Below are 44095 nucleotides of genomic sequence, written 5' to 3'. Positions count from 1 at the left end.
CGGATGAAATCGGCGTCTGCCCCCTTTTCGGCGAGCTCGGATAATGCGATAGTGGCGTTGGTCATTGTGCTTTCCTTTGGTTGAGTTGAGTCTTCGCAAACCCAAATTTACCTCAAGAATCACAATGGCCGCCCTTCAGGCTGCCTTCCTAAACGCCGATTCCGGCGAACTCTTCATACACCACGCTCTGGGGCACCATCCGGGGTTCAAACGCCAGGCATAAAAACCGCTGGGATGCACACCGAGCACCTTGCACAATCGCCGTACCGGGAATTGGTCCTGTAATTCGACAATGAAGGTGTACCTTACCCGGACGTCTTGGCAAAGTACACCGCGGCCTTTTTCAAGATGTCGCGCTCCTCCGTGACGCGCTTCAACTCGGCCTTCAGGCGCCGCATTTCCTCGGCCTGGGAATCTACGGTCTTGCGCTCTTCTTCAGGCACGCCGTAGCGCTTTGTCCAGGTGTACAGGCTATGGATACTCACCCCAAGGCGCGCAGCTACTTCGCTCGCCGGGTGGCCACGCTCCGCCACTTGCTTGACCGCCGCGATCTTGAATTCCTCTGTGTACCGCTTTCCGCTCATACCTTCTCCTTGTGCCCAACATTATGGCTCAGAAGTGTCTACGATAGTCGTGGCGATTCACATGGCGTCGAAGCGGCCGTTCTAGACAGGGCCGTTCGCGTCGATCTCGGGATGCCGAGAGGACTGTCTACGCGGCATCCAAGAGCGCCATGACGCGTTTTGCCTGGACCTGGGCGCTCGAACCGGCGCATACGGGAATGACCGCGAACGGCGCGGCGCCTGGCCCGCCCGAAACGGAATCGTTCCGCGAAAATACCCCGGCCGGCAACATCGATGTCTCGCCATTCACCGGCTCCGGCGGCCCGGATCGTCCGCCGGGTTGTCATGCACGGTGTCGGTCGGGCCGGTTGCGGTAGTCAAAACGATCACCGGTTCATTGCCGGTCATCGCAAAGTGGCCTTGCCTGGACGCGACGGCGGCGCGGCGGGCGAGCGTCATCCCCAGCCCCACGCCGGCGCCGAGGCAGAGGGCGATGCACAGGGCGGCGAGGACGAAGGCGTGGGCGATCGCCGCCGGGTCGTCCCGTCCGCCGAGGACCGTGTAGAAGATCCCGCCGACCAGGGCCACGCTGAGCGCGGTGCTCACCTGCAGGGTCGAGCTGGCGATGCCGGCGATCATGCCGGCATGGGCGGGCGCTACGCGGCCCGTGATCATCGTCATCAGCGTCGGCAAGCCGAGCCCCTGTCCGAAGCCGATCAAGAACAGCAGGACGGCAAGCTGCCTGGATGCCGGCGCCATGCCGTCCGGTGTCGCCGAGATCAGCCATGCCAGGCCGAGGAAGCCGGCGGTTTCCAGTCCCATGCCGAGCGGATTGACCCATTCGCCCAGGTGCCGGCGGAAACAGGGCGTGGCCAGGGGCCCCAGCAGGAATCCGAGACGGGTGGCCACTGGTACCCCGGCTTTTCGGCGCAGGAGTCCAAGGCCTTCTTCGATCGATTCAAGTAATCCCGGAAAAAACGAAAGGTCGTTGATGAGGCGGATGCGCTCATCAACGACCTTTTGGTCGGGGGCTACCGCGTGCGATCAGCCTTCCATCTGCTCCAGTTCCTTGCCGCGCGTTTCATGCACGTAGCGCAGCACGAAGTAGACCGAGATCACGGCGGCCACGGTGTACAGGCCGTAGGCGCCCGCCAGGCCGATGCTCGCGAGCAGCATCGGGAAGGTCACCGTGATCAGGAAGTTGGACGTCCATTGGGCCGCGCCGGCGACCGCCAGGCCCGAGCCGCGGATCTGGTTCGGGAACATCTCGCCCAGCATGACCCACATCACCGGACCCCAGGAAATGTTGAAGAAGATCACGTAGATGTTCGCAGCGGCCAGGGCGACCACGCCCATCGTGCCGGACAGGGCCAGTTTGCCGGTCGCGTCGAGCGAGGCGCTGGCAAAGGCGAACGTCACGATGCCGAGCGTCACCGCCATGCCGGCCGAGCCGATCCACAGCAGGGGCTTGCGGCCGATGCGGTCGATCAGGAACACCGTGACGATGCAGGCGCCGATGCTCAGGCCACCCGACAGGACGTTGATCAGCAGGGCATCGCTTTCGGAGAAGCCCACGGCCTGCCACAGCACCGCGCCGTAATAGAACACCACGTTGATGCCGACCAGCTGCTGGAACGTCGCCAGGCCGATGCCGACCCACACGATGGGGCGCAGCTTGCCGGTCGTCTTGTTGACCAGGTCCGACAGGCGCGGACGGTGGTGGTCTTCGGCCAGCGACACGTCGATCGCGGCGAACTTCGCGCGGGCCGAGGCTGCGCCGTACAGGCGTTGCAGCACGGCCAGCGCTTCGTCCTTGCGCTTCTTGGCGACGAGGAAGCGCGGGCTTTCCGGGATGGTCAGCAGCAGCAGCAGGAACAGCACGGACGGAATCGCCATCATCCAGAACATCCAGCGCCATGCTTCCTGTCCCAGCCACAGCACGCCGGTCGACGCGCCGGCCGCGTGCGCCAAGAAATAGTTGCTCAGGAAGGCGCAGAACAGGCCGCTGATGATGGCGATCTGCTGGACCGTCGCCAGCCGGCCGCGGTAGCGGGCCGATGCCACTTCGGCGATGTAGGCCGGCGACATCACGCTGGCCGCGCCGACCGCGAAGCCGCCCAGCACGCGCGCGGCGACGAAGACGACGGAGCTCGTTGCAAAGCCTGCGCCCAGTGCCGACACCAGGAACATCACGGACGAGATGAGCAGCACGGTACGGCGGCCCCAGAGGTCGCCGAGCCGGCCGGCGGTGAACGCGCCGAGCGCGCAGCCCAGCAGCATCGACGCGACTTCGAAGCCGAGTTCGGCGTCGGTCGAATGGAAGGCCTGCTTCAGGCCGTCGACGGTGCCGTTGATGACGCCGCTGTCAAAACCGAACAGGAAGCCGCCGATGGTGGCGACGCAGCTGATCAGGACGATGAGGCGGGTGTTTTCCGCCTCCTGGATGGTACTCGTGCTCTCGACGGCACTGGTGTTCATACAAGTCTCCTTGGATAGTCTTGGTGTGTCGTCGCCGTCAGTGTAGGTCTATAACATCCTGTACCATCAAACCAATAGCGCTAACATCTTGTCGAGTCTGTACGATTTCCGCCCTCGTGTCAATGCATTCCGAGCCGTTGCATTCGCCCGCGGGCAATGGATCGGGTAAGATGCTTGCCTTACCCTGCAAAGCCCTGTATTCACGGGGCTTTGTGTTTTGAAATACTAGGAATCTCCGATGGAAATCAAGGTCAACTTTCTCGACAAGCTGCGTCTGGAAGCCAAGTTCGATGACTTCACGGTCATCGCGGATCAACCGATCCGTTACAAGGGCGATGGCTCGGCGCCGGGCCCGTTCGATTATTTTCTGGCCTCGTCGGCCCTGTGCGCGGCGTACTTCGTGAAGTTGTACTGCAACACCCGCGATATCCCCACCGACAATATTCGCCTGTCGCAGAATAATATCGTCGACCCGGAGAACCGTTACAAGCAGATCTTCAAGATCCAGGTCGAGCTGCCGCCTGACATTTCGGAGAAGGACCGCCAGGGGATCCTGCGTTCGATCGATCGCTGTACCGTGAAAAAAGTGGTGCAGACCGGGCCCGAGTTCGTGATCGAAGAAGTCGAGAACCTGGATGCCGACGCGCAGGCGTTGCTGACGTTGCAGCCTGCCGCCGACGCCGCTACCTATATTCCCGGCAAGGACCTGCCGCTGGAACAGACCATCGCCAATATGTCCGCGCTGCTGGCCGGCCTCGGCATCAAGATCGAAATCGCGTCATGGCGCAACATCGTGCCAAACGTGTGGTCGCTGCATATCCGCGATGCGCATTCGCCGATGTGTTTTACCAACGGGAAGGGCGCGACCAAGGAAAGCGCACTGGCGTCCGCGCTGGGCGAGTATATCGAGCGCATCAGCAATAACCATTTCTATGCCGGCAGCTACTGGGGCGAGGAGATCGCCAACGCGGCCTTCGTCCATTATCCGGACGAGCGCTGGTTCCAGCCCGGCCCCGACGATGCATTGCCGGACGAGATCCTCGATCCGTACTGCCGCGCCATCTACGACCCGGAGGGCGAATTGCGCGGCTCGCATCTGGTCGACACCAATTCCGGCAACGTCGCGCGCGGGATCGTGTCGCTGCCTTACGTGCGGCAGTCGGACGGCGAGACGGTCTATTTCCCGTCCAACCTGATCGAGAACCTCTATGCCAGCAATGGCATGAGCGCCGGTAACACGCTGGCCGAAGCGCAGGTGCAATGCCTGTCCGAGATTTTCGAGCGTGCGGTAAAACGCGAGATCCTGGAAGGCGAGATCGCGCTGCCGGACGTGCCGCAAGAGGTGCTGGCGAAATACCCGGGCATCGTGGCCGGGATCCAGGAACTGGAAGCGCAGGGCTTTCCGGTGCTGGTCAAGGATGCGTCGCTGGGCGGCGCCTATCCCGTCATGTGCGTGACCCTGATGAATCCGCGGACGGGCGGCGTATTCGCCTCGTTCGGCGCGCATCCGAGCTTCGAGGTGGCGCTGGAGCGGAGCCTGACGGAACTGCTGCAGGGCCGCAGTTTCGAGGGCCTGAACGATCTGCCGCAGCCGACCTTCGCCAGCGAAGCCGTGACCGAGCCCTACAATTTTGTCGAGCACTTCATCGATTCCAGCGGCGTGGTGTCATGGCGCTTTTTCAGTGCCAAAGCGGACCACGATTTCGTCGAATGGGATTTCACCGCGCAGGGCGACAATGCCAATGCCGAGGAAGCCGCGACGCTGCTCGGGATTCTCGAGGACATGGGGAAGGAAGTGTACATGGCGGTGTACGACGGGCTGGGCGCCACGGCGTGCCGGATCCTCGTGCCCGGTTTTTCGGAAGTGTATCCGGTCGAGGACCTGGTCTGGGACAACACCAACAAGGCGCTGCTGTTCCGCGCAGACATCCTGAACCTGCATCGCCTGGACGACGACGCGCTGGCTGCGCTGCTGGATCGCCTGGAGAACAATGAGCTGGACGAGTATTCCGACATCGCCACCCTGATCGGCATCGAGTTCGACGAGAACACGGAATGGGGCCAGTTGACGGTCCTCGAGCTGAAATTGCTGATCCATCTCGCGCTGCGGCAGTTCGAGGAGGCACACGAACTGGTGGGCGCGTTCCTGCAATACAACGACAACACCGTCGAGCGGCGCCTGTTCTACCAGGCGCTGAACGTGGTGCTGGAGGTGGTGCTGGACGACGAGCTGGAGCTGGACGACTACGTGGCCAATTTCCGCCGGATGTATGGCAATCCGCGCATGGACGCGGTGCTGGGTTCGGTCGACGGCAGCGTGCGTTTCCACGGCTTGAGCCCGACGAGCATGAAGCTGGAAGGGCTCGACCGGCATCATCGCCTGATGGACAGCTACCGCAAGCTGCATGCGGCGCGGGCCAGGTCGAGGTAAATGCGTCGAGAAGCGCCCCTGATTGCAGGGGCTTTTTCTTTGGACGCATGCTGTTGTTATCCGATCACACGCAAGTATTGACATTCCGAGCTGATCAACGGCCCATCAACAACTATTACTTCCTGAAGAATAACCACGCGCCGGTGTCGGTGTCGCCGGACCTGGTCAAGCCGTCCACGTCGCTCTCCTTTGCCGGCATCCCGGCCGTGCTCATGTACGACACGCTGGGCGTGCTGGCCAGGTGCTACGACCAGCAGGCCGCGCGCAGCGCCGACCTCGCGATCCAGAACTGGAGCGGGGAAGAGAAGGTCACCACCGGCTACGCCAAGCTGAGCATCGACACCGACCTCGGTCCCGTCCCCGTGCGCGGCAACCTGGGCGTGCAGGTGATCGGCGTGAAGCAGAGCTCGGACGGCCTCGCGGTAGACGGCGACAAGATCACGCCGCTGCACGGCGGCAGCGACTACCGGGACGCTGGCGGCGGCGCGGCCGTGCCATCGGCTACATCGACGCCGGCGGCTGGATGAGCTATTCCGTCAATCCTTCCTCGTCCGGCTGGTACACGGTGTCGTACCGCATCGCCACGACGGGTGCGACCGGCCAGGTCGTGCTCAGCCAGAACGGCCAGGACATGGGTCCGACCATCGCGCTGCCGAACACGGGCGGCTGGCAGAACTGGACGACAGTCAGCGCGACCGAGACCCTGACGATCTTTTCCAATGTCGGCGGGTAGAACATGAACTGGTGGCAGCTCACCAGGCTGTCATGCCCGGGTGGGCGGCGGGCTGCCCACCTCAGGCGTCGGTCACCGCATCCGGCGTGGCTGCGGAGGCGCCCGTTCTCCTGGTCGCGGTCTCGAGCAGGTTCAGTACGGCGTCGACCATATTGTCGACCGTGAAGCGTTTGGCGATGGCCCTGGTATTGCCCGCAAGGCGGCGGTGCAACGGGCGGTCCAGCAGCAGGCGTTCGAGCTGGGTGGCGAGATCGCCGCTGTCCCACGCCTTGAACAGGAGGCCACCCATTTTCTCGCCGTCGCGGATGACTTCGCCGATGCCCCCATAGTCGGGTACCAGTACGGGGGCACCATGGCTCATTGCTTCGGCAACGACGAGACCGAACGGCTCGCGATTGACCGACGGACAGACCACGCAATGGCTGTGCGCGTACAACGCGTCGCGTGTTTCGATTGAAATCGAACCCGCGTGAAAGACCTTCAGGTCGAGATGGGTGGCCAGATCGTCCAGCACCTTGCGGTAGGTGCCGCCTTTCGCCGTCGAGCCGCAGATGACGAGTTGCATCGCCGTGTTCCGCCTGGCCAGCAGCCGGGCTGCGTAGAGCAGCAGATCGATGCCTTTCTCGGCGTCCTGGCGTCCGACATAGGCGACGATCGGATAATGCGGCGACAAGCCCGGAAAGGCCGACTTCAGGCTCGCGAACGAATGTTTGACCTTGCGCTCGGATTGCACGATGCCGTTGTACACGACCGCGAGCGAGTCTCGCGGCACGTCCATCTCCGCAACGATCCGGTCCGCGTAGTCGGCACTGACGACGACGGATGGCCAGGCGGAAGCACGGATGGCCTCGTTGAGCAGGCGGTGGAACTCGTCGAGCAGCCCCAACTGTTTAGCGTGTGCAGCGAACTGCTCGTCCCCCTGGAACGTCAGCAGGTAGTCGAACTCGTGCGTGCTCATCCGTTGCGCCTCCAGGGCCAGGGGGCCGAGCGCCGCGAAACTCATCAACACATGGCTGGCCCCATCGCGTGCGAGAAGGCGTTGCAGGCGCCGCGCAAGGCCCCGGTCTCCTTCGGGGCGGCCGTAGAGCGCATGGATCAGGTTGCGCAGCAGGCGGTCGACATAACCGCTGCGCGCCTGAATCGTGCGTACGCGCAGGCGTCGCGGCAACAGGAACAACAGACGGCCCACGCACTGGTCGAGGAATCCGGACGGCGTCGCGAAATGGTAGCGCGTGCCATGACACAGCATGCGGTGCGCGATGCCGGGGTCGGCGAGTTCGGCGTTCACTTCCATCATCCAGTAGATCACGACTTTATGGCCGCGCCGCCATAGCGCGTTGGCCAGTGCCAGGTCCCGTACGGTCGAGCCGAGGTAATCTCCGCTGCCCATCGTGACGATGGCAAACGTGCGTGTCGATTCCATCATGGTCTCCATATGCTTCTGCAAGACGCTAATAGGTGTAGGACGCGCCCACGAATACCGATCTGTGCAGCAGGCTGCCGAATTCGCTGTTCGCCGTCCCGCGGTAATGCGCCGGCACGATCAATAGCTGCAAATGGTCGCCCAGTTCGTATTCCGCGTTGACGATGAAGTGGGATGAAACGTCATCGAGATTGCGGATGTAGCGCGCCGTCAGATTGAGTTTGCCGGCGATTTTCGTGTCGAGGAATTGCAGCATCGCGTAGCGTCGCCGCGCCAGCGGAAGGACGGGATCGAGCAATGCCCCCCTGCGTTGCAGGCAGGTCTGGATCGGCGCGTCGGGGCAGCCATCCTTGTTGAAGAAATACTCGGCTGTCAGCGTCGGGCCGCTTTCCAGGGTGTACGACGCGCCGGTAAGCAACTGCCGGTTGCGCGGCGCGACCCCTGGGCTGCCCGACTTGCGCCCGACACTGCCTTCCGCATGCAGCAACAGCGCGTCCGACACGTTCCATCCGGCGAAGCCGCCAATGCGACTCCCTTCGCCGGTCGCTTTCGATCCGATCAGCGAAAAGTAGGTCGTGTCGCCAGTGAAGTCCAGTTTGACGGCGCGTGCCTTGCGATAGCGATTGAGCGGATCGAGACGGCCCCTGCCGGTGTTGTCGATGAGCGAAACGGTAACGGCGGAACTCGCGACGTAGACGGCGCGGGCATAGTCCAGCCCCGGCTGTTCGAGGTTCGGGTTGTTCTTGCCGTTGTTGGCATTGAAGGGATTCGATGGCGACACGAGCGAGGAGGGCCCCCACTGCAGGTTTTCCCGGCCATAGCTCAGCGTCAACCGGTCGTGCGGACGGAAGCGGATCGATCCCTCGTTCAGGAACACCTTGTGCTCGATCTTCCGGTCAGGGGGCATGCCGGGAGAGTCGATACGCGAGCGCGTCCAGTAAAAGCGGGGCCGCAGGTCGAATTCGAATGCGCGCAGCTTCAGGTTGAAATCGGGGCGGAACTGGAACGCGGCCTGGTTGCTTGCGATGCCCAGGCTGTTGTTCGGGTTCAGCGGCGAGGAGAGCGTATCCTGATAGAGCCCGTAAGCTAGGCCATTGATGCGCGAATAAAATCCATCACTGATTTCCTGGGCCAGAGTCGAAGACTCCGGCGCGGCATATGCCGACCAGGACAAACCCAGACCCACTACACATAGGGAAAGCCGTTTTCGCATCGTTAGCCTCATCGCATGAAGAGATTCAGGTTGAAGACGTAGTCAGGTATTGCTTCGATGTGTGGATTGGCGAGTTTCAGGTAAGTCACCTCCGTGTTCATCAATTCTCCCCGCAAGGCGATCCGGGACAGGAACGGACGGGTGTTGCCGTTGACCTTGACGGTATTGGCGTAATCCATCCAGGCGGATTTGAATTTCTTGCCCGATACGGTGAAGTATTCGGCCTTGATCCCGAGCAGGCGTTTTTTCGAAACCCAATAGGTGATGCGGTCGTACGTCACCTTGTCGATATTGGCTTTCAGGTCGAATACGTAGCACTCCTCGCCGTTGACGAGCTCGTCGGGGAGCCGCGTGGCCGCGTAGTTGTCGGCATAGTTGGTGGCCGCGATATCGCCATACGCCGCGTCGCCCATCAGTTTCTGGCGCTGCGAGATCGGTACGGGCCTGCTGAGGCCCGGTTTGTAGAACCACATGTTGGTGTTGAGCATGAGGATCTTGTTGCCCCTGTACTTGGGCGGCTCCAGGCTTACACCGGCGAAATCGAAGGCACGCACCTTGATGTCGTAGACCAGCCGGTCAGTGACCCTGTCGTTCTCGGACGACTCGATGGCGACCCGCCAGGCGAGGCCATCGACATTGCCGCGCGCTTCGTCCGCCGCCCTCAGGATGTCGGTGGAAGAGGGCTCGGCGCGACCCGGATGCGGCAGCGACAGGAAGATCGCCAGTGCCATGGCCGGTCGAGTCCATCGGGTCAGGTACGGTGCAGTCATCGCAATCTCCTCGTTCTTCAGGCATAGCCCAGCGCATTCGGGATGGGCATGCGCGCGGCCTTGCGGGCCGGCAGGATCGCAGCAACGGTGGACAGCAGCATCAGCATGAGCGTGCTGAATACCCAGTACGGGGGGACCAGGTAGATTTGCAGCGGCACGCGGCGCGCCATCTGGGGCGGTATCCACGTAGGCTCCAGCCAGCTCACCGACGTGACGACGAGCAGCGTCAGCGCGATGCCCAGCAGCGATCCGAAGCCGCCCAGCACGACGCTTTCCATCGAGAACAGCCCGACGATGCGGTGGCGCTTGACGCCCAGTGCGCGTAGCGTGCCGATCTCGCGGGTGCGCTCCATGACCGCCATGGTGAACGTGTTCACCACGCTCATCACGACGATCATGAAGACGATGACGAAGCTGACGACGAAGATCACGTCGAACATCTTTTTCGTCTTGGTGTAGAAGGGCGACAGCTCGGCCCACGTCCGGATGTCGACGTCGAGGCCGGATTGGCGCAATTCCTGCGCCAGGATCGTCCGGAACGCTTCGACATCGGTGTCCCGGTCGAGCAGCAGCGTGACCCGATCGACGCTGTGCGTGTCGTACAGGCTCTGGGCGAACCCGAGCGGCACGATGGTGAGCTTGTCATCGAGCACCTCGACAGGCGAATCGATGAGTTGCACCAGCCTGGCGTCGAGGGCATTGATCTGGCCGCTCACAGTCGGCGACATCGCCACCGCGGTGGCGCCGAGCGGCAGATTCAAGGCCTTGGCAAGGCCATGGCTGACACCGATGCCATTGACGTCATCGTCCGCCAGCGGCTGGCCGTCGTACTGCCGGATGCGCTTCTGGGTCGTGTTGGCGTACCGCCTGATTTTCTCGACATCGGACGGTACGCGGCCCGTGCCGATGAAGATCGTCGAGACTTCGCCGTTGCTCAACAGGCCGGACACGCCCAGTTGCGCCGTGTTGACGAGTACTTCAGGGTGGCGGGCGGTCACGCCCTTGACGATCCTGAGCTGGTCCGCGGTGAGCAGGTAGCGCGTCGGGTCCAGCTTCCCCTTGTCGAGAAATCCGGTCTTGAAGATCGTGAGGTGCCCGTTTGCCTCGCCGTAGATGTAATTTTCCTGCAGGTTGTTGAAGATGTAGACCATGAATCCGCCCAGCACGTTCACGGCCACGAAGCCGAGTGCGATCGCCAGGATCGTGAAGAGGGAGCGGCGCGCGTTGCGGAAGAGGTTACGGACAGCCAGTTTGATCCAGGTGAGCATGATTAACCTCGGTTGGCAAAGGAGGCGATGTGGTTCCTGCGGTCGTCCTGCACCATGCCGTCATGCAGGACGATCTGCCGGTCGACCCGCTCCAGCAGGCGCTGGTCGTGGGTCGAGAACACGAACGCCGTTCCCTCGGTATGGCTGATCGAGCGCATCAATGCGATGACCTTGAGCGCGTTCTCGGAGTCGAGGTTGGCGGTCGGCTCGTCGGCAACCACGAGCATCGGCGCGCCGACCAGTGCGCGGGCGATGGCGACGCGTTGCTGCTGGCCGCCGGAGAGCTTGGCCGGACGGTGGGCCAGATGGTGCTCCAGGCCCATGTCGGTGAGCCGTTTCAGCGCGGTATTCCGGGCTTCGCGTGCCGTCGCCTGTCCGACCTGAAGCGGCAGCATGACGTTCTCCAGGGCGGAGAGCACCGGGATCAGATTGAAGCTCTGGAACACGAAGCCGATGGCGCGGTTGCGCAACGCGCTGCGATGATCGTCCGACAATGCTGCCGCGTCCTCGCCCTGGAACAGCACGCTCCCCGAGCTGGGTGTATCCAGCAGGCCGCACAGATTGCAGAACGTGGATTTTCCCGACCCGGAGGGGCCCCAGACGGCCACGAATTCCCCGGGAACGATCGAGACGTTGATCGCCTTGAGTGCGTCGATGCGGTTCTCTCCAAGCTCGTACTGCTTGTGTACATTGCGCATCTCGATGAGTGCCGGAACAGCGCTGACGGTCATGATTGCTCCTTGTTGTCGTGCGTGTGCATGGGACTGTCGATCGCCACGATGAAGTCGCCGTCACGCAGCGTCCTGACATCGGCGCACGCGCCGTCCGGTATGTGGCGCATGCGCAGGCCGTGGTCGTCCGCCCATGCGCACGCTTCGACATCCCGGGCCGGACGATGGAGGCCGAGGCCCAGGCGCTTGCCGAACGCTTCCTTGGCACACCACAGGCGGGTGATCCAGGCGGCTCGCTCCGGGGCACCGTATGCCGCTAGTTGTCGCCGCTCGCCTTCGGTCGTGAAACTCGCCAGCCAGTGCGCATCGTGCTCGGCGACGGACTCGATATCGATGCCGACCGGGGCGCCGGCCGCGATGGCAACCGCGACCCCATGGCTGTGCGCGATACTGATGCGCGGGACGGGCACCGGGGCCGGCCAGGAGGCGACGACGGGCTGGCCATGCGGATCGTTGCGGATGGCGAACGCCGCGGGATGGAGGTCCAGATCCGTGTTGGCAGTGCGTGCGCTCCAGGCGCGCGCCGCATCCTTGGCCGCGACGCGCCCGAGGAGCCATTCGAGCTGTCGCTGCGGGTAGTGGGCCTTCGCGTCGAACTCGATCATTTCCTCGGCCCGCAGGTAGTGACGTGCCAGCAGGGCGAGGTCGAAACCGGCGATGGTCTGCGCCGCCAGCCATTGGTAACCGATGTCGCGATCGGGTCCGGCCAACGTCCGGGTCTCGCTGAGCAGGCGCCGGCTCGGGTGGCGTTGCAGGGCCACGAGTTCCGGCGCCCATTTGAATTGCCAGGACCGCCAGCCGGCGACGCGGAGCCAGACGCCACCCGCGCCGTCGCCGATGTCGACGTCCGCGCTGATCATCTTCAGCTGGCGTCCCGTGATCCTGATCGTGACGGGCAGGATGCTGCCTGCGGCCGGTGTCGGGCCATGGAAGTCGAGCCGCCCAAGACCGACAGGGAAGGCGGAGCTGCCGTCCTGCATGCTCCAGACGGCAATGAGCTGGCCGATGGTGTCCAGCAGTCCCGGGTCGCACAGCAGTTGCGGATGGTCCGAGAAGGCGAACCAGTCCTGCGTGGGCCTGACCCGCAATTGCCCATGCAACCCGTCGGGGCCGACGTGCAGCGGTCCGTGCAGGCACTGGAACCGCGGTCCATGGAACAGGTGGCGGTCCGCATACAGTTGACCGGCATCGACCGTGGTGCCGGCCGGCGGGAGGACTGGTTGCGCCGGCGGCGGGGCCGCATAACGCGTGCCGAGCAGTACGGTGGAAGCGATCATGCTCTCGTGCGCGGGCCCGGCCAGCACTTCGACCGCAATGCGCCTGTGATCGACCTGCTCGTGCCCCTGCTCGACCTGGCCCTTGACCGTCAACGCGAGCTCGCCGTTGTCCGACACCGCGATCCAGCGCCGGGCCGTGACGTTTTCGAAGCCGAGCAGGCCATAGCCGGGCGTGAGACATGCCGCCGCCTCGGCCATCAGTTCCAGGCTGCCCGTCATGGGTACCACGGGATAGCATTCGCGAAGTGGCTTGATCCCCGGGGCATGGACGAAGTTGTGGTCCGCCAGGAACAGGTCCGTGTCGAGCGCCAGACGGCGCGCTACCGTGATGCTGGCGCCGGCCTGGTAGTCGAGGATCCGGTCGACGAACGGCAGGACAGGTGCCGGCTGCCGGGGCGCCGCTGTCCCGGTATCGTCGGCGGGCGCCTGGTGTGCCGCTGCCTCGAACGCCCGGCCCACGATCGGCGCGCTGCCCGAGACCAGATAATGATTGGTGGGTGCCATCAGATCTTCTCCAGTACCAGTCCGGCGAGGGTAAGTCCCGGGCCGTAACCGAGGCAGACGACGCGCGTGCCGGGCGCGATGCCGGGTTCGTCGAGGATGCCTTTCAGGACGTGGGGAATCGTGGCCGACGACATGTTTCCGTTCTCGCGCAGGACCGCCTGCCCGACGGCGACCTGGTCGTCCAGTAGCCCGAGTTCATCCTCGATGCGTTCGATGATCGTCGGCCCGCCCGGGTGGATCGCGAATATCAGGCCAGGCCTGGCCTGCTCGAAATCGATGCCGATCCGGCCCAGCAGGTCGTCGACGAACGCGTACACATGGCGCCTGATGACGACCTCTACCATGTCCGACGTCGTGGTCCGGAACCGGTACGGGCCCGGCACCAGGGTCATGGCGTCCGCCGAATCGGGCAGCAGGCGTTCGTTGAACGCAAGGACGCGCAGCCCCGGCGATGCGTAATCGCGAGCATGTGCTGGGGTGCACAGCGAATAGTTGATGAAACCGTCGGCGTACAGCGACATCGCGGCAATGTTCGCGGCGCTGACATCCTCGATGTCGTGGTGGCCGGACAGCAGTTCGGTATGCACGATATCCACGCGCTGCCTGGGCGACGCCGTGCCGTTCTGCCCTGATGCGAGGAATCCATGCGCCATCTTTATCGCGGAGAAAGCGCCATGGCTGTCCGCGTGATAGCAATGCGATACGCACGTGGAAAACCATTTCTTTTCCACGACCAGGCGCTCCAGCGGGCTCGGCGCCAGATAGCCCGTGGAGGTCACGTGGATCAGGTCATCCGGCGCTACCGCGGCGTCGCCATACATCTCGCCGAGGCAGTCGCCGACGATCTTCCCGTAATACTGGTGCCGGGTTTTCAGGTCCGCGCCTTTGGTATCCTCCGGGCCGGCGAAGATACGCAGGTGGGCGTGCTCGGGATCGGCCAGGAACATGTCGCCATCCATGACGCGGATGTCGGCCGGCTTCGGGAAAAAGACGAGTTGCCGCTGCCTGATCACGGCAGGTGGCACCGCATACTCTTCGAATTTGCCCTGTATGTCGGCCACGGCCTGTTGCTTGCCCTGCCGGGTGGTGATGCCATGCAGCTTGCAATAGCTGCGTGCCATGGCATATGCGGACACCTCCAGGGCAAGCCGTTGAGGCACCGGCGTGGCGACGTTGACCGGGGTGAAATTGACCAGAACTGGATAGTCGTAGTTGTCCATTGCATGCTCCGCTAGTTCGTCAGCCGCAGGGTCGCGATCTGGCCGATGCTGGACGTAATCACGATTTCGGGCTGGCGACGGGGGCCGTGCTCGAGCTCATCCAGGAAATGGCGCTGCCCGGTTGCGGGCGCGATCGGCTGGATCGAACGCGATGCATACAACCGGCGCAGATCGTCGTTGACCATGCCTGCATCCCACGGCCCCCAGTTGATGGAAAGCGCGTGCAGGTGGGGCCAGGCATGGCTGAGCTGGTCCGCCAGCTTGTTCAACACCTCGTTCGCGGCACTGTAGTCGGCCTGGCCGATGTTGCCGAACCGACCGGCGACCGAGGACAGGAAGACGATGAAACGCAGGGCGGCAAGGTCTAGCCGTGCCGCAAGCGTCAGCGCGGGCAGGACTTTCGTGTCGAACACCGAGTCGAAGGTGTCCACGGACTTGTTGAGTATCAGTTTGTCGCTGATCACACCCGCACCGTGGATGACGCCGTCGATCCTGCCCAGGCGCCGGTAGATCTCGTCGAGCAACGCGTTGAACGCCTCGGTGTCCCGCACATCCAGGCAGTGGTATTCCACCGTGCAGCCGCTGTTGCGAAAGGCCGCGAGGTTGGCCGCCATCTCGCGCTCCTTCAGGAGCTGCTTGAGTTCGGCTTCGACCGCCGCCGGCCGGACCTTCTGATGCCGTGACTGGAACCGTGCCGTCAGCAGGCGCCGCAACGCCTGCGGATCCGTCACGTCGCGTGTCAGCGCGTCCTCGTCGCCCGGCAAGGGACTGCGGCCCACGAGGACGAGGTGCGGGTGATATTTGTCCGCCAGCATGCGCGCAAGGTTCGCGGTAATCCCGTAGGCGCCGCCGGTCACGAGGACCACGGAACCGGGTTCGAGGGCGAATTCCCCGAGTTTGTCAGGCTCGCGTGCGCGGGGAACGAGATCGATGCGGTAGCGCCCGTCCTCGTCGAAACCCACCTCGATGTCGGGATTCGAACTGAACATCTCGCGCGTGATCTGGGCGGCGAGCTCCGCCGGATCGAGCGCCGGCGCGGCATCGATGCATTTCACCCGGACGTTGGCCCATTCCCGGGCGGCCGACTTCACGACGCCCAGCGTGCCGGCACTGCCGACCGCGATATGCGCGCCGCCGGCGAGGCCGAAGCGGCCATCGAATGACGTCACGTTGATCAATCGGCCGGCGCCGGCGTCGGCACTGCGCCGCAGGGCGGGGCCCAGCACTTTGAGGAGCATGAACAGTGCCCGCGCATCGTTCCGGTGGTCCCACGTCGAGCCACCCTCGTCGGCGCCCATCAGGTTGATCAGGGCCCCGGGCGGCGTCTCGTCCACCCGCAACAGCTCGGCAAGGGGCATCACGGCGTCGAGCGAGGAAAGGTCGACCTCGAGACGCGACGCGTCGACGGCCCGCGTGAATGCGCCGGGCACGACGTGACGGACCTGGCAGCCTTGTTCCTCCAGGCGCTCGCGCAACGCGATCGCGAGGGGCGAGACCTTGCTGACTAGCACAATGGGGACGCCGGCTGGCCAGGCGATCGTCGTGTCCGCGTCCAGCGGTGCGTCGCATGCCTGGACGACATAGCTGAGCACGGGGTCGGACTCTGCCGGTACATCATTCGACTCCACTTCCTCATCCGGCGACGAAAGTGGAGCCGGCGCTTTTTTTGCCGGGCTCTCCGCTACGGTGGGTTCCGCTTCGGGCGCAAGCAGGCGCTCGTACCACGCCACGACTTCACGCAAGGTCTTGAAGCCCGACAGCTCCTCGATCAGCATTTCTTCGTCGCGATCGCCGACGAGGCTGTGGCGTTGCGAGAGATTGCTGAAGATCTCGATGCGTTTGATCGAATCGATGCCGAGGTCCGCCTCCATGTGCGCGTCCATGTCGAGCATGTCGACGGGGTAGCCGGTCCGTTCCGACACCGCTTTCAACAGCTCCGCCGAGAATTCGGCGGTCGATGCCGGGCTGGCCTCGCCGAGGCTGCCGTCGGCCGCCGCCGACAGCGCTGCCATGGGAGCGGAGGAAACGGCCAGCGGGGCCGCGGCTGGCAGTTCGGGCAGGACGGGCGCCTGCGCGGGCTTGCCGATATGAATGGGGGACGGTGCGGCGCTCGCCGGCGCTGTCGCAAGGCCAGGGCCGGTGGTCCGGGGGCGCGGTTCAGGCACGGGATTGACTGGCCGCGTCGACCCGACCGGCAGCACCAGCGGCGGCGCCAGGTGGCGCGGACCGATGCCGGCCAGCTGTGCCTGCAGGTCGAGGAACTGGCGGAGGACGTGTTGCTGCTCGGTCTGGAATGCGAGCAGATATTTCAACGTGTCGTGAAAGTCACCCATGTCCGTTGAGGACCCGGGAAATGCTGGCACTGGCATGGCTGCGTCGCCCGATAAATCGGCGGGCAGGGGTTCTCTGCTGGTCATTGTCGTTCTCCGATGAGTAGTTGTAGCGGTGTCTTGCGATACCTGCACCGGGCGCATGCCCGCCTGCATGTGGGCGGCGGGTACGGACGCAGGCGGTGCCGCGGGCGATGGCCGCGCAGGGGGCGTGCCGGGACGCGGCGGCGAGGACCAGGGGACGGCCCTGCCGCCGTTCACGCGCCAGACCAACGGGCCGTGCTCGGTGCGCCGGCGCGCTTGCGCCAATGTCTCGTCGAGCCCCTGCTCGGCCAGTCCCCGTCCTGAGAACCATTGCCCGAGGTTGATGGGCAGCCCCTTGGCTTCCGCCTGCGCCAGCAGCTGTGCGAGTTGTTCCCAACCGTTCCGTCCCGGGGCATCGAGCGCGAGTACGCAATGCGGACGCCGGCCGAGGATGCGTCCGACCAAGCCAGTGAGCGTCAGGCCGGGCCCGCACTCGACGAACACGCGCGCGCCTGCCGCGTACACTGCCTCGATCTGATCCGTGAAGCGGACCGGTTCGGAGATATGTCGCGCCAGAAGCGCGCGCATCTGGTCAGGCTCGGGCGGATAGGGGGCCGCGGTCAGGTTGGCATACACGGGCACGCGGGGCGGCGCGAAAGCGACCGAGGTCAACTCATCGGCCAGAGCTGCGCCGGCCACCGACATCTGCGGGCAATGGAATGCCGTGCTCACGGCGATCCGCCTGGCGCGCATGCCCTGCTGGACCAGGACCGGCAGCGCGGCCTCGATCGACTCCGGCGTACCGGCAATGATGGTCTGGTCGGGCGCATTCAGGTTGGCCACCGTGACTTGCAGGCTGTGGCGTGCGATGGCCTCGTTCGCCCGGTCGCCATCGACGTCGAGGGCCGCCATGGCGCCGGCCGGGGCACTCGTCGCGAGGCGACCGCGGGCGAGCGACAGGTGCAGCAAGGCCTCACGCGTGATCACGCCGGCCGCGCAGAGCGCGACATATTCGCCATAGCTGTGTCCGGCAAGGAAATCGGGGCGCAAGCCATAACTGGTAAGGACGTCGAACGCGGCCATGTTGACCATGCCGAGCGCCGGCTGCGCGACGTCGGTGGCGTTCAGGGCTTGTTGCTGGGCATTGCGGTCGGCGTCGTTGAACGCCGGTCGCGGATAGACATAGTCGGCGATGACGGGCTGGCCGGGATCGTTCGTTGCCGGCTGGGCGAAGCAGGCGTGCAGCTCGGGCAAGTCCGTGACGAGGTCGCGCAACATGTTGATGCGCTGCGCCCCCTGGCCTGGAAACAGGAAGCAAACGCCGCCGGGTGCCTCGGTGCTCTCGCGGTAATGCAGGCCGCTCGCCGGATGGATCGGTGTCCGTGAATCGAACTGCGCCAGCGCGTGCGCCAGCCTGCGGCGCAGGTCATCGACGGAGCTGGCGACGACGACCAGGCGGCACGGCTGGCCGCCGTTCGCGCGGCGCAGCACGTGCTGCTCGCGGTACAGAGAGTAGGCCAGTTGCGCCAGGTCGACTTGAGGTGCGAGCTGCAGTTGCTCGAGCAGGTCCTTGATCGCCCGTTCGACGTCGTCGCGGCCGGCACCGGTAAAGGCGAACAGCTCGACGTTGCGGGGCTGCAGGCTGGTCCTGTCGGCCGGCCGGTACGCATTGGCGTACTCGGACAACACCGCGTGGAAATTCGTGCCGCCAAACCCGAAGGCGCTGACGCCGCAGTAGCGCGGATGGGCACGGCCGGCATGGAGCCAGGGGCGCGGTTCGCTGTTGACATAAAGGAAGGAGCCGGGTGCAGCGAGTGCAGCCACTGGCCGCTCCACGCCGAGCGTGGGCGGCAGGACGCGGTGGTGGAGCGCGAGGGACGCCTTGATCAGGCCCGCGATGCCGGCCGTGACCTTGGTGTGTCCGATCATGGACTTGACGGAGCCGATCGCACACGCGGGCGCCGGCGCCGAACCCATCACGGTCGTGAGCGCGGCGACTTCCGACTTGTCGCCGAGCGCGGTACCCGTGCCGTGCGCTTCGATCAGCGTAACGAGGTGCGGGTCGACGCCGGCGTCCCGGTAGGCGCGCTCGAGTGCGGCAACCTGGCCGGGCGGATGCGGGGCAGTCAGGCTGCGGTGGCGGCCGTCGCTCGCGCTGCCGACGCCGTTGATGAGCGCATAGATGCGGTCGCCGTCACGCTCGGCATCGCTGAGGCGCTTGAGTACGATCGCCCCCACGCCTTCGCTGATCGCGATCCCGTCGGCGCTTTCGTCGAACGGGCGCGAACGTCCGCGCGGCGACAATGCGTGCGTCTGGGCGAAACACATGAACCCCAGTGCGCTGTTCGTGCAATCGACGCCGGCCACGAGCGCCACGTCGGCCTGGCCGTCGCGCAGCTGCCTGAAACCGACTTCGAGCGCGGCGAGCGAGGATGCGCAGGCCGCGTCGACCGTGAAGTTGCTGCCGCCGAGATCGAGCCGGTTGGCCACCCGTCCTGCGATGACGTTGCCGAGAATGCCGGGAAAACTGTCTTCGGTCCACTTTGGTAACTCCTTGTCGAACAGCGTATCGACGATGTGATCGCGGGTTTCCTGGGACAGCGACTCCACCCGCGCGAGATACAGCGGCAGTACGGTACGCAGGTTGTAGAGCGTGCCCAAGTCGTTCATGCCGCCGACGGCCACGATGCATGCCGTGCGGTCGCGTGCGAAGGGCCGCTGGTCCAGGTGCGCGTCCTCGAGCGCCTGGCGGGCGATTTCGAGCGTAAGCAGCTGGGCCGGCTCGATCGAACCGAGCGTGGCCGGTGCGATGCCGTAGCGCTGGGGGTCGAATGGTATGTCGTCCAGGAATCCCCCCCATTTCGAATACACTTTGTCGGCGACGCCGCGGCGCGCCTCGAACAACTGGGCGGCCGGCCAGCGGTCGTCGCTCACTTCCCGGATGGCGTCGAACGCGCGCATGATGTTGTGCCAGTAGGCCTGCAGCCCCTGTGCCTTGGGAAAATGCGCCGCCATGCCGATGATGGCGATCGGTTCACTGGCTGCCGCGGGCCCGGCGTCTTCACTGCGCGGCAGGCGTTCCTGCAGGAGCCGCATGCTCGCACCGGATACGGCGTCGTGCAGCTCCGCCAGGCTGCAGGTCGCGTCACGCAGCCGCGCGACATCGCCCAGCATGTACAGTCCGTCGCGTCGTTGGGCGTCTTCGTCGAGGGTAATGTAGCGCTGGCTTGCAGGCACATCCGGATCGCCGTTGCGCGCGACGCCTTTCGAGGCGATGCGCAGCCGGCCGATATTCATGAGCTCGAGCGCCATCAGTGTTTCTTCGTCTGACTTGCTTTCCAGGACGAGCTGGCGCCGCAGCGCCTCGAACTCCTCGCAGAATGCGGTCCTGGCGCAGCGGGTGTAGATACCGACGCCCGACTGCAGCAACGCGGTCTCCTTGCACTGCATGGCCTGGCGCTGGAATTCCCCGACGATCGCACCGCTGGTAACGATCTCGTGGGTGAAAAGGTACGCGGTACCCATCAGCACACCGACCTTCATGCCTCGCGCGCTCAGCGGTGCGGCAATGAGCGCGACCATTGCCGCCGATAACGCATCATGGACACCGCCGGCAAACAGGACGTGCACGGCCTCCGGATCCTTGATGTCCGCGCTGGCCAGGATGCCGACCGCTTGTTCCCACAGCACGAAGCTGCTGCGGGGGCCCGTGTGCCCGCCGCATTCGCTGCCTTCGAACACGAAACGGCGCATGCCGCTCCCGAGAAAACTGCGCAACAGGCCGGGTGACGGGACGTGCAGATAGGTGACCGTGCCGAGTGCCTCGAGCTCGCGGGCCTGGCCCGGACGGCCGCCGGCGATGATCGCGAACGGCGGCCTGATCTCGCGCAGCACCGCCAGCTGTTCCTCGCGCAGCTCGCGCGGCACGAATCCCAGGATGCCCACGCCCCAGGGCTTCGTGCCCATCAGTTCGCGGGTCGTGCGCAGCAGCGCCGCGACTTCGGGACCGCGCAGCACCGCGAGCGCGACGAACGGCAACGCGCCCGCCGCGGCGACCTCCCTGGCGAACGGCGCCACGTCGCTCACGCGCGTCATCGGGCCCTGCGCGATCGGGAAGCGCGTGCCGTGGGATCGTGCGAGCGGGCCGTCGGCCTGCAGTGCCTGCAGGGTGTTCGCCTGCCGCAGCCGGTTCCCGATGGCGTCCCGGATCGCCGTGACGACGCGGCCGACCGTACCGAAGCGCGTGCCGAGGGGTTCCGCGAGACCGATGTCGGCCCCCGCCGGGATGATCGGGTCGCCGGCGTCGAGCAACCCGTTCAACAGGGCGTCCTGCCACTCCTCGCCCCGTGCGACCATGCGTTCGATCTCGCGCTGGCGGACGCGTCCACTCCGGCTGAAGCAGCGATAAGGCGTGTCTTCGCTGCCGACCAGCGCAGTCTCGCTGCCGTCGATCCCTGACCACGCGATGTTCGCGGGCGGGCAGGGTGCTTCGGCCGTCTGCCAGAGTTGTTCGCCGATGACGACACCGCGTGCGCCGGCCAGCATGACGGCCGCCGCCGTGTGCGGACCGATACCGCCCTGGATCCAGTAAGGAATCGCCAGCTTTCCCGCGCACTCCTGCGTCAGCATGAACGCCGAACGGCGGCACACGTGGCCTCCCGCCTCATTGCCTTTGAGGACCACCCCATCGAAGCCCGCATCCTGTGCCGCTTGGGCCTCGGCAACATCGCATGCTTCCAGCAGGACGGCGCGGGCGATCTTGCGCCCGATCCTGGCCGCGGCACGAAGGTCCCCGGAACGCACGCCGGCCAGTTGCAGCACGGGTGCGTGTCTTTCGAGGCCGACATCCCGCGCCAGGTGGTTGAGGACGTCGTGCCTGGCCTGGAGCAGGTCGAATCGGAGTCCCCAATTCGTCGCCCGACTCGAGCAGCGTTCGACTTCGGCGACGGCCTCCGCCATGTCGGCAGGTGGCGTCCTGATGCCGAGGTCGAGGATACCAAGCGCGCCCGCGCGGCTCGCTGCGATGGCAATCTGCGGCGCCAGCCGGTATTGCGGGCTGAGCGCGATAATCGATGGTAGTTCAGTCTTTACCGCGTTTGACGCATTCATGAGGATCTCCACGGTGTCTCTTCAAATAGGCGGTCGACCGCCCGTTCAGGCATGAGGGATGACCATCAACGCCCCTTTGGAAAATACCTGCCAAAAATTCGTTGGATCATGGCGGGTGCGTGGAGACCGGCCGCCCGTGGAACGGCGGGACCTGGCGGATACGCGTGCCGGAAATGCCAACGATTGATGGGTGCGCATCGATATGCAGACGCCGCCGCCGGGCTCGCGATACACCACCGCGCACGCCGGCGTGCGCGCGTCGACCCTGGCCTCGTTCGGCCAGCCATAGGGCAAATCCATCGGTGCGTCGTCGCAACCCACGACCTGCAGCCTGCCGGCCTCCGGGCGCAGGGCTTCGGTGACGGGCACGAACAGGAACGGCGGCTCGAGGACATCGAACACCGCTGCTTCGAGTTGTGGGCCGAGGCCGGTATCGAACTTCACGTAAGCCGCCCCGGCTTTCAGGATCGCCAGGATGACGCGCACCTCGGCAATCGACGGTTCGAGTCTGACGATACAGAAGCACCCCGCGTGCAGGCCACGACGCTGCAAATACAGCGCGAGTTCGTCGGCCTGGTGGTCGAGTTCACCATAGGTCAGCAGCTGGTTGCCCGCCTTGACCGCAGGCGCACCAGGGAATGTCTGGGCATTCACCTCGAATCGGCGCTGCAAGGGGAGTGAATGCAGATTATTTATCGTCACGCATCCGTAATCCGCTGGATGCAGCGTCCTGCATAATTTTCTGAGGGTGTCTAATTCGCTTTTATACTGCGGTGCAGTATACAAGGTGTCGTCATCGAGGAATAATGAAATATTACCCCGGGCCGGTATTCTTTCGAGTTCCAGTCCAACGTGCATTTCTCTCTCCCGGTCATTCCTAGGGCGCTCGGCTCATTACTCTGCAGTTTGGTTATTTCACTGCTTGATGGTATGTTCCGGCACGAGATGCCCTGATGCCACTTGCGCTGGCATGGGGGCCGCTAGCGGCAATTCTCCTGTTTGTTTTTTGTGCTTGACGCTGCGTTTCTTCAGGCTGTTGCTGAGCTCCGAAATCAGTTCCGTGGCTACGAAAATGATCTGATTGACACTGAGGCCGGTATGCAGCATCTCGCGATAGAAAGCGCGTGCAAGCATGCGCGCAAACTGGTTCGGATTTTGCATGATCCCATTCATTAACTGCTTGACTGCCGATTCATTGGATTGGGCGATCGCCAATTGGGCAAATCTCGAGTTGAGGATATTCTGCAGTTGGATCACCTGAATGGACTTCGTCACCAGCGGTGTGAGGACACTGAAAAGGTGCAGGTCTTCTTCTTTGAATCCGCCCGGCTGCAACGAGAGTGACGCATGGATGACGCCAACGATTTTTCCTTGCAAAACAATCGCGGATACCATGCTTTCGGTCGTGCCATGGACATCATAGGCGCGCTCCGGACCGGCGGCGGTCTCGCTGACGGTGGCTGCATAGATCACGGGTTTCTGATTCGCCAGCAGTTCAGGGAGCGGACCAAATTGAGGCCCGTTATCCAGGGGCGTCTGCGAAAGATCGCACTCGGCAAGGATCAGGATGCTGCAGCCTTTCGCGGAGAGTACTCGGGCAATGACCTCCGACAGGGCATCGAGACACTCCTTCATGCTCCCTTCGGGAGAGAACCGGGAGAATTCTTCCCTTAACCGGGAAGCGGTCTTATCACTCAACATCATGGCATCCTCATAAGGTTATTCAGCGTCCTACTTATTCATCCTGATGATTATTATGTTTTCGATGGTGAATGACTTGGGGGATTGCTGTCGTGAATTGAATTCGTGCCGGCTGGTAATAGTTATTCTGGTGATTTGCGCTCACTACAGTTATATGTCGTGCGTATGATTGTTGAATCCACTGCGTGCGCTTGTAATCATTTCCATAAACGGTAATTAGACATTATCACCTGTCGAGTCTAGCTGTTTGATTGCAGTCAAACTGGCGAATAAGCTCAGTCGCGGGCAAAGAGCCTACGGCACGGTATTCCACAGCATGTCGTGAACGCACACATTTGGCGCGTCGTCCGTCGCAACGATACGGAAGAATATATCTGTTTTTGCTGCGACGCACCATGGATTCGAGGATCACTTGATGGGGGAGGGCCGATCACTGGTTTCAGGTAATGCAGAGCTTGCCAAAAAGCGCAAATCCAGATATGCCATTGCGCCATCCAGGTCATTTAATGATTCGAGGAATCCAAGGTTAAAGAACTGAAATTATCCGAATGACCGGTCGACTTAGTGAATTGCGCTTTTCCTGGAAGCGAACGTGGAAGAGGATCGTGCCTTGATGCGCGATCGGTCTCGATCGGTCATGCCGGGGCAAGGCAATCAGCGGGCCGGAACGGGATAGTCCATGCCGACTGGTCAAAGATGCGCTGGTGGCGCCCGGTCGGCGAGGCACAATGGTGTGAAGCATCAGGCGGCGTAGCGTGGATTCTCGAGGCCTTCGACCACCGCGCGTAGCGGTTGAAGTGGCGCGGCAATCGCCGATACCGTGGAGGTTCGCTCCGCTTTTTTTTCGGAATAAGAAGACAGGAAAGGTGACGTCTCCTTATTCCTCCGGAATCAGACTTTCTCCAGTATCAGGCCGGATACCGTCAACCCGGGGCCAAAACCCAGGCACAGCACGCGTGTTCCCGGCCGGATGGCTTTTTCTTCCAGAATCGCTTTCATTATGTGCGGAATGGTCGCAGAGGACATGTTGCCGTTTTCATGAAAGACCGACTTGCTGAACGAGACCTGATCTTCGCGCAAGCGCAGTTCGTTCTGGACATGCTCGACGATTTTCGGCCCGCCGGGGTGGATCGCGAACATCATCGACTCCTTGTCGCGCTCGAAGTCCATGCCGATCCTGCGCATCAGGTCGGTGGCAAAAGCGTAGACATGCCGCTTGATCACAACCGGTACCATGACGGACAGGGTCACCTGGAACTGGTGGTCCGTCGGCATCATTGTGATCGCATCGGCGGCGTCGGGCAGGAGTTGCTCGTTCAAGGCGAGGATGCGCAAGCCCCGCAGGCCGTGCTCGCGCGCGTAATCCTCGGAGCACGCCGAATACCTGATGAAGCCGTCAGCAAACAATGTCATGGCGATGATGTTTTCGATACCGCTGTCTTCGATGTTGTGATGACCGGACAGGAGCTCCGTATGGACGATATCGATCCGCCGCTTCGGTGGAGTGGCGCCGGTAAGCGATGACGACAGGAAGCCGTGCGCCATTTTGATCGCGGGAAACGCTCCATAGCAGTGCTTGTGGTAGCAATGCGTTACAGCGGTATCGAACCATTCCTTGTGTGCGACCACCCGTTCCACCGGGCTGGGTGCCAGGTAGCCGGAGCTGGTCACATGGATCAGATCGTCCGGTCCGATCATCGTATCGCAGTACATGTCCGTAACGCAGTCGTTCACGATTCTTTCATAGCTGAGGTGGCGGGTGTTCAGGTCGGCTCCCTTTGTATCGTCGGGGCCGGCGAACAGCCGCAGATGCTCATGCCTGGGTTCTGCCAACACCACGTCGCCATCGGAAATGCGGATGTCGGTCACTTTCGGAAAGAAGACCAGCTGCCGCTGCCTGATCTGTTCGGACGAGACCGCATATTTCGCGAATCGACTTCTCATGTCCGCCAACGCCTGGCGCTTGCCTTCCTTGCTCTCGATGCCGTGCACCTTGCAATAGCCACGGGCAAGGCCGAATGCCGAAAGCTCCAGCGCGAAACGTTGCGACACCGGTTTGGAGACCTGTATGGGTTTGAAATCGACCAACACCGGATTGACATCTGTATTCATCATGGCCTCCTTCCGCTCTCGGGGATAACGCATTGATCAGTTCCAAGCTTCAGCTTATCGCCAAGTCCGCTGCACAAGGACGCGTATGCGATTTCGTTGATCCGACTCAAAGCTCAGCCATGGGATGTTTTGAAAAGAAATAACCCGGGATCAAAAAATGTTGCTTGCAAAAGTATCGGGTCATCCGACGCCCCGTCGGTTTTGTGTTGTGCGACGCAAAATGTGGGGCTTGAACAACGGTTTTTGGAACTCGGCGGAGATGCCGCGCTTCGGTTCATGCGCGTGCCGTTCAGAGGGAAAACGTGGGTGCCGGGCCGGGACGACGACGCGGTAGGCGTTGTACTGCGACCGCAGCAATCTCAGCCAATCATTGATCAAACCAAAACCTTGGCAAGATTGAACGTGCAAGAGTGAGCGTTGTAAATTTTTCTTTCGAAAATTCTCATTATCAACTTTTATTGGGGAAAAATAATGCGACGAATCAATCTTTCACTTGCGCTATGCGTCATGGCAGTCGTTTCCGGCTGCGGCGGCGGCGATTCCAGCACGACCACCACGGATGCCGGCCCGGTGGGCTCCACCCCGGTCGGAGGCGGCACCGCCAAACCGACATTCGCTGCCCAGGTGACGTTCGGCGACAGCCTGGTAGACGTCGGCAGCTACGCTGTCGGAGGCATTCAGGCATTGGGCGGCGGCAAATACACGATCAATGGAAACAATACGACAGTCAGCCCGGCCCTGGATGGAAAGACCTGGACGGAAGTGCTGGCGAGCCAGTTGAAACTGCCGGCGCCTTGCGCTGCACAGACCGGGCTGGAAGGCGACGCCGCCAAGGGCTTTTCCATACCGGTCACCAACCATGGCGGCTGTTTCGCCTATGCCCAGGGCGGCGCCCGCGTGAGCAACCCGGTGGGGCCCGGAAACAGGCAGACCGGCTCCACGCTGGGATTGCTGACGCTTCCCGTCGCGGCCCAGGTCGCGAACCATCTCGCTGCCAGCGGTGGGAAGTTCAAGGGCGATGAAATCGTCGTCGTCATGGCCGGGAGCGCGGATGCGCTTGCTGAACTGGATAAATTGAAGGCGGATGCGACTGCCGCCGGCGAAGCTGCCGGCAAGGAGGCGGGCGACAGGGTGGCGAGGAGCGTGTTTGCGCTCTCGCTCACCGGCCAGTTGCTCAAGGCCGGCCTGAATTCCGTGAATGCGCTGAGAGCGTCCGATGCATTGATTGCCGAGCTCGCGAAGCCGGACCACACGCCCGCCAGCCTGGCACTGGTCCTGGTGGCGGCCTCGCTGCCGCAACCCGGCGATCCCCAACCGCAACCGGGCGGTACGACGCCCGACTGGCCATTCCTCATACCCCAGATGATCGCCACGGCGACGGCTGACGCTACCGCCGCGGCGGCCCCGATCGCGGCCAATGCCGCGGCGAAGGCCGGCGCCGACTATGCCGATGCCAACGGTCCGCGTGTCGTGACCGCCATGACGACCGCCGCGGCCGACCTCGCTGCGCTGGTCAAGACGAGCATCGTCGGGAAGGGCGCGAAATATGTCGTGGTCAATAACCTTCCAGATCTTACGATCAGTCCATTCGCGCTAGCGCAGCCTGCGTCGTCCCAGGACCTGATCAAGCAGATGGTCACCGCCTTCAACGACAGGCTCAAGGCTGACCTGGCCGGTCAGGCCGGCGTCCTGTTGATCGACGTGGCGAGCGTCAGCCGTGCCCACGCGGCCGACTCGAAATCCTTCGGCCTGACCAGCGTCACCACGCCGGCTTGCGGCGCCAATGCGCTCGGCGCCGTCCTGAATTCGCTCGTGTGCAATGCCAGCAATACGATCGGTGGCGACGTCAGTCATTTCATGTTTGCCGATGGCATTTATCCGACGCCGTTCGAGCATTCGTTGATTGCCAAGTATGTAGCCGACCAGATGACCCTCAAAGGTTGGCTGTAGGGCCCGCTGCGGCGACGTCGGCTGCTTCGGCGGCCGCGTCGCGGCGTGACAGCTCGTGATGTTGTTCGCGCGTGACAAAATATAGTTCCTTAGAGAAACATGTCGTAAGCCGATGCTAATATAGGCATCTGCTCATCCGCGCGATCATGGATATCTTTAACTTCCTGTTGTTGGCCGGTGCCGTGACGGCGCTGTTCCTGGCCGCCGTCGCCTGGAACCGCCGGCACGCCCCCGGGGCGCCGGCGCTGCTGGCCATGCAACTGAGCGCGGCCTGGTGGCTGACCTGCTACGCGCTGCCGTTCGCGCGCTTGTGGCCGGACGACGGGATGTTCCTGCGGATGCGCGTCATCTTCCCGGCCGTCGTCGCGATCGCGCCGCTCACGCTGGTCTTCGTGCTGAGCTACACGCGCGGCACGAACAAATGGCCCCGGTCGCGGCTCCTGGCGCTGGCCATCGTGCCTGCCGTCGTGATCGCGGCCGCGCTGTCGCCACTGCACGACCTGTGCTTCGGCACCTGGCGCGGCGCGTCCACGGACAGCATTTTCCGGATGGGCCCCCTGTTCTGGGTCCATTCGTTGTACAGCTACGTAGTGGTCGCGAAGTCGGTGCTTGCGCTCGTAGCCGCGTACGACCGGGGATCGAGGCACGTGCGGCGGCAGGCGCGCATCCTGCTGGGCGCACTGCTCGTCCCGATCATCTGCAACGTGACGTTCATCGCGGGCGTGTCCCCGCCGGATCTCGATCCCACCCCGATCGGCCTGGTCGCGAGCGGCATCCTCGTGTCGCTGGCGATCTTCCGCCGCGGCCTGTTCGATCTCGTCGCCGTGGCGCGTGAAAAGATCGGCTCGGCCGTCACCGACGGCTTCATCGTCATCGATGCCCAGCGGCGTGTCGTCGAAAGCAATGCGGCGCTCCGGCGATTGTTCGACATCGGCCCGCCGGTCAAGCCGGGCCGCCCGCTCGGCGAACAGCTGGCCGAGCTGGATGAACACGTGGCCCGCCTCGGCAATGCCCCGACGACGACGGAATTCGTGCATGGCGGTGCGCGGCATCTCGAACTGCGCACGTTCGCCATCGGCGATGACGACGGCAACACGATCGGCGCCGTGCTGATCGTACGCGACGTCACCGAAGCGCGGACGACGTCGCTCGCCCTCGAGCAGGCGAACGCGCAGCTCAAGGCCCAGTTGGACACCATCCAGTCGATGCAGGCGCAGTTGCAGGAGCAGGTCATCCGCGATCCCTTGACGGGGCTGTACAACCGCCTCTACCTGACGGACGCCCTCGCGCGCGAATTGACGTGCAGCGCGCGTACCCGGGGCTCGTTCGCGGTCGTCATGATCGATGTCGATCACTTCAAGACGGTCAACGACGTGCACGGCCACGCGCTGGGCGATGCCATGCTGCGCGCGCTCGGGGGGCTGCTCAGGCAACAGGTCAGGCCGACCGATTCCCCGTGCCGCTACGGCGGCGAAGAGTTCGTCGTCATCATGCGCGACGTGACGCTCGGCCTGGCCATCGAACGCATCGACGAACTGCGGGTCGCGTTCTCCGCCCTGCGTTTCGCGTCCAATGGCGCCGACGTCGGCAGGACGTTCTCGGCGGGCGTCGCGCTGTTTCCGCAGCATGGCCGCGACGAGGCGACCCTGCTGGCCGCGGCCGATGCCGCGCTGTATGCGGCCAAGGCCGCGGGCAGGAACCAGGTGTGCGCGGCGGCCGTCACGCCTTGGCCAGAAAACTCGTCAGCGTAGCGAGCAGCGTCGTCCCATCCGTTCCATCCGGATCGGCCTCGTCGTCGGTCGCCGGAATCACATCCGGGTTATACCCCTCCCACAGCGGCTGGATCAGTCCCGCACCGCCTTCGCCCAGCAGATTGCGCACGATGCCGAACGCGGTGCGCGGCAGTTCCAGCGCGGCCCATTCCGCGGTCGCGTCGGCCGGCCCCGTCCCGACGGGCACGCCCAGCCGCGTGGCCATCAGCGCGCGCCGGAACTTGCGCAGCGTCTTCGAATAGCCGTCCTCGATCACGCGGTCGAACGAGACCAGGTCGGCGGCGCCGTCGAACGTCATGCCGCGGCGGCGGAAGTGGCTCGTGCCGACCAGGGAGTACACGTCGTCCACGATCACCACGGCACTGCGGATCGCAGTCGCGCGGCCGGGAAAGCCGAGCGGGTGGAACACGGCCAGCCGGTCGCTGATGATGTTCGGGAACGCCGATACGAGCGCCTTGCGCGCCCCGATCGCCTGCTGCACGAAGGTCTCGAAATTCATCGGCGGGCCGCTGTGCGCGAAATCGGTGTCCCAGGGCAGCGCCACCACCACGCGCAGGTCGCGGTGATCCGTCATGCGGTCGATGATGACCTGGGCCAGGTCGAGCATGTGGGCCGGCATGCCGCCGTTGTTGGCGGCCGTGGGCGCGAACTGCGCGCCCTCGATGTAGATGAGCTCACGCGCTTCGCCCAGCGCGCGCCGCAGCGACCACAGGGCGTCGCGCCGGCCATGCTTCGCCACCCAGTATTCGCGCCGGATCTCGCGCAGCAGCCGGTCGCCGTTGGGCGAGTTCACGGTCGGCGGCGTGCCGCCCGGATTGATGGCATTCGAGACCGCGTCGACGATGTCCTGTACCGTCGTCGTGTCCTCGAAAGCCGATTCCGGCGCCAGCGACAGCTCGGGCGTATCGCACACGGCGGCGATGGTCTGCAGCGCCGCGCCCATGCTCGTGCCGGCGCCCGGCGCCGCATCGTTCGGCGGCGTGGCCGGTTCGTTCATGTTGTCGCCGGCGCCGTACAGGATCCAGCCGTCCAGCAGGGTCGGCGCGCCGGGGAAGGGCAGCGGCGGCTTGGCGCGGCGCAGCGCGTGCCACGCGAAGTCGTAGGCCAGCGCGCCCGTCACGCGCGCGCCCGCCGCGTGGATGTCCGGACCGGCCGGGTTGCCGGGGTTGCCCTGCGTGTGCTGGGCGGAGCGCGACTCCGGCATCCAGCGCGCGCCCGTCACCATGGCCTGCCAGGACAGCGCGCCGTTGCCGGCGCCGGCATCCGGTATGCCCGCCGCGACGATCGTCTCGAAGCGGGCCATCAGCGGCAGGCGCGGGCCGACCCGCGGGATGCTTTCGGACGCGAGGCTGCGCGACAGCGCGGCCAGGGTGCCGCCGTTCGCGGCCGGCGTCGTGCGGGGGAGGCCGAACAGCGGGACCGGGCACCAGCCCTGCATCTCGGGCGGCACCAGCGGCAGGCGGTCGGTGCCGCCGAACGTGTTCACGGGCGGAGCGACGGGCGGGTCGACGGGCACGCGGATGCCGCTCCACAGCTTGCGCTGGCCGCCGCGCACCGTCACCACGATGTCCACGTCGACCTGGATGCCGGGGCTGTGCGGATCGCCCGGGCCCAGGCCGAACGGGTTGGCCAGCAGGATCCTGACGTCGTTGCTGCCGTCCGCCAGCGCCGCGCCGCCGTCGCCGCGCACGAACGACGGCTGCTTGCCGATGCTCGCGATCTCGGCGAAGCGGCGCGCATACACGCGGATGTGCGCATCCTTCGGCGCGGCCGCCGCCTTCACGGTGAAGACGACGTCGGGCGACGCGGGCCCGGCCCACGCGGCGCTCGCGCCCTGGCCCGGCGCCACGTTCGTGGCCGCACCGGGTCCGGGCGATGGCGGCGGGAACGCGGGCCACGCGACCGTCGTGCCGGGCGCCGGCGCGGGCGGCAGGCCGAACGCGGCGAACGCGGGCGAGCAGGCGTAGACGAGGCCCGTGCCCGCCGCCTGGAAGCGCGCCAGCACGCCGTCGGCGAGCGCCCACGTGTTGACGCCGTCGACCGCGTAGTCGATCGCGACGCGGTCGCGCACCTTCGGCACCAGGTCGGCCGGCGTCGTGCCGTCGTCGCCGGGGATGGTGTTGCGCGGGGCGGCGTCGCGGTTGCCCAGCAAATGCCACTCGGGGTCGACCACGACCACCCGCAGGAACTGGCGCGCCAGCGTCGGCCCTGTCGTGGCGGGGAACGGCGGCGAGGGCAATGTCGCGGGCAGCGCCGGCATGGACAGCGGCGTGCGGTCCAAGGTGCCGCGCGTGGCGAAGCCGAAGCGCAGCACGCCATTGTCGGCGCTGCCCGCGGCGATGGTCTGGCTGGCCGTCAGCGAGGCATAGCCCGTCGCATGGTCGACGGGGGTGGTCGACGGGCCGGGCGACACGACGTTCATCACGTTGCCGGGCCGCGTGGGCTGGTACAGGTTGCCGTGCAGGTCGGCGAATTGCACGAGGATCGCGCCGCTCGTGGGCAGCGCGGCGATGGCAGTGAGTCCGCCGGCGTCGCCGACCGTGCCCGGCGCCTTCGGATAGCGCAGTCCCGGCAGGCCCTGGATCAGGTCCGCGAACATGGCCGCCACGGCCACGGGGCAGATAATCAGGCCGCGCGCGTCGTGGAACGACACCACGAGCGACGCCGGCAGGCTGCCGTCCTTCGGCGGCGGCACGGGATCGCCGGCCTCGATGCGGCGCGGCGTCTCGTCCGGCGGCGACGTCAGCCGGAACAGCATCGCGACGGGCAGCGGGTGCGCGAGCGTGCCGCCGTTGGCATAGCGCGCGGCGGCCACGCGGAACAGGCGCTGCTGCGCGTGCGGATGCAGCCGGATCACGCCGCAGAACGCATCGATCGGCTGGCCCTGCGCATCGGTGAACTCGTTGCCATGGACGTGCCACGTGAGCATGCCGCCGAACGGACATTCCGCATTCGTCAGCGCCAGGGTCAGCGCGACCGGATCGAACGTGGGCGCCGACGTCGTCGACCAGCGCGGCGCCAGCTGCAGGCCGGTCAGGCCGAGCGTTTCGAGGCCGTCGGCCTGCAGGCGGTTCTGCGCCTGCGCAGTGGTGAACTGGGTGATGTCCATGGTAGCCCGTCCTGTCTATTTTGCGACCTGTTCGGCAAAGCGTCCGTCCGGCGCCGTGATGCGTACCGTGACGCTCGCCGCCGCGCCGTTGTACGTCAGGCCGTAGCTGGTCACGCCGTGCGCGCTGTTCAGGCGGACCAGTTGCCACGGCTGGCCGGGCAGCGGCGCCTTGCCGACGACCGGCACATCCGCGAGCGCCATCTCGATCACCGTGACCTGGCCGGGCAGCTTGATGATCGGGCCGCGCACGACGTCGAGAGTCTCCAGCGCCACCGCCTTCTTGGCGAGGAGGGCCGCCACGCCGTGCGGCTGCACGATCGGATGCGGCACCGGCGCCGGCGTCAGGATCGGTTTTTTCGGCGCGGCGACGGTGACCTTGATCGTGTACTTGCCGCCCGCGCGCGGCGGGATCGGCGCGCTGGAGCGCCACGTGGCGTTGACCACGTTCGGCTTCACGACGTGCATCTCCAGGTCCAGCACGTCCGGCGCGGGATCGACGGGGCCCGACGCCACGGTGAGCACGCGTTCCGTGGTGCGCCCGAGCGGATCCGTCATGCGCACCACGACGGCCACGCGGTCGTCGACGGAACCGCGCCTGAGCCGCAGCGCGTACTGCGTGGCGCTGGTGCGCCAGGTGCCGCTCAGCGGCGGCGCCGGCGGCGCGGCGGGGACGGCCTGCAGCTCGAACGCTTCCAGCAGCAGCGGGGCCGGGGCGGATTTCGACGGGCCGCTCAGCACCTGCGCATCGACCGCCAGCTTGTGCGGCCCCAGCGCCGTCTTCGCGACGGGCGCGGTGCTTGTGAAATGCACCAGCACGTCCTGCACCGGGCCGCCGGGCCACTCGGCCGTCAGCGGCGACAGATTCGGCGGCCCATCGGGCGGGATCACCACCGACATCGCGTTCGATGGCGGCGAGCGGCCCGGCAGCAGGGCGCGGTCGGGGTCCGGATGCGCCCACGCGACGGCGCGGTACCACACTTTTTTCCACGAGCCGTCCGGCTGGTCGGTGCCGGTGGCGTCGGCCAGCGCCGCGGCGTCGCCGTCGAGGCCGTGCACGGTCCAGCCGCCGCCCGTCGCTTCGATCGCGGCGACGGGCGGGCCCATCGTGTCCAATGCCATCGCGGCCGCTTCGACGCGCGTGCGGAACAGCTGGTAGCGCGCGACGCGGGCGCCGGGCTGGCTCGCGAGGTCGACGTGCACCGCGAACTTCGGCGTCGCGGCCGGCTGGTCGAGGCGGCGGATCTCCAGCCGCGGCGGGGCCGGCGTCGCGATGTCCGCCGCCGCGATGGCGACGACGCGCTGTTCGTTGTCGGCCGGCGCGGGCCAGTTCGATTCGACGTTGCCCGCGTTGACCGCGACCATCGTGAACAGATGGATCTCCTTCGTCCCGCGCGGCAGCACGAGGTCGGCCGACGTCTCCGGCTGCGCCTTCGTGTTCACGCGGGTGAACAGCGCGCGAAAATTGTCGGTGGACGCGGCGAGGCAGTCGCGCAGGAACGCCAGCCGTTCCGTGTACGTCTGGGTCGGATCGGGCGCCGGGCGATCCGGATCGCCGACCTTCGCGAGGATCGCGCTCTCGGTCGCCGTGTAGATGAAGTAACCGGTCGCGCCGGCGGCAGGCGCCCACGATACGCGCGCGTGGTGCTCGCCGCGCGCGTCCGCGAGGCTGGCGCGCTTGACGATTTCCGGCGGCTCGGGCGCGGGCGGGATCGGGTCGGACGCGTAGGCGATGTTCGGCCCCGGTTCCATCGCGGAGCCGGAGACGAGCGGCGCGAGCCAGGCGCTGTCGCGCAGGGGCTGGGCGCGTTCGCGCACGCGCGTCCACACGGCCACGCCGATGTGACCGTTGGCGTTGTAGTCGAGCTGGAGGCCGGAGACGGTGATGCGGTAGCGGCGTACGTCGTCCGCGCCGACGGGGCCGGGCGCGACGAGATTGCCGTCGATGTCGAAGTAGTCGACCGTGACGTTCGGCGGCAGCGGCGACACCTGGTCGCCGCTGAACGGCAGCACGAGCGGGGCGGCGGGCGGCACGGCGAGCGATGTCTGCAGCCCGGCCGGCAGGGTCGTGTCGGGCGGCGGCGTGTGGGAGCGCTGGGGGGCGCCGAACAGGCGGCTGCGCAGTTCGATCCGCAGCGGCCTGCGGACTTCCCAATCCCACGCCAGTTCCACCGTCAGTGTGCCGGCGCACACGCGGCCCGACGCGGGCACCGCGGCATCCAGGGCGCAGCGCAGCACGCGCGGGCGGTCCAGCGCCGGCTGCTGGTCCGCATGGTCGACCGTGCCCCACACGGACCACTGGCCCCAGATGTCCTGCAGCGCGATGCCGTAGCGCAGCGCCAGCCCGGCCGCCCTCAGCGGCAGCACCAGTGAGGAATCCACGGCCGAGTGGCGGGTCGTTTCCTTGTCCTTGGCGTTGCTGGCGAGCGTGATCGGGGCGAGGCCGCCGCTGGGGCGCGGGCGCATGATGGCGTCGGCGGCGACGGCGGGCGTGACCGGGTTGGCGCGCGCGAACGCGAAGCTGGACGTGGTCAGCAGCTTGAAGCGCGGCAGGCGGTCCCACGACACGCGCGCGGCCGCGCTCCACGGCTGGTCGGCCGCGTGCGGGCGGCTGTGCGATTGCGCCTGCGCCTGCAGGGCGTTCGGCGCCGGCGGGCGCACGGGCGGCGGCGCGCCGATCGCCAGCGCGGCCATCTCCAGCGGTCCGGACGTGCCGTCCATGCCTTTGTCCCACGTGGCCGTCACCATGAAATCCATCATGCGGCTCGGGATGGCGACGGCGCCCGGCGTCACCGAGCCGCCGGACGTGACTTGCGCAGCCGGGTAGGCGGTGCCGAAGCCCAGCGCCAGCGCGAGCAGCGGGTCGCTGCCGGCCGCGATGAAGGCCAGGCCCAGCGGCGGCAGGCTCGCCGTGGACGGATCGCCCAGCGTGCCGCCCGCGCCGCTCGGCCCGGGGATGTTGACGAGGTCGCGCTGGCGCGCCTGCAGCACCGGCGGCATCTTGAGGACGGGGTGCAGGCGCGGCAGCAGGTCCTGGCGCACTTCCTTGACCAGGCCGTCGAAGTCGGGCAGGGCCCACGCCGGCGCCGGATTCGGCCCGAGCGTGCCGGGCCAGCCGAAGGGCGCGGCGCCGCGGCGCAGGCGGTCGCGCGCCGCATCGCCCGGCGCCGTCAGTGCGCCGACCATGCCCTGCTTGTCGGCGTGCCGCCCCACGTCCGACCACGCGGATGGCTCGACCGGCAGGCCGACGATTTCCAATGGCCGCCACGCGTCGGAATTGGCGTAGTCGTGCGCCGTGATGCCGCGCACCGAAAGCACGCCGACGGGGCCGGGCGACGCGATCGCCACCGCGACGATGGACGTGCCCCACAGCAGGACCTGGCGCTGGCCGGTGCCCACGGTCTCGATGATTTCCAGCGCGTCGATCGCCACGGGGCCGTTGAGCGCGGCGAGATTCGCATTGGCGGCGGTGACGTCGATGCCGAGCGTGACGTACACGAGCGGGTCGCCCATCCACCACACGATGGTGGCGCCGTCCTGGTTCTGGTACGTGTGGAAGGGGATGTCGCGCATTTCCTTCACGGACGGCAGCCGCGCCCACACCGTGAACGGCCCGCCCGGCATGCCGTAGTCCTCGTCCGGCAGCTCGGGCGCGAGCTGCGGGTTGATCGACCAGCGCAGCTGGGCCATCGCATAGCCCTCGATGCCGCGCCGGCGCCATTCTTCCGCCCAGCGCTGGTCTTGCGGATCGCGGGCCCGGTTGATGTGCGCCCAGTTCGTCAGCGCGGCGCGGGCGTAGAAGCGATAGGGGTCGACGACGCGGCTCATGCTTGTTCCTCCCAGGGTGCGCTCAGCAACGAGACGTAGGTGATCTTGACCGGATCGGCCGGCCACGTGGCATCGAATAGGTAGGGCTTGTCGGCGAAGCGTTCGCGCTTGAGGCCCAGCGCCAGGCCGTCGGCCCCGCGGCTGCCCGGCTTGAGGATGACGATGGCGCGCTGGCCGCCCGGTGCCGGGATCACGCGCTGGATCACGTCCGGCGCGCCCGGCATCTGGGCCAGCTGCAACCACGTCACGGGCAGCATCTCGTAGCGTTCGGGCGCGCTGGGCACCGGATCGGTCACCTTGGTCGGCACGAGGCGCGTGCGGTGCAGCGGTTCGGGCGAGTCGACGATCACGGCCACCGGCTGCGGCGGCAGGGCGGGGTCGGGCTGCTCCCACAGTGCGACGACGCGCGGGGCGGCCGGCGTGCCCATCGGCCCCAGGCCAGCCGTGATCATCGCTTCATCGAGCTCGCTGCCCTGCGGCGCGTGGCTCGCGAAGGTGGACGACAGCGTCGCGATGCGGCCCGGCTCGACGTAGCGGTGCTCGGGGCGCGTGCCGAGGAAGGTGTTGGCGAATTCGCCCAGGGTGCCGTACGCGGACGTCGAGAACGAGCGGCGCAGCACCCGGTCGCCGACCGTGTTTTCGGGCGCGTCCTCGTCCACCGCTTCGATGTCGACCACGTAGTCCGTGTACGGATCGAGCGGGATCGGCACCGTGACCTTGCTGTGGCGGACCACTTCGGCCTCGAAGTCGACGCAGGGCTTCCCGCCATCTTCCAGTAGCACTTCGCGCACGCTTTCTTCCCACGGCGACAGCACGCCGCCCTTCACGTCGTGGAGCGTATCCGCGTTGATCGGGAACGGATGCGGCACGGCCGGCGTCGAGACCGGCCGGCGGAACGAGGCCGCCTTGATCCGCACCTGCAGCTTCTTGCCGTAGGCCGCGTACAGCTGGCTCACGTCGTTGGTCGCGAACACGAACGACAGCGGCTCCTGCCCGAACACGTGGCTCTCGCCTTCTTCCGGCAATGTCGTCAACACCCACGGATCAAGCGTCTTCGGTGCGTCGTCGTCGGTGCGGAAGTGATACACGCGGCTTTCCGTCGTCGCGTCGATGTCGTCCGTTTCGGCCGCCGTCGGACGGGTGTCCTGGTCGCTGGTCTGCACGGTCCACTCGACCTTGACCTGATAGGCCGTGTCCGGCGCCAGCAGCGCGTGGCCACAGGCGTCGTCCGACAGCGCCGCTTCCACTGCACCGTGATTGCGCGTGGTGGTCGTCTCGTCCCAGTCGTGGCGCGCGATCTCCTCGGCATGCATGAATTCCGCCACGGCCAGATAATAGGGGCGCATCAGCAGGCGCTGTTCTTCCGGCCGGATCGGGTCGCGCATGCTCTGGCCGATCTCGATCGTATGGACCTTGTCCGCGCCCTTGATCTCGACGACCACCGGCAGATAGGCCTTGTTGCCCTGCGTGGACGTGGTGCCGCCCAGCGCGGCCAGGTAGCCGGCCGCGAGCTGCACGTCGTCGCGCCATGGGCCGGCGCTGCTCATCCACTCGGCCGGCACGGGCTTGGTCGGCACCACGTCGGCCAGCGTGACGGCCTGCTCGGCGAGCAGGGTGCCGTCCTTGGCGCGCTGGCGCACCAGCACGTTTTCCTTGCGCACGAGGGTGGACAGCACGAACAGCAACAGCCGTCCGGCCGCGATCTCTCCGCTGTGCAGGACGATGCCGTTGAAGAGTTCCGGCGGGCGGAAGCCGAGCGCCTTCCACGCCTGCTTCACGGTCTTTTCGTCGGCCGGGTTGCCGAGCGCGATCACGCGGCCGTCGTCGTTCAGCGGGCTGGCCAGCACCTTCGCTTCGCAGCGTTGCGGCTCGGTCGGCGACGTGGCCGCGGCGGCCAGGTGCACGGCGGACGTTGCCAGTTCGGCGCGCGACAGCGGCTGCCCGGCCTGCAGCCTGGCGGCCGTCGCGGCCCACGTCAGGCGCGTCGCCGGCAGCGCATCGATGCGCTTGATGCCGGCGACCTGCGCAACCTGCGCGCGAACGGCCCGGCGTGGCGCGCCCGTGGTCGGATCGATCGTGCCCGGCACCGGTTGCGGCGTCGGCTTCGTGTCGCGCGGGCAGGGCGCCGGCGTGCCGGTCACGAAGGCAGGATCGATGCCGCGCCTGCGGTCGACGAGGTCGATGCCGCAGCGCCAGCACTCCGTCACTTCGAGCGTCGTGACGGGCGCGCGCGACCGCACCGTGTCCGGCGGATCGGGCCACGCTTCACCGTCGACGATCCAGCCGTCCTTCGAGGGGCCCAGCTGCTCGTAGCGGAAGGTCCACAGTACGGAGGTGGCCGGGGCGGCCTTGTGGCAGACGGTGCCCCAGCGCTCGCGGATCGTCTCTTCCTGGTACTCGCTACGCGTAAAGGCTTTCGGTGTGGCGTTCGGCGTCCACGCCAGCAGCGCGAGCTGCACTTCGAGCTGGGCGCTGGCCGGATCGATCGGGTTCTTGAGCGTCCACCAGACCGAGGGTTTGTCGCCGTCGCCGACCGGGCCTACCAGCTCGACCTTCGTGATCGCGTAGCGCACCCAGTTCTTGCCCTGTTGCTGCCAGCCGTTCTCCGCCGCGCCGGGGTGGTTCAGCGGCGCGCTGCCGAACACCGTGAGACCATCGTCGACCGGCGGCACCGACAGCATCAGCACGGGGATCGCGTCGATCGGCACCACCGGCGTCTGGTCGGTGGCGCCGCCTTCGGTCGCCGTGCCGATGGCGCCGTCGACGGGGCGGTCCGTGCCCGTGCCCATGACCAGTGCGGGCGAACGCGAGACGAGCTTCAGGTCGCGCACGAGCGGCGGCGCGGGCAGCTTGGGCACGTTCGTGGCGCCCAGGTGGAAGTCGACGCAGCCTTTGATGGTGAAGAAGAACAGGTCCACTTCTCCGCAGATCTCGCCGTCGATCTTCGAGATGCGTTCGCGCCGGCCGTCCGGCAGCACGTTCTCGCCGACGTCCACGTCCAGCTCCGCGTAGGCGCTGATGCTGAGGATGAACAGCACCAGTTCGCCGCGCACGTACAGCCGGCCCGCGAGGCGGAACGGGTCGAAGCCGAGCACCGCGTCGAAGCCGGCGCCGATGCGCAGGTACAGCCGCGCCGGCACGCTGCCCCAGGTGAAGGCGGCGCGCAGGCCTGTGCCGATGGCGAAGCCGTAGACCTGCGGCAGGCCGGCGTCGGGGTAGGCGGGCAGGCCGTTCCCGGACAACATCAGGTAGCCGGACGCGTCGATCACCGACAGGATCGTGCATTGCACCGGGTCGCTGCGCTGGCCCAGGTACAGATGCCAGTCCTCGCCCTTCTTGAGGTTGAAGAAGGCTTCGATCGGCACGCGGATCTTGATGAGCGGGTCGATCGTGTAGTCGGCCACGATGCCGATCGTGAGCGTGCCGCGGCCGGCGTCCAGGTCGATCACGGCCAGCAGGTTGCCTTCGGCATTCTTGTCCTTCAGTGCGGGCATCGGCTGCAGCAGGCGCGCCTTCATCATCAGCAGGATGCGCGGGCCGGGCAGTTCGAGCATGAACACGCCCTTCAGGTTGAACACGACGCTGCTGCCCATCGTGCCGATCGTCGCGCCCACGCCGAACGCCCAGTGGTCCGGATTGCCCTTCCACGCATCGGGATTGGTCGGGTTGCCGTCGGCCCGGTTCTTCAGCCAGTCGAGGGCGATCGTGGGGCCGGTCAGCCCGTCCTCGTCGCGCGCGTAATGCATCGCGAACATGCCGAGGAAGCCGTAGATGCCGAGGCCCGAGCCGCCCAGCGGGATCGCCACCGGCAGTTCCAGCTCCAGCGCGACGAACACGCCCGTGCGGCCTTCCACGTGCGTCACCTTGAGCACGGCGCGTACGCGGGTATCGATCGGCACCAGCTGCAGGTCGATGGCGCCGCCGACTTCCTCGCCCAGCTCGAAGCTGCCCTTGCCGACCAGGACGCCGGGGATGTTCACGCCGGCGCCGAACGCGGTCAGCTCCACGCCGGCCACGCCGCCTTCCTCGGCGAATTTCAGGCGCACGCGCGCACGGTCGAACGTGACGACGCCCAGGTCCGCATTCAGACCGAGGTCGAACTCGAACGACAGCGGATTGGTACGCGCCACGCGCGCGCCGAGGATCTTGATGAACTGGCCGAGCGGATCGGGCACCGTGATGCCGCCGCCGCTGGTCAGGTCGATCGAATAGCCGCGCGACGAATCGAACACGGGGCGGAACTGGAAATCGCGCTCGCCCGGCGTGTTCCCGAAGCGCATGCCGATGGCCTTGTAGCGCACGGACAGCGGCGACTTGCGCGGGATGGTCAGCAAGGTGATGCCGCCGATCTCCACGTTCGCCGACACGGCGGTCTCGATGTCGCCCAGGATCGCCACCTCGGTGCCGTTGGCGCGCTTGCGCACGGCAATCTCGCCGCCCCACAGCACGACGCGCTCCACGTTGAAATAGCCTGCCTGCGCGAGGCCCGTCGCCAGCGCCACGCCGCCGACCGCGAGCACCGCCGGCACCATGTCGCCGGACGCCGGGTTGGCGGGGGCGGCGGCGTCGAGCAGCGGCGCGAACAGGGCCGTCATGCCGAGCAGGTTGCGGCCGAAATTGCCCTCCGCGAGCAGGGGCTGGCCGGGCAGCTGGCCCGTCATCACGAGGCCGTCCTTGTCGGCCGGGTCCGCGCCCAGGTACGCGAGCGCGCTCCAGTCGCCGGTCGCGTTATCGATCTGGAAGACGATGCGCGCCTTGATCACGCCGTCCATCGGATTGCTGCCCATGCCGCGCAGGACGGGCTCGATGCCTGGATCGCCGCCGTTCTGCTGGATGAACTGTTCGGACGGCGTGTTGATGTCGAACTCGCCAAAGACCTCGACGGCCACGAACTCGTCGCGCACGATGCGCACCTTGGCGCCCAGCGCGCGGAACCAGCTGGGCGGCGTCGGTTGCGTCGGGGCCGGGTCGGGCGTGGTCACGGGGATCTGCGGGACCTTGGTTGCGCCGCGCGACACCGTGCCCTTCGTGACGGTGCCGGACAGCGGCGCGGCCGGCAGCTTGGCGTCGGCGCGCCAGTTCGTGCGGCGCGTGTCGAGGTCGGAACTGCCCACCGGGCCGCGGCCGAGGAGGGTGAAGTGGAAGTTCTTGCCCGGTGCCGCGGCGCGGACGATGTGCGCGAAGGCCTCCGCGCGCCGGCGCGACAGCAGGAAGTTGTAGTCGACGTCGTTCGGGTCGTCCTCGTTGCTGGCCCAGCCCGTGATCTCGATGGTGGACCCGGCCGGAACGCGGTCCAGGCGCGCGGCGTAGCTGCTGCCCACGGGGCTGCCCGTGAACGGGCTTTCCGGCGCATCCGTCGCGGCCGGGCCGGTGCTGGAATTGGCGGGCCTGGTGACATCGGCCGTGGGCGTGGGGCCCACGGTGCCGGGCAGGCCTGCCACGTAGTCGATGCCGGTGGTCGGGTCGTGCTCGGGCAGCTGGTTGTTGGTCGGGCGGTCGAAGCGGAAAAACGCGCTTACCGTCTCGGGCCCCGCGCCCACGGCCGGCGTGGTCGCCTCCACGTCGGCCGACTCGTTCTCGGCCAGTTCGATGGTGCACTCCTCGCCGGCCGGATAGTCCTGCGCCGGCGCCGCGGGCGGCTTGCGCACCTTCCACGTGGTGGCGGGGTTCGGCGGATCGAGGGTGATCGTGATGCTCGAATTGTTGCGCGCCTTGAGGCGGAACGGAGGCGCGCCGACCGGCGTGCCGTCGCGCGTGATGCTGTCGGTGTCGAACTGCGCCTCCGCGACGATGGGCGTGCCCGGCTTGGTGCTGCCGGTCTTCGGGCCGGCCGCGATGGTCAGCTGGGCCGGCGTGCCGCCGCCGCTGGCCGCACCGACGACGATGCTGCCCGCGCCGTCGCCGCCCAGGTCGACGTCGAACACGTTCGGCATCGATGGCGCGCTGGGTGCGAGCGGGCCGCCGTCCAGCGCGGCGGTGAAGGTGTACGGCGGGCGCTGGCCGGACGCGTCGACCACCATGCGCGTACGTTGCGGCAGCATGGCGGTGGCGGTATCTCCCGTGCGCGTGATGCCGATCGGCTGGTTGCCGGGGCCGTAGAAGCGCGCCGACACGCCGATCGGCGCGCCCTGGTTGATGACGGCGACGTCGAAGTCGCCCGTGATGCCGGGCGTGTTCCCGAGCCCGATCAGCAGATTGCTGGCGCCGGCCGACACGGCGATGTCGTTCATCCCGTGCGGCGCCACGAACAGGCGCACGATGGGGAGGTACAGGCCGGTCCAGTTCTCGTCGTAGCCGAACTGCGCCAGCACCTCCGGCGGCGTGTAGCCGTTCGACAGGTCCAGTACGGCGCTGCGGAACCCGAAGCCCACCACGTTCGAATCGCCGATGAACGCGTATGGCGGCGTCATCGTGATCAGTTCGGCCGTACCGAGGTCGCTGCCGTCGTCCAGGCTGGACGCGCCCAGGCTCAGGAGGTTGAAGGCGAGGACCCCGGCCGCATCCTGCGCCAGCTGCATGCGCAGCTTGGGTAGAGTGAACGACACGACCGTGTTGGCCGGGTCGCGTTCCAGCAGACCATCCGACTCGCGCAGCTTCGCGCCCTTCAGCATCGGCGGGCGCAGCACGACCGTCGTGAGCAGCATGTCGAGCGAGAACTGGGCGCCGGGGTAGTCGGACACGGGCATGTCGATCGGCAGCGTGTCGAGCACGTTGAACACGTCGGTCGTGGCGGCCGGCACGCCCGACGCGGCCGCGATGATCGGGGAGCCGGTGCGCGGGACGAACAGTTCGAAGGCGATCTGCGTATCCTGGATGTCGATCCACGGATCGCGCCGGGTCGGATCGTCCTGCGGATGCAGGCCGCCGGCGGTGGCGGTGACGGTCAGGCGCGCGTTCGGCAGGTCGAGCACGGGGCGCGCGGACACGGCGAACCTGGCCACCCCGCGGATCGTCGTGCCTTCGGCCGCGCCGGTTGCCTCGTAGTGGTCGACATAGATGGCACCCAGCGCCGCCTGCCAGTCGCCCAGCGTCGTGCCGAGCAGTTGGTAGGGCGAGACGAGGTCGAGCAGCGAAAGAGGGAAAGCAGGCATTGCGGTCTCCTTCAGACGTCGATGACCCGTACGGGCGGCACGCGGCCTCTCGCACGATGAGATTCGAAACGGCGGCGGTTGTTTTGGAGTTACGGCGCACTGGCCCCGGCCGCGCGAAAGTGGGCCGGGAAGAATGTGTTCTTGTTATTGAGGCGGAGTCGACTGGGGATAATTTAAACGCAATTTTGTTAAATCACAAGCGGTAGGTTGCAAAATATTCGTAAATATGTTTGTTGCGTATTCATGATGGATAACCGGGCCGATCCAACGACCAAATGTAAAAAGCCCGGAAGCCGCACATCGGCTTCCGGGCTGCGTTCAGGTCCTCAGGACCGATCAGAACCTGCGCACTCCTTGCCGACGCCACGCGCCCATCGCCAGCACGGCAACCAGCATCAGCGCCGCCGTCGACGGTTCCGGAATCTTCGTCAAGCTGCTGACGCGGGTCGAGGGCGCCGCCA

Annotated in this window: 22 protein-coding genes and 2 pseudogenes; 6 read left to right on the top strand and 18 right to left on the bottom strand. The window is 66.2% G+C overall.

Going from position 1 to position 44095, the window contains the following annotated elements:
• Nucleotides 1-201 precede the first annotated feature (201 nt).
• Nucleotides 202-584: pseudogene (locus QPK29_RS30795) on the bottom strand (transposase); the annotation flags it as partial.
• A gap of 125 nt (nt 585-709) precedes the next feature.
• On the opposite strand from QPK29_RS30795, the pseudogene QPK29_RS30790 reads away from it, so the two are divergent.
• Nucleotides 710-940: pseudogene (locus QPK29_RS30790) on the top strand (hypothetical protein); the annotation flags it as partial.
• Here the strand turns inward: QPK29_RS30790 and QPK29_RS30785 are convergent.
• Together QPK29_RS30785 and QPK29_RS30780 are read right to left on the bottom strand one after the other, a co-directional pair.
• Nucleotides 870-1472, bottom strand: coding sequence for an MFS transporter (locus tag QPK29_RS30785; RefSeq protein WP_371772122.1), 603 nt, complete (start codon nt 1470-1472; stop codon nt 870-872). The pseudogene QPK29_RS30790 and the gene QPK29_RS30785 overlap by 71 nt on opposite strands.
• 135 nt (nt 1473-1607) lie before the next feature.
• The gene (locus QPK29_RS30780) at nt 1608-3041 is read right to left on the bottom strand and encodes a sugar porter family MFS transporter (protein ID WP_056134899.1); all 1434 of its coding nucleotides are present in this window, start codon (nt 3039-3041) and stop codon (nt 1608-1610) included.
• A 238-nt stretch (nt 3042-3279) separates the two neighbouring features.
• Between QPK29_RS30780 and QPK29_RS30775 the strand changes: the two genes are divergently transcribed.
• The 3 genes from QPK29_RS30775 to QPK29_RS30765 are packed head-to-tail and all read left to right on the top strand — an operon-like array spanning nt 3280 to nt 6205.
• Nucleotides 3280-5472: an OsmC domain/YcaO domain-containing protein gene (locus QPK29_RS30775; protein ID WP_371772123.1), complete on the top strand. Its 2193-nt coding sequence runs from the start codon at nt 3280-3282 to the stop codon at nt 5470-5472.
• 47 nt (nt 5473-5519) lie between these two features.
• Complete coding sequence (locus QPK29_RS30770) at nt 5520-5999, top strand: hypothetical protein (protein ID WP_400189905.1); 480 nt, start codon at nt 5520-5522, stop codon at nt 5997-5999.
• The gene (locus QPK29_RS30765) at nt 5996-6205 is read left to right on the top strand and encodes a carbohydrate-binding protein (RefSeq protein WP_371772125.1); all 210 of its coding nucleotides are present in this window, start codon (nt 5996-5998) and stop codon (nt 6203-6205) included. The genes QPK29_RS30770 and QPK29_RS30765 overlap by 4 nt, the downstream gene beginning before the upstream one ends.
• A 61-nt stretch (nt 6206-6266) precedes the next feature.
• Here QPK29_RS30765 and QPK29_RS30760 read toward each other — a convergent pair whose 3' ends face one another.
• The 11 genes from QPK29_RS30760 to QPK29_RS30710 all read right to left on the bottom strand — a co-directional run bounded on the left by QPK29_RS30760 (nt 6267) and on the right by QPK29_RS30710 (nt 25887).
• Entirely contained in the window at nt 6267-7628 is a 1362-nt protein-coding gene (locus QPK29_RS30760) for a glycosyltransferase family 4 protein (protein WP_400189904.1), read from the bottom strand.
• A gap of 28 nt (nt 7629-7656) precedes the next feature.
• Nucleotides 7657-8841: a hypothetical protein gene (locus tag QPK29_RS30755; protein WP_371772127.1), complete on the bottom strand. Its 1185-nt coding sequence runs from the start codon at nt 8839-8841 to the stop codon at nt 7657-7659.
• 8 nt (nt 8842-8849) lie between these two features.
• Entirely contained in the window at nt 8850-9572 is a 723-nt protein-coding gene (locus QPK29_RS30750; RefSeq protein ID WP_371772128.1) for an outer membrane lipoprotein-sorting protein, read from the bottom strand.
• Nucleotides 9573-9628: 56 nt separating this feature from the next.
• Nucleotides 9629-10879, bottom strand: coding sequence for an ABC transporter permease (locus QPK29_RS30745; protein ID WP_371772129.1), 1251 nt, complete (start codon nt 10877-10879; stop codon nt 9629-9631).
• A 2-nt stretch (nt 10880-10881) separates the two neighbouring features.
• On the bottom strand, nt 10882-11610 hold the full coding sequence (locus tag QPK29_RS30740) for an ABC transporter ATP-binding protein (RefSeq protein WP_371772130.1): 729 nt from the start codon (nt 11608-11610) through the stop codon (nt 10882-10884).
• Complete coding sequence (locus tag QPK29_RS30735) at nt 11607-13391, bottom strand: 4'-phosphopantetheinyl transferase superfamily protein (protein ID WP_371772131.1); 1785 nt, start codon at nt 13389-13391, stop codon at nt 11607-11609. Before QPK29_RS30735 ends, QPK29_RS30740 begins: the two co-directional genes overlap by 4 nt.
• Nucleotides 13391-14611 (bottom strand): 3-oxoacyl-[acyl-carrier-protein] synthase III C-terminal domain-containing protein, encoded by a 1221-nt coding sequence (locus tag QPK29_RS30730; protein ID WP_371772132.1) that lies wholly within the window; start codon nt 14609-14611, stop codon nt 13391-13393. The genes QPK29_RS30735 and QPK29_RS30730 overlap by 1 nt, the downstream gene beginning before the upstream one ends.
• An 11-nt stretch (nt 14612-14622) precedes the next feature.
• Nucleotides 14623-22074 (bottom strand): SDR family NAD(P)-dependent oxidoreductase, encoded by a 7452-nt coding sequence (locus QPK29_RS30725; protein WP_371772133.1) that lies wholly within the window; start codon nt 22072-22074, stop codon nt 14623-14625.
• A gap of 45 nt (nt 22075-22119) precedes the next feature.
• A complete protein-coding gene (locus QPK29_RS30720) occupies nt 22120-22932 on the bottom strand; it encodes an AMP-binding protein (protein WP_371772134.1) in 813 nt (270 codons plus the stop codon).
• 57 nt (nt 22933-22989) lie between these two features.
• A complete protein-coding gene (locus QPK29_RS30715; protein WP_400189903.1) occupies nt 22990-23775 on the bottom strand; it encodes a GAF domain-containing protein in 786 nt (261 codons plus the stop codon).
• 891 nt (nt 23776-24666) lie between these two features.
• Nucleotides 24667-25887, bottom strand: a complete 1221-nt coding sequence (locus QPK29_RS30710; protein ID WP_400189902.1) for a 3-oxoacyl-[acyl-carrier-protein] synthase III C-terminal domain-containing protein — start codon at nt 25885-25887, stop codon at nt 24667-24669.
• 507 nt (nt 25888-26394) lie between these two features.
• Between QPK29_RS30710 and QPK29_RS30705 the strand changes: the two genes are divergently transcribed.
• Both QPK29_RS30705 and QPK29_RS30700 read left to right on the top strand, forming a co-directional pair.
• Entirely contained in the window at nt 26395-27837 is a 1443-nt protein-coding gene (locus tag QPK29_RS30705; protein WP_400189901.1) for an SGNH/GDSL hydrolase family protein, read from the top strand.
• Nucleotides 27838-27983: 146 nt separating this feature from the next.
• Nucleotides 27984-29588: a histidine kinase N-terminal 7TM domain-containing diguanylate cyclase gene (locus tag QPK29_RS30700; RefSeq protein ID WP_371772138.1), complete on the top strand. Its 1605-nt coding sequence runs from the start codon at nt 27984-27986 to the stop codon at nt 29586-29588.
• Here QPK29_RS30700 and QPK29_RS30695 read toward each other — a convergent pair.
• The 4 genes from QPK29_RS30695 to QPK29_RS30680 all read right to left on the bottom strand — a co-directional run bounded on the left by QPK29_RS30695 (nt 29557) and on the right by QPK29_RS30680 (nt 44066).
• Nucleotides 29557-32718 (bottom strand): hypothetical protein, encoded by a 3162-nt coding sequence (locus tag QPK29_RS30695; protein WP_371772139.1) that lies wholly within the window; start codon nt 32716-32718, stop codon nt 29557-29559. The two genes, QPK29_RS30700 and QPK29_RS30695, sit on opposite strands and share 32 nt — an antisense overlap.
• A 15-nt stretch (nt 32719-32733) precedes the next feature.
• Entirely contained in the window at nt 32734-36543 is a 3810-nt protein-coding gene (locus tag QPK29_RS30690; protein WP_371772140.1) for a hypothetical protein, read from the bottom strand.
• Complete coding sequence (locus QPK29_RS30685) at nt 36540-43634, bottom strand: hypothetical protein (protein ID WP_371772141.1); 7095 nt, start codon at nt 43632-43634, stop codon at nt 36540-36542. The genes QPK29_RS30690 and QPK29_RS30685 overlap by 4 nt, the downstream gene beginning before the upstream one ends.
• Nucleotides 43635-43970: 336 nt before the next feature.
• The gene (locus QPK29_RS30680; protein ID WP_400189906.1) at nt 43971-44066 is read right to left on the bottom strand and encodes a PEP-CTERM sorting domain-containing protein; all 96 of its coding nucleotides are present in this window, start codon (nt 44064-44066) and stop codon (nt 43971-43973) included.
• Nucleotides 44067-44095 lie beyond the last annotated feature (29 nt).

This window comes from Massilia orientalis (assembly GCF_030411975.2).
Lineage (GTDB): Bacteria > Pseudomonadota > Gammaproteobacteria > Burkholderiales > Burkholderiaceae_D > Telluria > Telluria orientalis.
The sequence above is the reverse complement of the archived record's forward strand: the minus strand, read 5'-3'. Positions and strand labels throughout refer to the sequence as shown.

Coding starts and splice junctions, on each gene's coding strand:
- QPK29_RS30780 (WP_056134899.1), bottom strand. CDS start 3,041: ATGAACACCAGTGCCGTCGAGAGCACGAGTACCATCCAGGAGGCGGAA.
- QPK29_RS30775 (WP_371772123.1), top strand. CDS start 3,280: ATGGAAATCAAGGTCAACTTTCTCGACAAGCTGCGTCTGGAAGCCAAG.
- QPK29_RS30770 (WP_400189905.1), top strand. CDS start 5,520: ATGCTGTTGTTATCCGATCACACGCAAGTATTGACATTCCGAGCTGAT.
- QPK29_RS30765 (WP_371772125.1), top strand. CDS start 5,996: ATGAGCTATTCCGTCAATCCTTCCTCGTCCGGCTGGTACACGGTGTCG.
- QPK29_RS30760 (WP_400189904.1), bottom strand. CDS start 7,628: ATGGAATCGACACGCACGTTTGCCATCGTCACGATGGGCAGCGGAGAT.
- QPK29_RS30755 (WP_371772127.1), bottom strand. CDS start 8,841: ATGCGAAAACGGCTTTCCCTATGTGTAGTGGGTCTGGGTTTGTCCTGG.
- QPK29_RS30750 (WP_371772128.1), bottom strand. CDS start 9,572: ATGGCACTGGCGATCTTCCTGTCGCTGCCGCATCCGGGTCGCGCCGAG.
- QPK29_RS30745 (WP_371772129.1), bottom strand. CDS start 10,879: ATGCTCACCTGGATCAAACTGGCTGTCCGTAACCTCTTCCGCAACGCG.
- QPK29_RS30740 (WP_371772130.1), bottom strand. CDS start 11,610: ATGACCGTCAGCGCTGTTCCGGCACTCATCGAGATGCGCAATGTACAC.
- QPK29_RS30735 (WP_371772131.1), bottom strand. CDS start 13,391: ATGGCACCCACCAATCATTATCTGGTCTCGGGCAGCGCGCCGATCGTG.
- QPK29_RS30730 (WP_371772132.1), bottom strand. CDS start 14,611: ATGGACAACTACGACTATCCAGTTCTGGTCAATTTCACCCCGGTCAAC.
- QPK29_RS30725 (WP_371772133.1), bottom strand. CDS start 22,074: ATGAATGCGTCAAACGCGGTAAAGACTGAACTACCATCGATTATCGCG.
- QPK29_RS30720 (WP_371772134.1), bottom strand. CDS start 22,932: ATGCACGTTGGACTGGAACTCGAAAGAATACCGGCCCGGGGTAATATT.
- QPK29_RS30715 (WP_400189903.1), bottom strand. CDS start 23,775: ATGTTGAGTGATAAGACCGCTTCCCGGTTAAGGGAAGAATTCTCCCGG.
- QPK29_RS30710 (WP_400189902.1), bottom strand. CDS start 25,887: ATGAATACAGATGTCAATCCGGTGTTGGTCGATTTCAAACCCATACAG.
- QPK29_RS30705 (WP_400189901.1), top strand. CDS start 26,395: ATGGCAGTCGTTTCCGGCTGCGGCGGCGGCGATTCCAGCACGACCACC.
- QPK29_RS30700 (WP_371772138.1), top strand. CDS start 27,984: ATGGATATCTTTAACTTCCTGTTGTTGGCCGGTGCCGTGACGGCGCTG.
- QPK29_RS30695 (WP_371772139.1), bottom strand. CDS start 32,718: ATGGACATCACCCAGTTCACCACTGCGCAGGCGCAGAACCGCCTGCAG.
- QPK29_RS30690 (WP_371772140.1), bottom strand. CDS start 36,543: ATGAGCCGCGTCGTCGACCCCTATCGCTTCTACGCCCGCGCCGCGCTG.
- QPK29_RS30685 (WP_371772141.1), bottom strand. CDS start 43,634: ATGCCTGCTTTCCCTCTTTCGCTGCTCGACCTCGTCTCGCCCTACCAA.